The organism is Desulfosoma sp. (assembly GCF_052743555.1).
Map to the genome: position 1 here is coordinate 1 of NZ_JBRAHS010000010.1, position 57,671 is coordinate 57,671.

At 56.7% G+C, this 57,671-nt stretch carries 53 protein-coding genes and 2 tRNA genes (1 of these 55 running past the window's edge); 26 read left to right on the forward strand and 29 right to left on the reverse strand.

Features of this window, described 5'->3' with window-relative positions; all coding sequences use genetic code 11:
* From ACUVSA_RS07695 to ACUVSA_RS07705, 3 genes are all read right to left on the reverse strand, one after another.
* Nucleotides 1-106 (reverse strand): RAMP superfamily CRISPR-associated protein (locus tag ACUVSA_RS07695; RefSeq protein WP_445894465.1); only part of this gene is annotated, 106 nt, incomplete at its 3' end.
* Between the two features lie 14 nt (nt 107-120).
* Nucleotides 121-684: a helix-turn-helix transcriptional regulator gene (locus ACUVSA_RS07700; RefSeq protein WP_445894466.1), complete on the reverse strand. Its 564-nt coding sequence runs from the start codon at nt 682-684 to the stop codon at nt 121-123.
* A gap of 3 nt (nt 685-687) precedes the next feature.
* Complete coding sequence (locus tag ACUVSA_RS07705) at nt 688-1,152, reverse strand: hypothetical protein (RefSeq protein WP_445894373.1); 465 nt, start codon at nt 1,150-1,152, stop codon at nt 688-690.
* A 651-nt stretch (nt 1,153-1,803) separates the two neighbouring features.
* On the opposite strand from ACUVSA_RS07705, the gene ACUVSA_RS07710 reads away from it, so the two are divergent.
* Nucleotides 1,804-3,435: an alkaline phosphatase gene (locus ACUVSA_RS07710; protein WP_445894374.1), complete on the forward strand. Its 1,632-nt coding sequence runs from the start codon at nt 1,804-1,806 to the stop codon at nt 3,433-3,435.
* Between the two features lie 376 nt (nt 3,436-3,811).
* On the opposite strand, the gene ACUVSA_RS07715 is transcribed toward ACUVSA_RS07710, so the two are convergent.
* The 17 genes from ACUVSA_RS07715 to lptC form a co-directional block, all read right to left on the reverse strand.
* Nucleotides 3,812-4,090, reverse strand: a complete 279-nt coding sequence (locus tag ACUVSA_RS07715) for a hypothetical protein (protein WP_445894375.1) — start codon at nt 4,088-4,090, stop codon at nt 3,812-3,814.
* Nucleotides 4,091-4,409: 319 nt separating this feature from the next.
* Nucleotides 4,410-4,492: transfer RNA gene (locus ACUVSA_RS07720), tRNA-Leu, on the reverse strand.
* A 53-nt stretch (nt 4,493-4,545) separates the two neighbouring features.
* Entirely contained in the window at nt 4,546-4,995 is a 450-nt protein-coding gene (gene secG, locus ACUVSA_RS07725) for a preprotein translocase subunit SecG (RefSeq protein ID WP_445894376.1), read from the reverse strand.
* The gene (tpiA, locus tag ACUVSA_RS07730) at nt 4,995-5,777 is read right to left on the reverse strand and encodes a triose-phosphate isomerase (protein WP_445891175.1); all 783 of its coding nucleotides are present in this window, start codon (nt 5,775-5,777) and stop codon (nt 4,995-4,997) included. Before tpiA ends, secG begins: the two co-directional genes overlap by 1 nt.
* 2 nt (nt 5,778-5,779) lie before the next feature.
* Nucleotides 5,780-6,976 carry a phosphoglycerate kinase gene (locus ACUVSA_RS07735; protein ID WP_445891174.1) on the reverse strand — a complete coding sequence of 399 codons (1,197 nt, stop codon included), beginning with the start codon at nt 6,974-6,976 and terminating at the stop codon, nt 5,780-5,782.
* Between the two features lie 195 nt (nt 6,977-7,171).
* Nucleotides 7,172-8,179 carry a type I glyceraldehyde-3-phosphate dehydrogenase gene (gene gap, locus ACUVSA_RS07740; protein WP_445891173.1) on the reverse strand — a complete coding sequence of 336 codons (1,008 nt, stop codon included), beginning with the start codon at nt 8,177-8,179 and terminating at the stop codon, nt 7,172-7,174.
* 24 nt (nt 8,180-8,203) lie between these two features.
* Nucleotides 8,204-9,529, reverse strand: a complete 1,326-nt coding sequence (locus ACUVSA_RS07745; protein WP_445894377.1) for a type I glyceraldehyde-3-phosphate dehydrogenase — start codon at nt 9,527-9,529, stop codon at nt 8,204-8,206.
* A 36-nt stretch (nt 9,530-9,565) separates the two neighbouring features.
* Nucleotides 9,566-13,837, reverse strand: a complete 4,272-nt coding sequence (locus ACUVSA_RS07750; protein ID WP_445894378.1) for a PEP/pyruvate-binding domain-containing protein — start codon at nt 13,835-13,837, stop codon at nt 9,566-9,568.
* A complete protein-coding gene (rimI, locus tag ACUVSA_RS07755; protein ID WP_445894379.1) occupies nt 13,837-14,364 on the reverse strand; it encodes a ribosomal protein S18-alanine N-acetyltransferase in 528 nt (175 codons plus the stop codon). Before rimI ends, ACUVSA_RS07750 begins: the two co-directional genes overlap by 1 nt.
* A complete protein-coding gene (locus tag ACUVSA_RS07760) occupies nt 14,336-14,794 on the reverse strand; it encodes a PTS sugar transporter subunit IIA (protein WP_445894380.1) in 459 nt (152 codons plus the stop codon). Before ACUVSA_RS07760 ends, rimI begins: the two co-directional genes overlap by 29 nt.
* A gap of 49 nt (nt 14,795-14,843) precedes the next feature.
* Nucleotides 14,844-15,722: an RNase adapter RapZ gene (rapZ, locus tag ACUVSA_RS07765; RefSeq protein ID WP_445894381.1), complete on the reverse strand. Its 879-nt coding sequence runs from the start codon at nt 15,720-15,722 to the stop codon at nt 14,844-14,846.
* Nucleotides 15,723-15,950: 228 nt separating this feature from the next.
* A complete protein-coding gene (locus ACUVSA_RS07770; RefSeq protein WP_445891167.1) occupies nt 15,951-16,412 on the reverse strand; it encodes a PTS sugar transporter subunit IIA in 462 nt (153 codons plus the stop codon).
* Between the two features lie 76 nt (nt 16,413-16,488).
* The gene (gene hpf / locus ACUVSA_RS07775; protein ID WP_445891166.1) at nt 16,489-17,028 is read right to left on the reverse strand and encodes a ribosome hibernation-promoting factor, HPF/YfiA family; all 540 of its coding nucleotides are present in this window, start codon (nt 17,026-17,028) and stop codon (nt 16,489-16,491) included.
* Between the two features lie 56 nt (nt 17,029-17,084).
* Nucleotides 17,085-18,536, reverse strand: a complete 1,452-nt coding sequence (gene rpoN, locus ACUVSA_RS07780; protein ID WP_445894382.1) for an RNA polymerase factor sigma-54 — start codon at nt 18,534-18,536, stop codon at nt 17,085-17,087.
* Between the two features lie 15 nt (nt 18,537-18,551).
* The gene (gene lptB, locus ACUVSA_RS07785) at nt 18,552-19,286 is read right to left on the reverse strand and encodes an LPS export ABC transporter ATP-binding protein (protein ID WP_445891164.1); all 735 of its coding nucleotides are present in this window, start codon (nt 19,284-19,286) and stop codon (nt 18,552-18,554) included.
* Entirely contained in the window at nt 19,283-19,834 is a 552-nt protein-coding gene (lptA, locus tag ACUVSA_RS07790) for a lipopolysaccharide transport periplasmic protein LptA (protein ID WP_445891163.1), read from the reverse strand. The genes lptB and lptA overlap by 4 nt, the downstream gene beginning before the upstream one ends.
* A 56-nt stretch (nt 19,835-19,890) precedes the next feature.
* Complete coding sequence (gene lptC / locus ACUVSA_RS07795) at nt 19,891-20,478, reverse strand: LPS export ABC transporter periplasmic protein LptC (protein WP_445894383.1); 588 nt, start codon at nt 20,476-20,478, stop codon at nt 19,891-19,893.
* Nucleotides 20,479-20,675: 197 nt separating this feature from the next.
* Here lptC and ACUVSA_RS07800 point away from each other — a divergent pair, with 197 nt between their 5' ends.
* Nucleotides 20,676-21,818, forward strand: coding sequence for a geranylgeranyl reductase family protein (locus tag ACUVSA_RS07800; protein ID WP_445894384.1), 1,143 nt, complete (start codon nt 20,676-20,678; stop codon nt 21,816-21,818).
* Here ACUVSA_RS07800 and ACUVSA_RS07805 read toward each other — a convergent pair.
* The 3 genes from ACUVSA_RS07805 to ACUVSA_RS07815 all read right to left on the reverse strand — a co-directional run bounded on the left by ACUVSA_RS07805 (nt 21,784) and on the right by ACUVSA_RS07815 (nt 25,132).
* Nucleotides 21,784-22,335: a KdsC family phosphatase gene (locus ACUVSA_RS07805; RefSeq protein ID WP_445891160.1), complete on the reverse strand. Its 552-nt coding sequence runs from the start codon at nt 22,333-22,335 to the stop codon at nt 21,784-21,786. The genes ACUVSA_RS07800 and ACUVSA_RS07805 overlap by 35 nt on opposite strands.
* 220 nt (nt 22,336-22,555) lie before the next feature.
* Nucleotides 22,556-23,431, reverse strand: coding sequence for a 3-deoxy-8-phosphooctulonate synthase (kdsA, locus tag ACUVSA_RS07810; protein ID WP_445894385.1), 876 nt, complete (start codon nt 23,429-23,431; stop codon nt 22,556-22,558).
* Between the two features lie 3 nt (nt 23,432-23,434).
* Nucleotides 23,435-25,132 (reverse strand): CTP synthase, encoded by a 1,698-nt coding sequence (locus ACUVSA_RS07815; protein WP_445894386.1) that lies wholly within the window; start codon nt 25,130-25,132, stop codon nt 23,435-23,437.
* A 268-nt stretch (nt 25,133-25,400) separates the two neighbouring features.
* On the opposite strand from ACUVSA_RS07815, the gene ACUVSA_RS07820 reads away from it, so the two are divergent.
* The 8 genes from ACUVSA_RS07820 (at nt 25,401) to ACUVSA_RS07855 (ending at nt 33,909) form a co-directional block, all read left to right on the forward strand.
* A complete protein-coding gene (locus ACUVSA_RS07820; protein ID WP_445894387.1) occupies nt 25,401-26,009 on the forward strand; it encodes a CBS domain-containing protein in 609 nt (202 codons plus the stop codon).
* Between the two features lie 359 nt (nt 26,010-26,368).
* Nucleotides 26,369-28,009, forward strand: coding sequence for an acyl-CoA synthetase (locus tag ACUVSA_RS07825; RefSeq protein ID WP_445894388.1), 1,641 nt, complete (start codon nt 26,369-26,371; stop codon nt 28,007-28,009).
* 395 nt (nt 28,010-28,404) lie between these two features.
* A complete protein-coding gene (locus ACUVSA_RS07830) occupies nt 28,405-29,250 on the forward strand; it encodes an MBL fold metallo-hydrolase (protein WP_445891155.1) in 846 nt (281 codons plus the stop codon).
* Between the two features lie 118 nt (nt 29,251-29,368).
* Nucleotides 29,369-30,574, forward strand: a complete 1,206-nt coding sequence (locus ACUVSA_RS07835; RefSeq protein WP_445894389.1) for an ABC transporter substrate-binding protein — start codon at nt 29,369-29,371, stop codon at nt 30,572-30,574.
* Nucleotides 30,575-30,591: 17 nt separating this feature from the next.
* A complete protein-coding gene (locus ACUVSA_RS07840; RefSeq protein ID WP_445891153.1) occupies nt 30,592-31,461 on the forward strand; it encodes a branched-chain amino acid ABC transporter permease in 870 nt (289 codons plus the stop codon).
* Nucleotides 31,458-32,408, forward strand: a complete 951-nt coding sequence (locus ACUVSA_RS07845; RefSeq protein ID WP_445894390.1) for a branched-chain amino acid ABC transporter permease — start codon at nt 31,458-31,460, stop codon at nt 32,406-32,408. Before ACUVSA_RS07840 ends, ACUVSA_RS07845 begins: the two co-directional genes overlap by 4 nt.
* Nucleotides 32,405-33,154, forward strand: coding sequence for an ABC transporter ATP-binding protein (locus ACUVSA_RS07850; RefSeq protein ID WP_445891179.1), 750 nt, complete (start codon nt 32,405-32,407; stop codon nt 33,152-33,154). The genes ACUVSA_RS07845 and ACUVSA_RS07850 overlap by 4 nt, the downstream gene beginning before the upstream one ends.
* Complete coding sequence (locus ACUVSA_RS07855; protein WP_445891151.1) at nt 33,151-33,909, forward strand: ABC transporter ATP-binding protein; 759 nt, start codon at nt 33,151-33,153, stop codon at nt 33,907-33,909. Before ACUVSA_RS07850 ends, ACUVSA_RS07855 begins: the two co-directional genes overlap by 4 nt.
* On the opposite strand, the gene pstB is transcribed toward ACUVSA_RS07855, so the two are convergent.
* The 4 genes from pstB to pstC all read right to left on the reverse strand — a co-directional run bounded on the left by pstB (nt 33,890) and on the right by pstC (nt 38,800).
* Nucleotides 33,890-34,795, reverse strand: a complete 906-nt coding sequence (gene pstB, locus ACUVSA_RS07860) for a phosphate ABC transporter ATP-binding protein PstB (RefSeq protein WP_445891150.1) — start codon at nt 34,793-34,795, stop codon at nt 33,890-33,892. The two genes, ACUVSA_RS07855 and pstB, sit on opposite strands and share 20 nt — an antisense overlap.
* 96 nt (nt 34,796-34,891) lie before the next feature.
* Nucleotides 34,892-35,941 carry a PstS family phosphate ABC transporter substrate-binding protein gene (locus ACUVSA_RS07865; RefSeq protein WP_445894391.1) on the reverse strand — a complete coding sequence of 350 codons (1,050 nt, stop codon included), beginning with the start codon at nt 35,939-35,941 and terminating at the stop codon, nt 34,892-34,894.
* 176 nt (nt 35,942-36,117) lie between these two features.
* Entirely contained in the window at nt 36,118-37,422 is a 1,305-nt protein-coding gene (pstA, locus tag ACUVSA_RS07870) for a phosphate ABC transporter permease PstA (RefSeq protein ID WP_445894392.1), read from the reverse strand.
* Nucleotides 37,415-38,800 (reverse strand): phosphate ABC transporter permease subunit PstC, encoded by a 1,386-nt coding sequence (gene pstC / locus ACUVSA_RS07875; RefSeq protein WP_445894393.1) that lies wholly within the window; start codon nt 38,798-38,800, stop codon nt 37,415-37,417. The genes pstA and pstC overlap by 8 nt, the downstream gene beginning before the upstream one ends.
* Nucleotides 38,801-39,254: 454 nt before the next feature.
* Here pstC and ACUVSA_RS07880 point away from each other — a divergent pair, with 454 nt between their 5' ends.
* The 15 genes from ACUVSA_RS07880 to hflX all read left to right on the forward strand — a co-directional run bounded on the left by ACUVSA_RS07880 (nt 39,255) and on the right by hflX (nt 55,199).
* Entirely contained in the window at nt 39,255-39,950 is a 696-nt protein-coding gene (locus ACUVSA_RS07880) for a response regulator (RefSeq protein ID WP_445891146.1), read from the forward strand.
* A complete protein-coding gene (locus ACUVSA_RS07885; protein ID WP_445894394.1) occupies nt 39,947-41,755 on the forward strand; it encodes a sensor histidine kinase in 1,809 nt (602 codons plus the stop codon). The genes ACUVSA_RS07880 and ACUVSA_RS07885 overlap by 4 nt, the downstream gene beginning before the upstream one ends.
* A gap of 27 nt (nt 41,756-41,782) precedes the next feature.
* Nucleotides 41,783-42,442, forward strand: a complete 660-nt coding sequence (gene phoU, locus ACUVSA_RS07890) for a phosphate signaling complex protein PhoU (protein ID WP_445894395.1) — start codon at nt 41,783-41,785, stop codon at nt 42,440-42,442.
* A gap of 412 nt (nt 42,443-42,854) precedes the next feature.
* Entirely contained in the window at nt 42,855-43,100 is a 246-nt protein-coding gene (locus ACUVSA_RS07895; protein WP_123290957.1) for a KH domain-containing protein, read from the forward strand.
* 723 nt (nt 43,101-43,823) lie between these two features.
* Nucleotides 43,824-44,834: a DUF72 domain-containing protein gene (locus tag ACUVSA_RS07900; RefSeq protein ID WP_445894396.1), complete on the forward strand. Its 1,011-nt coding sequence runs from the start codon at nt 43,824-43,826 to the stop codon at nt 44,832-44,834.
* A 20-nt stretch (nt 44,835-44,854) separates the two neighbouring features.
* Nucleotides 44,855-45,643: a hypothetical protein gene (locus ACUVSA_RS07905; RefSeq protein WP_445894397.1), complete on the forward strand. Its 789-nt coding sequence runs from the start codon at nt 44,855-44,857 to the stop codon at nt 45,641-45,643.
* A 306-nt stretch (nt 45,644-45,949) separates the two neighbouring features.
* Nucleotides 45,950-47,548, forward strand: a complete 1,599-nt coding sequence (locus ACUVSA_RS07910; protein ID WP_445894398.1) for an ASKHA domain-containing protein — start codon at nt 45,950-45,952, stop codon at nt 47,546-47,548.
* Nucleotides 47,549-47,551: 3 nt separating this feature from the next.
* Nucleotides 47,552-47,902 carry a septum formation initiator family protein gene (locus tag ACUVSA_RS07915; RefSeq protein WP_445894399.1) on the forward strand — a complete coding sequence of 117 codons (351 nt, stop codon included), beginning with the start codon at nt 47,552-47,554 and terminating at the stop codon, nt 47,900-47,902.
* Nucleotides 47,903-48,124: 222 nt separating this feature from the next.
* Nucleotides 48,125-48,559, forward strand: coding sequence for a 30S ribosomal protein S6 (rpsF, locus tag ACUVSA_RS07920; protein ID WP_445894400.1), 435 nt, complete (start codon nt 48,125-48,127; stop codon nt 48,557-48,559).
* A 60-nt stretch (nt 48,560-48,619) separates the two neighbouring features.
* Nucleotides 48,620-48,871: a 30S ribosomal protein S18 gene (gene rpsR, locus ACUVSA_RS07925; protein WP_445894401.1), complete on the forward strand. Its 252-nt coding sequence runs from the start codon at nt 48,620-48,622 to the stop codon at nt 48,869-48,871.
* 42 nt (nt 48,872-48,913) lie between these two features.
* Nucleotides 48,914-49,906 carry a DUF2232 domain-containing protein gene (locus ACUVSA_RS07930; RefSeq protein WP_445894402.1) on the forward strand — a complete coding sequence of 331 codons (993 nt, stop codon included), beginning with the start codon at nt 48,914-48,916 and terminating at the stop codon, nt 49,904-49,906.
* Nucleotides 49,907-49,966: 60 nt separating this feature from the next.
* Nucleotides 49,967-50,413: a 50S ribosomal protein L9 gene (gene rplI / locus ACUVSA_RS07935; RefSeq protein ID WP_445894403.1), complete on the forward strand. Its 447-nt coding sequence runs from the start codon at nt 49,967-49,969 to the stop codon at nt 50,411-50,413.
* Nucleotides 50,414-50,416: 3 nt separating this feature from the next.
* The gene (dnaB, locus tag ACUVSA_RS07940) at nt 50,417-51,766 is read left to right on the forward strand and encodes a replicative DNA helicase (protein WP_445894404.1); all 1,350 of its coding nucleotides are present in this window, start codon (nt 50,417-50,419) and stop codon (nt 51,764-51,766) included.
* 59 nt (nt 51,767-51,825) lie between these two features.
* Nucleotides 51,826-53,151, forward strand: coding sequence for a phenylacetate--CoA ligase family protein (locus ACUVSA_RS07945; protein WP_445894405.1), 1,326 nt, complete (start codon nt 51,826-51,828; stop codon nt 53,149-53,151).
* Nucleotides 53,152-53,453: 302 nt separating this feature from the next.
* Nucleotides 53,454-55,199, forward strand: a complete 1,746-nt coding sequence (gene hflX, locus ACUVSA_RS07950) for a GTPase HflX (RefSeq protein ID WP_445891178.1) — start codon at nt 53,454-53,456, stop codon at nt 55,197-55,199.
* A 14-nt stretch (nt 55,200-55,213) separates the two neighbouring features.
* Here the strand turns inward: hflX and ACUVSA_RS07955 are convergent, their stop codons facing one another.
* Nucleotides 55,214-56,167, reverse strand: coding sequence for a bifunctional riboflavin kinase/FAD synthetase (locus tag ACUVSA_RS07955; RefSeq protein WP_445894406.1), 954 nt, complete (start codon nt 56,165-56,167; stop codon nt 55,214-55,216).
* 107 nt (nt 56,168-56,274) lie between these two features.
* Here ACUVSA_RS07955 and ACUVSA_RS07960 point away from each other — a divergent pair.
* A tRNA-Leu gene (locus ACUVSA_RS07960) sits at nt 56,275-56,362 on the forward strand.
* A 350-nt stretch (nt 56,363-56,712) separates the two neighbouring features.
* Here the strand turns inward: ACUVSA_RS07960 and ACUVSA_RS07965 are convergent.
* Nucleotides 56,713-57,671: the 3' portion of an aldehyde ferredoxin oxidoreductase family protein gene (locus ACUVSA_RS07965; RefSeq protein WP_445894407.1), read on the reverse strand. Its footprint extends 808 nt past the window's final position; only the last 959 of its 1,767 coding nucleotides appear in the window; the start codon falls outside the window, past its right edge; it ends in the stop codon at nt 56,713-56,715.

Consider the following 57,671-nt stretch of genomic DNA (forward strand, 5'->3'; position numbering starts at 1 on the left):
ACCACCAGCGCAGCGAGCCGATCAGGCCGGTCTCGTGCAGGCGGTCGGTGGTCCCGTCCACGCCGCCGGTCCATAGCGGCGTCAAGGTTTGCAAACGAATTTCCATTGTTCACCTCCTCCTTATGAGGGACAGTCAAGATCATTGATTCGCTCACTCGCTGACTCGCAGAGTCCCGCTGCCTTCCGGTGCTCCTCTGCCACCCGCTCCCGCAGCCAGGGAGGCGCCATTACCTGCACCCGGCTGCCATAATACAGCAGCCAGCTCACCATCTCCGGCGTGATGCCCACCCAGAACGTCACACGCACCCGGCCGTCGGGCAGTGTCTCGGATTGCTGGCTGTGATGCCACGTCTCCTCTGTGACCCAGCGGCCGGCCTCCGGCTCAAAGAACAGCTCCACCAGCTCTGGCTCCCCGGCCGCTCCCCGCATGATCCCCCAGGCATCGCCCATATAGGCGTCGAGATCAAAATCTCGCGGCACGGTGTAGGTCGTGTCCAGGATCTCGGCTTCCTGCACCCGGTCCACCTTGAATTGAAGCACCTCCTGTCTTCGCTGATCGTAGGCGATGAGATGCCAGGAGCGACCGTAGGCCATGATGTGGTATGGCTCCACCACCCTTTCGGTCACCTGGCCGCCGCGGGAACCGGTTGCATAGATCATCCGCACCTGCCGCCTCTCGGCCAGAGCTCAGTGCAGCAGAGTAAGCATCGTCTGTCGATGGCCCTTCACCGCCCGACGCGGTAGCTCGTCGATGGCCTCTTGGACCAGATGCCCAAGGGAGGGCGGAAAAATGGATTCCAGCCTGGCGATGGCCGCGGCCAGCTCGGCCGAGTTGACGCCAGGAATGGCCTGGGCAGCCCTGGCAGCCATCAGCAAGGCCAAGGCCTCAGAGAGGGGATAAACGGTGGTCGGCACGCGAGGTAGCCGCTGAAAGAAGTACGTCCCATTCTCATGCCGCAGCTCCAACCCCAGGCGATGGCGGATGAGTTCCAGGTCCTTCTGAATCATCCGTTCGCTGACCTCGTGATACTCGGCCAATTTCTGACGGCTCCACCGCCCCGGTGCTCCGGCGATCTGCTGAATGATTTCCAATATACGCGCTGTGCGGCGGATCATATTATCACGGCCTTGGCCGAAGACGCGCTCCCTCATGAGACACCCCTCACATCCTATCTGGGCTTAAATTTCTCATAGCCGTGGGAACACGGTGGCTCCTACCGCTTGACTGGCGGTTCTTTTCCGACGGCTTTAGACTGCGACACCGCCTCCCATGCTCCGACGAAAGAAGGCCGCAAAAAAGCAATGCCTACACTAATCTCAAAGGAGTGCTTAAAGGCCGTAAAAGAACTGGTTTTCGCCGGTTCACCGTTTGGTCGTCTTTCACGATGGTCAGGGCCACATTCAGTTGCAATCAGCGTTCTGGGATGCTCCCGAGCCAGGATTTAAAATTCATTGTTTACGACATGTTCACATTTTTTATTCGAGAGCCGAAAAGAAACGCAATCAGAAAAAAAGCCTCGGACACCTTGGCGGTAGCATCGAAGAGGTCCAAAGAACTCAGGAAATCCCTCTGAGTCCAGCTCCACAAGGAATTGTTCCACACAAATGTCATGGAACTGTCGCTGAAATGCCACCCCAAAGACACTCTCATGGGGAATAATGGCGTCCGGCAGTTGGGGTGAAATGGAAAACGGATCACGGAAAAGGAGGACAAGAAGAGGGAGAACGGCTCGAACTATTTGACGTCAATTAAGAGATTCGTTGTTATGCTCATTTTAAAAGACAAGGAAAGGAGAGTGCCTCATGTTTGGCCGATTGTACAAGGCAACCTTGTGGGCTCGCATCTCAAGCATGCTGGCGCTTTGGGTGATTCTGACTGTAACACCCGGGGCAGCCGACGCCGCCAAGAACCTTATCGTCATGGTCCCGGACGGTACGGGAGCGACGCACACCACCCTTGCCCGATGGGTCTCGGAATCCCAAAGGCTGGCCATCGATTCCATGCACGTGGGGGCCGTTCGCACCTACGGAGCTGATTCCATGGTTACCGACTCCGCCCCGGCAGCCACGGCTTTCGCCACTGGCCACAAGAGCAGTGATAAGTTCATCGGTGTGCTGCCCGGACCTGTGACCATTCCCGGCGTCCCCCCTGTTCCCGAAGAACTGCAATACAAGCCTGTCGCCACCGTCCTGGAAGGCGCCAAGCTTTTGGGAAAAGCCACCGGACTTGTGGCCACTTCCAACATTCAGCATGCCACCCCGGCTGGTTTTTCCGCCCACTGGCCGGATCGCAACAATTACAACGAAATTGCAGAACAACAGGTTTATCAGGACATCGACGTGGTTCTGGGTGGCGGCAAACTTTACCTTATGCCGGCATCTCAGGGAGGAAAGCGCACCGATGGCGAGAATCTTTTGAACGTCTTAATGAAACGCGGCTACACCATTGTGGAAACCAGAGACGATCTGCTCAACACAACGGCCGACCGCGTGTGGGGTCTTTTTGCCCCGGATGCCATGCAGCGCGATCTGGATCGAGCCGAATTTGCTCCTCAGGAACCCTCCCTGGCAGAAATGACAAAAAAAGCCATCGAGATACTCTCCAAAAATCCTCAGGGTTTCTTTCTTTTCGTGGAAGGCAGCGAAATCGACTGGTCCTCCCATGCCAATGACCCCGTGGGCGTGGTTACAGATTACCTGGCCTTTGACGCCGCTGTGCAGGTGGCCCTCGATTTTGCTAAACAGCACGGGGACACTGTTGTTGCCGTTTTTTCCGACCACGGTAACGGCGGCATGAGCATCGGGAATGCCAGAACCAACAAGACCTATTCCAAAATGTCTTTCGACTCGGTGGTGCAGGCTCTGAGAAAAGCCAAGCTTACCGCAGAAGGTGTGGCCAAAAAGATCGGCAATGATCGCAGTGAAGCCCATATTCGAACCGTTGTCAGCACCTACTGGGGCATTGACGATCTAACTCCGGAAGAAATTGCCGCAATCCAAAACTACGATGGAAAGCACCTGAGCTACGCTCTTGGTCCCATCATGAGCGTGCGAAGCAACATCGGTTGGAGCACAAACGGTCATACGGGCGAAGATCTTTTCTTCTATCACTTTGGGCTGAATGTTCCCACGGGCACCGTGGAAAACACAGATTTGGCCCATGCCATGGCCTCCCTCATGGGCTTTTCCCTCGCCGATATAGACGCTCGGCTTTATCGCTCGGCCGAGGCCGTCGCCGCTCAGTATGGCGCACGTCTTTCCATTGATCGGTCGGACCCTGAAAATCCGGTGTTGGTGCTTCGAAACGGCTGGACGGCACGGTTTCCCTTTTCCAAGGACATCCTCATTCTGGATGGGCATACGTTTCGGTTGAAAGCGCCGACGGTCTTCGCCCCGAACACAGGCAAGGTGTATATCAACCTTGAACTGGAATAAGCGCGAGGCCTTTTCAGGCCACTCATTCAAAAAGACCTTTTTTGGCAGCAACTTCAAATACAAACCCTAAACAAGGGACGGCTTCCTATTGGTCCGAAGCCTTGGCGGGTGATCAAGGGGCCGTCCTTTCACAAAGGCGCATGCATACGGTTTTGCAACGTTATCCTCCAATCCCCTTCACGGTAGCCCACCTTAGCCAAAGTTTGTCAGCCTTAGCGGCTCAAATGGGGGGTCTTCTTTGATCATGCTCATCTAACCAATTGAGATCCTTATGGCGGGTTTCAGGAAAGGCGGTGAAGTGGTAGATGATGATTTTGTCCTATTGAGTCACCGTTCCCACTGGGTTACCTTCTTCATACCATGTTCATTCGACGTGTCAGAAAAACAGCCCCCCCTCATCCAAGTAGAAGCGTCCTTTCGAAGCCTGAAACACGAGCCGTCCTTGCGGCCGGTTGATCACCCCATCTCCGAGCGGATTCAAGGGCATGTTTTTGTGACCGTCCTTTTTGACCATCTCTCGTGCGTTATCCAAAGGGCGCTCCGTGCCGCCGGAATCCATCATCACTGGAGAACTGTACAAACACATCTCAGCGGCCAAGTCCGTGTCACCACCAGCATGGTCAACGACAAGGGGCAGGTCATCCATCTTCGGCACACGTCAGAGCCCGAACCGGTTCACTTGAAAATTGACAGGGCTCTCGCCGTCCGCCCCGGCCCCTCAAAAGGCGGATGCCATCAAGTAAAAAATTTGTAGTGAAGAAGCGAAAATGCACTTCAAACAATATCAATACGTTACGCAGAAAAGTGACAAACTTGGGCTAAGAGAACACGATGGGCTTGGCGCAGACTCAAGCGGCATAAGGGGAACGCTCGTGATGACTCCAGCGAACCCCCTAACAAACCCATACATGACCTCATTTCATGTAATTATGAGGCTTGAAAGCACAAAGAGAAGTTGATTGGAGAAAATAGGGTGCCGAAGGCCGGACTCGAACCGGCACGGGTCTCCCCACCACCCCCTCAAGATGGCGTGTCTACCAAGTTCCACCACTTCGGCACTTTGGAGTGGCAACCTTGAAGTATAGCAGCATTTTTGGGCGTTGCAAGGGTTTATTGATTGGGGTTGCCCTGCGCGCCCGATAAGGGTGGCGGCTGTGGCCCTTTCTCCTGCCTTTGCGTTGCGGGCGGTGCCGCTTCCTGGCCTTGGGTCGTCGGTGGCGCCACAGGTTGGCTTTCCACCGTAACGGGGACCGGAACAGGCGGCACGGGCTTGGCTTCCGGCAAGAGGGGCTGTTCCTTGACCGGGGCCTTGTCCATGACCGATTTGGTGTGCACCTGCCCTGAGAGGTACGTGAGGCCCAAACATGTGAGCATGAACACCACAGCCGCCAGGGTGGTCAACTTCCCCAGAAAGGTGGTACCTCCGGTACTGCCGAACAGGGTCTGAGAGCTACCGCCAAAGACAGCGCCAATTTCCGCGCCTCGGCCCGTCTGCAAAAGCACGATGAAAATCAAGGTCAGACAGGCCAGAACATGAAAGGTGATCAGGATCGCTTGCATCAGCCGTTTTTCACACTCCTTGTGAATTGCACGATCCGGGCAAAGGAAGTCACTTGCAGGCTCGCTCCCCCTACCAAGGCTCCGTCGATGTCGGGCTGAGCCATGAGATCATCCACATTGTCCGGTTTGACGGAGCCTCCATACAATATTCGCACGCCGTTGGCAACCGCTTTGTCAAAGCGCTTTGCCAGCCATTGGCGCACAAAAGCGTGGGCTTCCTGGGCTTGCTGCGGTGTGGCCGTTTTGCCTGTGCCGATGGCCCAAACCGGTTCATAGGCAATGACCAGTCGGTTCGGGTCCTGCAAACTCACGCCTTCCACACCCGCTGTCAACTGGCGCCGCAGCACCTCTTCCGTCAAACCCGCTTCCCGTTCCTCAATTTTTTCACCGATGCACACGATGGGCACCACACCGTGCACCAAAGCCGCCGCGGTCTTCAAGCCGATCCAGGCATCGGATTCTCCAAAAATGTGCCGCCTTTCCGAATGGCCCACAATGACGTAGCGGCATCCCGTTTCCTGAATCATGGTCAGGGACACTTCACCGGTAAAGGCCCCTTGACGTTCCCAATGGCAGTTTTGCGCACTCAGAGAAAAGCCCGCCGCGGTCATGGCTTCCCGCAGCGGCCACAAATGGGTAAAGGGCGGCGCGATGAGCACCTCACGATCCTGAGGAGTTCCCACGATTTCATGAAGCTTGGCGATAAAGGATACGGCCTCCGCGACACTCAAGTGCATCTTCCAGTTGGCCGCCATGAGCGGTGTGCGCACATTGGTTGACATGGCTACTCCTTACCCATACAGGCTTTCAGCGCTTCGATACCCGGCAGCATTTTCCCTTCCATCATTTCTAAAAAGGCACCGCCTCCGGTGGACACATAGCTGACCTTTTGGGCTGCTCCGGCTTTCTTGACCGCACTGGCGGAATCGCCTCCTCCGATGACCGTCAGGGCTTTGGAATCGCCCAAAAATGCCGCCAAGGCAAAGGTGCCTTTTTCAAAGGGCGGCGTTTCAAAGGCGCCCAAAGGTCCGTTCCACACAATGGTGGCGCAGCCCTGCAGGGCTTCCTTTACGGCGTGGAGTGTCCGATCGCCCACATCAAAGATTCCCGCATCTTCGGGCACCGCGTCCACCCCCACGGTTTTGGCCTGGGATCCTGATTCCAAAGCGGGCGCGACCACCACGTCTATGGGCAAGAGCACGCGAACTCCGCGGTCTTTCGCCAACTGAAGCAGTTCGTTGGCTGTGGCCAAAAGATCGTCTTCCACCAAGGATTTTCCCACGCGGAATCCCTGGGCTTTGAGAAAGGTGTTGGCCATGGCGCCCCCGATCACCAAAAGATCCACTCGAGGAATCAGATTTTGCAGCACGCCGATCTTCGTGGACACTTTGGCGCCACCGATCACCACGGCCAGAGGGCGCTCGGGCGCCTCCACAGATTTTTTAAAATATGCCACCTCCTTGGCCAACTGGTAACCCGCCGCGCACACCGCCACGTGCTGCGTGATGCCGTGCACCGAGGCGTGGGCTCGATGGGAAACGGCAAAGGCGTCATTGACGTAAACATCAGCCAGAGAGGCCAGTTCTTTAGAAAAGCCTGGATCGTTCTTTTCTTCTTCCGGATGAAACCGCAGGTTTTCTAAAAGAAGCACGCCACCCGCAGGCAACGCCTGCACCATGGCGTGCACCTGCGGCCCGATACAATCAGGGGCCAGAGGCACATCCCGGCCCAGCATGTCGGAGAGGTGCCGGGCCACGGGCGCCAGGCTCATTTCCGGCACCACTTTGCCTTTGGGCCTGCCCAAGTGGGATGCCAGAACAGCCTTGCCGCCCTGGTCCATGATTTTACGAAGGGTCGGCAGTACGGCTTTCATGCGAGCGTCATCGGCCACTCGGCCATCCTTTTTGTCCAAAGGCACATTAAAGTCCACACGGACAAACACGCGTTTTCCAGTAACATCCACATGATCCAAGGTCTTCATGATTCGCCCCTTTCACGTTTTTCGAGTCGCTCGAAAAACTCGTGAGCCGAAGCCTCTCTGAACATCCTCGAGAGGCTTTTCGGACCATTTGGGCTGACATGCCTTGTCCCTTCAAAGGCCCTGCACAGGCTCGTCTCCCGAACCGCTTTCACCAGGTGCATAGTCGACCACGTTTCCGCGGAAGACACCTTTGGGCTAGAGATCCTTGCCCATGTGCACGGCCAGGTCCACCAAGCGGTTGGCATAGCCGTATTCGTTGTCATACCAGCTGAGCACCTTGACCATGCGCTTTTCAATCACCTTGGTAAGCGGCGCATCCACGCATGAGGAATAGGTGGTGTGGTTGAAATCCACCGAGACCAGGTCTTCGTCCACATAGCGCAAAATGCCGCGCATATAGCCATCGGCCGCTTGCTTGAGCACGCCGTTGACCTCCTCCACCGTTGTCTCCGTCTCCACGCGGCACACCAAATCCACGATGGACACATTGGGTGTGGGCACGCGAATGGCCATGCCGTCCAACTTTCCCTTGAGTTCCGGGATGACTTCAGCCACCGCCGTGGCCGCTCCCGTAGTGGTGGGCACCATGGAAAGGGCGGCGGCTCGAGCCCGTCGAAAGTCTTTGTGAAGCGCATCCAAAAGTCGTTGATCCATGGTGTAGGAATGGATGGTGGTCATGAGGCCGTGTTCGATGCCGAACCGGTCGTGCAGCACGCGAACAATGGGCGCCAGGCAGTTGGTGGTGCAGGAAGCGTTGGAGACAATGTGATGCTTCTGGGGGTCATATTGGTGGTCATTGACGCCCATGACAAAAGTCGCGTCCATGCCTTTGCCCGGCGCCCCCACGATGACCTTTCGAGCCCCGGAGTCCATGTGCTTGAGGCAGCTGGCCTTGTCTCGAAACCGTCCGCTGGTCTCCAACACAATGTCCACCCCCAGTTCCCTCCATGGCGCCTGACTGGGGTCTCCCACCTTGAGGCACTTATAGGCCTTGCCGTCCACGTAGATCTTTTCATCATCCGCGGCGATGTTTCGATGCCAGGTCCCGTGCACGGAATCGTAGCGCAACAGATAGGCCAGCTCCACAGGACTTCCCAAATCGTTGACGGCCAGCACGTCCAAAGGGTTGCCCCGATCCACGTTGGCACGGAACACCATTCGACCGATCCGTCCAAATCCATTGATAGCCACCCTGATCGCCATCTCCTTCTCCTTTTTCCCCAGGAATTAACGCAGCATTTTGGCGATACTCACGGTTCGATCGCCCAGCATGTTGGTGTAACTTCCCAGCTCATTGTCGTACCATCCGTAGATGACAGCCTGCGTCACCGGTATTTGAATGATTCGGGCTTGCTGCTCGGCATCCATGGCTTTGCCCGCCTGCTTGAGCGCCTGTTCCACATCAAAGGCCAGCCCTTGCTCGGAGCTGAGAGCCGCGCACACGTTGAGCACATGGTTGAGGTCGAACCGGACGGCGGCGGTGCGCGTATGCGTCTCATGCCCCTCGATCACCGCGGCCGCCCTGGGCAGTCCGATGATGTCCGAGGAGACGTTTTGCTCATCAGTATACACAAGATACCCGTCGGCAAAATGGCTTTGCGCCTTTCGATAGATGTCGTTGATGAGGTTTCGATTGATAGGGTTCTTTAGACTCTCGTCCTGAATGAGCACCACCAGGATGATGAGGGATCCCGTGGTCACGGGCACGCGCACCGATTCGGCGATAAACCCGATTTCCTTCATCTCAGGAATCACCAACCCCAAAGCCTTGGCCGCTCCGGTGGTGGTGAGGATAATGTTGTTAAAGACGGACCGGGTTTTTCGCAAATCGTCGGCCTTGGCCTTGGGCGCTCGATCCAGCACTTGCTGGGACGGCGTGGCGGCATGAACGGTGGCCATGGAGGCGGACAGAATGCGCATGGGACCAAAGTAGTCCAAAAGGGGTTTGACCATGTAGGCCAGGCAGGTGGTGGTGCACGATGCGTGCGACACAATGACATGACGTTTGGGATCGAAGTCCGCATCATTGATCCCCATGACTGTGGTGACCGCATCGGGCGGCATCTCTTTGGACTTGTCCTTGATCTTAAAAGGCGCCGAAACGATCACCTTGCGCGCTCCCGCCACCAGATGGCCTCGCACCGACCCCTTGGGATCCTCCGCGGGCACCGTGGGGTCCAAAAAGGCCCCCGTGGCGTCCACCACAAGCTCCACGCCGTGGTCCTTCCAGCTGATATCGGCCGGATTGCGGTGCTTTCGCAGGAAGGTCGTCTTGACGCCGTTGATGCGCATGGAACCTTCCTGATCGTTGATTTCTTCAATGACGCGCGATGCGCGACAGCCGTGCAGAAAGTGGTGCAACCGTCCGTAGGTGGAATCCTTTTCGATGAACAGCGCTATATCTTCAAGGCTTCGCCCCACTTCCCGCCCGATGTTGACCACCAGCTCGGAAAAGTACTGCCGTTCCACATGGTGCCAGATGCTCAGTTTGGCAATCCGGCCCAATCCGTTAATGCCCAATTTTTGAGGGACCATCTTTTCTTGCTCGCCCATTGGCTCCTCCCTGTCGATACGCATGCCATCAAATTCTCATGCGGCGCAGGCGCTACCCTCTTCGTCAGGCTTTTCCGTTTCGTGAAACCCCGCGTAAATGGCACCGCTGCGCCCGTCGATACCGATCACATCCCCCGTCCTTAGAAAACGGCCGCCGATGAGGCAGCGGCCATCCCGTTCCCAGACCCTCATCTTGGAACAGCCCACCACGCAGGTCTTGCCCAATCGATGAGCCACAATGGCCGCATGGGACGTGGCGCCCCCCTTTCCCGTCAGAAGGCCGTCGGCAATGGATATTTCATGAATATCATCGGGAACAGTGTCCGAACGGATCAAGATGATGGCCTCACCCGGATAGTCTTTTTTCAGTCGCACAATTTCGTTGAGTTCAAAAGCCACGCGGCCGCACAAGGCCCCTCCACTCACCCCGATGCCATGCCCAAGGTAACTTTTTTCCAACTCATTTGTCATCCTGAAACGCGGATAACGCCGGCGGGCACGCGGCGCCATGTTGCGGGACTGCAAAATGTAGAGCCCATCGCCGTCGGCGCCCTGAAAGGTGAATTCGATCTCTTGAGGACCCCATTTCTGTCGATAGATCAATTCCTTGGCAATTTCCGTAAGACGCTGGAACACGCGAGGAAACAAGGATTCCAGGCTATGTTCCTTGCGTTCCCCCGCAGCCAGACGCTGCTTTTCGGACAGGGGCAAGGTTTCCACCAGCCCGCCCACCACGTCTTCACCTTGGTTGCCCAGGGTGAAATCTCCCCGCGGGTCGATCTCCTCTTCCGAGGTCCAGGGGTCATGGGTGAACATCACGCCGGAACCCGACTGCAGGTCCAGATTGCCGAAGATCATGGTCTGAATGGTCACCGCCGTACCCCAGTTTTCCGAAAGTCCCATAATCTGTCGATAGGTGATGGCCTTGGGGAAAAACCAGGATTCCATAACTTGTCGAATCGCGGTAAAGAGCTGCTCCACCGGGTCGTCCGTGATCTCGATCTTGGACTGCTGCGTATACTCCCGGTACGCCAAAGCCACCTCCCGCATTTCCTGCGGGCTGAATTCCCTCTTGAACAACCTTCCGTACTTCTTCTTGTAAAACTTCATGATGGCATCGTAGTGGTCGCGATCCAGCCCGAAAGACATGCCCCAGGACTGAAGGAACCGCCGATAGTTGTCCCAAGCAAACCATGGCTGCCCACTTTGACGAATCAGGCCTTCCACAATGTGCTCGTTAATGCCCACATTGAGAAAGGTGTTCATCATGCCCGGCATGGAAACCGCTGAACCGCTGCGCACCGAAAGCAAAAGGGGATTTTGAGGGTCACCGAAACGTCGTCCAGATCGGTTTTCCAGGTCCGCGATGTGCGTCAGGACTCGAGCCTTGAAGTCTTCAGTGGACTGCTGCAGACTCTCAATGACATCTTGACAGCGAAAGTACTCGGTGGTGATGATGAATCCAGGCGGCACTCGAATCCCCAGGGAATGCAGCTGCGTGAGATTGTAGCCTTTGTGTCCCAAATGAATCAAGTCGTAAGTGGCTTGGTCCGGCGCATAAATGCGGGAGATCGTCTTTTCCGGGTCGTAGCTGAGCAAAAGATCCAGCTTGTCCGTGGTGAGCTCTTCCTTTTGAGTCGCCAAGGTGGTGAGGATACTGCTGATGAAGTGGTCGAAATACTGCAGACCAAAGGTGCGCGCCACAAGATCTCGAAGGAAAGTCTCCGAAATGCGGTGCACGCGCTCTTCAGGCTTTTCCCCCATGTCCTGGCGCCGGTATCGAGGCAACAGGTCCCCTGACTGACTGAGCTGCCGAATCACCACACTCAGATTGTCCTCATGAACTGCATGGTAAAAACTCTGAATGATCTGCTTGATGGCTTCGGAAAACCCACGGAAAATGTCCATGTACTGAGAATGGGAAAACCTTCGAATCTGCAAAGCCCTCTGAAACAGTTCCTCCTGATGGTCCAACCGCCGGGACGTGATGCCGTCAATGGACAAGGCTCGAATAAAAAGACGCAGCACGCGATTGATGCGAAAGAACGTAGCCCGCGTGATGAAACTCAGATTGAATGACGAAATGACTTCCTCAAACAAAACGTTCGCCAGGTTTTCCAACCGAAAACTCAATCCCAGGGCATCGAACTTCCGCTCACTGTACGAGCCGTACATGGAAGGAATATCCACAGCGATATGCCTTTTGAGGTAAATATTTTCCACGAAGATCATTTTCTGTTCGGTGAGCAGAATTTCCTTGAGGCGTTCCAGGTAGTCCAGAATGGCTTCCAGCTTGGCAAGGGTATCCTGCCCCTCAAGGGTCTCTTCCAAGGGCCTGGAGTCTGGGAGGCCCAACTGGACGGCGCGTCGCAGATGCACTTGAATGTCCTTGAAGCTCAAAGCGTACTTTTCGTGCAGCAGTTGATAAAAGCGGATCATGAGGAAAGCGCGCTGCTTTTCGCGAACGGAAACATCGGGAATCTGTTCAATCTTCGAGCGAACCGCCTCCTCGGAAAGATCCAGCAGATCCTTGATGTGGTGCACGCCGTCCTTGCCCGACAAAATATTTCTGAAAATCCGGTGCATCTCCTCCACATAGGGCCCGGATGCCTGCACGTCCCGAAAGACTTCGGGCGGCACAAATTTTATGAGCGGCTCTTTGTCCAGCGTGTGCCAGAAATGAAAAATGGCTTCAATGAAAAGCACGATCAGGTTATTGCTTTCCACATGGCTTTGTTTGCGCAGGAAATGAATGAGCGGGTCTCCTCGCTGCGTGATCTCGTCCACATCCGTGGACACGGCCCGCAAGAGCCCCTCGGCGCCCACCTCATTGAAATAGACGGGAAAGAGTTTGGTGAGCTGTTTGACCAGGTTGAACAAGGGTGCAATGGGCGCATGCAGGAGCAGGCTCACATCCTTTTGAAACAGATCCGTATCCCGCACATAGATACCCGCAAGGAATAAGTTGACAATGAGGGCGGAAAGCAGACTGCGGGTACGACGAGGGTTTTTTCGAATGAGATCCAGCCACACGCGAATGTTGGTTAAATGGGCCGGATTGACCTGCACCTGCCAATGCTGGGAGACCCCCTTGAGTTTGGGCGTCTGAAAACCCAACCAAATGACGTGGCGAAGAAAGAATTCGGTGAGGTCGCGGTCATCCGTGGAGAGGATTTCGAGACCTACAGTGCGCACGCAGTGCAGGGCCGCCTCTGGATAGTTGCTCAAGCACCCTCGAAGCACCTGCAGAAACCGAGTGAGCCGAGGTCTCAAGAATTCCTGGGATTCTTGGCGAATCCAGCGGCCCACGTCCGTGTTCATGGCCCGCAGCGTCTCTTCGTGAATGGGCTCCAGCCCCTTGGTTTCCATGATGCGCAGCCGCAGCAGCATACTCACGTGACCGGCCTGTTCCTGCGGAACGCGTCGGCCCACGTTGTCCGCCAATTGTTGATACGCGCGCACAATGTCACGAAAGTCCGCCAGCTCGCACATGGCTTCCACGGCACGCCGGGAATCCTTTTCGGCTCGAATGTTTTGAATCTGTTGCAGCGCCCGTTCGTGATCGGCCTTGAGCAGGGGAGAGAAAAGGGGGCGCCATGCCGTCACGTCTTCCTCGCCTTGCAGTTGCCGGGAAAGCCATGCTAAGGGATCTTCCCTTTGGGCCCAATAGTTGTGCGTTTCTACAAGCAGCCGCTCCAGAAGGCGCCGGCCCTCCACAAAGGATGCGGGGGAAGACCAGAGCTTCAGGCACCGACGAAGCAGTTTTTTGGGCTGGTGAAAGCTGCGCACCACCCATTGAAAACCGGACCCTTCCAGAGCGTGCAGCCGGGCAAAACACCATCGCAGCAGACCTCCATGAGCCCGCCCCGGCAGCAGGCCATGCGGTTCATCATCCAACGGCGGTACTTGGGACACTTCACGGCACAGTTCGGGAGCTTCTTCGAGTATCTTCAGCCACAGCGCCAGAAGATAATCGGTGGCGGTGGATTGGGTTTTGGGGTTTACGGTATCGGAGAGGGCATGTAGAAAAATGCGACACAAAAGGCTCACCACCGCGCCGCTTTTGGGGTGATCCCGGTAGAGGCGAAGGTTGCTGATGGCGTAACGCCAGGTTTCCTGCAGCACATAGGCCCAGTTGCGGTAGCGATGATGATATTCCAGAAGAAGATCCCGAGCTTGTCGCTCCTTACCGGCGTACCCTTGAACCGCCTCCACCAACACTTCATGGCCGGGATCCACCATCACCGGCACATTGGTCACCATGAGATTCTTGAGAAGCGCTTCGGATTGCACACTCGCCCTTTGCATCAACAGGACCTCTTTTCACTCCGGATCAAACTTTTCGCGTTCAACCAACGGGTCCTCCACCCTCGGTCCATTTCCAATTCCATGAGCACCGCGGGTTCTCGCAGTCCTTCATAATAATTGGGCCGCACGCCGCAGGACCGAAATCCCAGGCTGTGGTAAAGCCGCTGGGCCGCGTGATTGCTTCGCCGCACCTCTAAAAGGGCCACACGGGCATTGCGCTGGCAGGCGTGCTGGAGTGCCGCCAACAGCAATTGCCGACCAATGCCGCGCCGTCTCAGGGCCGGATCCACTGCCAGGTTAAAAATCTGCACCTCATCGGCCACCAACCACACACAGATATAACCCACGATGCGGCGCACATCCGTCCCCTGGCGCGCCACCAGCATGAGGGCTTGGGGTCGTTCCAACTCCTCCACAAAGAAAGACTCCCGCCATGGGTCCACGTGACTCGCTCTTTCGATCTCCAAAACGGCAGGCACGTCTTCCGGCCGTGCGGGTTCAATCACTATGGGCAGGGAAGCGCTCATGGTCCGCGCCTCGTACCTTGGGTTCGGGCCTAGAGGACAAAATCTCACTGGCCAGAGCGATATGGCGTCGGCCGTAATCTCGAAGGGTTTCCGCCGCTTCTTTGAGCGATCGCGTGCTGCGCACCTCCGCGAACTTGATCAGCATGGGCAGATTGAAACCGCTCAGCACCTCCACCCGCGGCCCCACAAGAGCCAGAGCCACATTGGACGGCGTGCCGCCGAAAAGGTCCGTGAGCACAATGACGCCCTGGCCCACATCCACCTCCTTGACGGCCTCTGTCACTTCCCGCACCATCGCCGCCACGGGCATGTCCGGATTCATGGACACCGCTCGAACCCCCTCCAGGTGTCCCAGGATCAGTTCCGCAGCTTTGATCATTTCTTGAGCCACACGGCAATGAGCCGCCACAACCAGTCCGATTCTCGCCATCTTCGGCGTCGTCTCCCCGCCCTGGTCCCAGCACCGCCCTCAAGGGCGTTTAGTTTTCCAGATGCACGTCGCGATGAAATAATACGGTATAATAACCCGCCGCGCGGACCCTGTCAGCAAGTTGCTCGGCAATCACCACCGATCGGTGTTTGCCACCGGTACACCCCACGGCCACGGTCAGATAGCGCTTGCCTTCCTGAACGTACTGAGGCAGCAATTTGAGCAAAAGCGCTGCGTATTCGTCCAGAAATTCCACCGCCTTGGCATGCCCCAAGACCCAGTCCCGCACAGACGCCTCACACCCACTCACGGGCCGCAAACGGTCCACAAAATACGGGTTCGGAAGAAACCGCACATCCATGACCAGCTCCGCTTCCATGGGCAAGCCGTACTTAAAACCAAAGGACAAGACCTGAACGCTCAACCGCTCTTGATCACTGACCAAGGAAAACGTTCGCGTGATCAGGGCCTTTAACTGATGGACCGAAAAATCACTGGTGTCGATGATGCGCGTGGCGCGCGCCCGTAGAGACGCCAGTTCTTCGCGTTCCCTTTGAATAGCGGCCACCAGCCGGGATTCTTGAGCGCTGATGGGATGCAACCGCCGCGTCTGGCTGAAACGGCGTTGCAACACCTCCGTGGTCGCCTCAAAAAAGAGAATTTCCAGGGCATACCCCGACGATTCCACCTCTTCGAAAAGTCGCTCACCGTCCCTGAGAAAGCTTCGCCCGCGAATATCGATGCCCAAGGCCACCTTTTTCATGTCTGGCCTATCCTTTTCGCAGAGTTCCAAAAAGTGGGGCAGAAGCGGAACGGGAAGATTGTCGATGCAAAAATAGCCGATATCTTCAAAAGCCTTGATGGCGGTGCTCTTCCCCGAGCCCGAAAGCCCGGTGACAATAACCAGGTGGGTGTCCCTTTTCGGCATCTTGTCCTTTCCTTGCCCGCTGCTTTCACCAGGTGTGTCAGGCTGCGAGTGGGCTTTATCGATGGGTCGGCGCGCCATGCCACGGGGCTTGGAGATAGCCGAACGGGTTCGTTTCAGCTGATGCGCCGCGGTCTCGTGTCGCAAGAATGGCGCGCACGTCCTATGCGAGAAAGAAAAGGGGGAGTCGAGCGTCGGCCAACTCCCCGATGATCCAATAAGGCACGACGTCTAAAAGTCGTCGTCTTCCTGCTGAATGATGCTGAAAATCTCCTCCTGCGTGGCCGCCAGTCCCAGACGGCGCCGCACCGTGGCGCTTTTCAAGAACCGAGCGATTCTCGCCAAGGCCCTCAGGTGCGTCCCTGCGCAATTTTCCGGAGCCACCAGCAAAAAGAAGAGATGCGCCGGCTTTCCATCCATGGATTCGAAATCGATGCCTCGCGTGGATCTTCCGAACGAGACCACCAGCTGGTCCAGGTTGTCGATTTTTCCGTGAGGAATAGCGATTCCTTCGCCGATGCCCGTGCTTCCCAGCTTTTCCCGTTCAAGAAGGACTTCGACCAGGCGATGCCGATCCAATTGCGGCTTGTGCCGCAACAGCGCCTCAGTGAGCTCCTCCAAGACCTCTCTTTTGGTCTTCGCTTCCAGTTCGGCAATAATGGCCTCTTTAGGCAAAATATCCGCGATTTTCATCAACCCTTTGGGATCCTCCCTCGGTGCCGCGTCCCTACCCCGGGACTCCTTACATCAGCCCTTTTTCCCGTATCTGTCACTGGACGGGCTCAATCAGCCCATAGTTGCCGTCCTTGCGCCGATACAGCACATTGACATGCATGGTGGCTCGGTTGGTGAACACGAGAAAATCCCCGTTGGATAAATTCAGCTGCATCACCGCTTCATCCACATCCATGGGCTTGGCATATATCTGCTGCGTCGTCACCACACGCGGCTCCGATCTCTCTTCGGAGGGCCATTCCAAAATGTTCATCATGAGCCGCTGCGACCTTTCCGACGCCGTGGGCTTTCGGTTTCGAAGCTTTTCCTTATATTTCTTGATTTGCCCTTCCAGTTTATCCACCACCATATCAATGGCGGAGTACATATCTTCCGTCTCTTCTCGAGCATTGATACGAAGGCCGTTGGATTCCACGGTCACATCGGCGATATGTCGGAATTTTTCCACCTGCAGCACCACATTGGCTTCAATGGGCTCTTCCAAATATTTCTTGATTCGAGATACCTTATCCTCAGCATACATCCTCAAAGCATCCGAAGTTTCAGTGTGTCGAAACGCCACGTTGATCTGCATGGCCTCACTCCTTATCGCCGTTCATGGGTACATTGCGACCCTTTCGAGGGTCTTGGTCACGTTCCCCAGAGCACGCGCTTTCTCTTGTGGGACGGAAGAATGCCGAGCATTTCTCGGTATTTGGCCACTGTTCGGCGCGCGATCTGAATATTTTCCCTCTTTAAAAGATTCACCAGATCCTTATCGCTGTAAGGCTTCGCGGGGTCTTCGTCACGAATCAGCCGGCGAATGCGTTCCTTGACACTTTCTGAAGCCACCGCTTCACCCACCACGCTGTTTATGGAACTGTTGAAGAAATATTTCAACTCAAAAATCCCCTGAGGCGTGTGCATGTACTTATTAGTGGTAACTCTACTGATGGTCGATTCATGCATGCCCACATCCTCGGCCACATCCCTTAAGACCATGGGCTTTAGGTAAGCGATGCCCTTTTCAAAGAATTCCCTTTGAAAGTTGACGATACTTTGAGCCACTTTGTAAAGGGTGCGCTGGCGTTGATGAATACTTTTGATCAACCAGGCCGCGGAACGGAGTTTACCTTGAATGTATTCCTTCGCATCTTCCGGCACGGCGGAATCCCGCCGCAAGGCTTCCTTGTAGTAGGGATTCACCCGCAACTTGGGCAAGCCGTCTTCATTGAGCACCACCACGAAGTCATCATCCACCTTGATGACAAAAATATCCGGGCTCACATAATGCACGTCCTCCTCATTGTAGGCTCGGCCCGGTTTGGGATCCAAGCTGAGGATGACTTCCACCGCCGCCTGCACTTCCTCCTTGCTTCGCCGCAGCACCTTGACCAGCCCCTGATAATTCTTGTTTTCCAGGTAGGGCAGATAGTCTTTGATAATCGTTTCCGCCAGGGTGTTGGGCACATCCAGGCTGCGCGCTTGAATGAGCAGGCATTCCTTTAGTGTTCGGGCGGCCACACCGGGAGGGTCAAAGGATTGCACCTTCTTGAGCACGGCTTCCACGCAATCCTCGGAGGCGCCCGTGAGCTGCGCGATTTCATCCAGACCGGCCACCAGGTAACCGTCGGCACTGAGATTGCCGATGATCTGCGCGGCGATTGCACGCTCTTCTTCCGTGAAATCGGACAGGCACAACTGCCACATGAGGTGGTCTTCCAGGGAAGGCTTGGACGTCAAACGCTGTTCAAAGGAGGGTTGTTCCTGATTTGGATCCCTTTCATTGGTCACCGGTGCGTAGGTGCTGTAGTCTTCCAAAAAGCTTTCCCAGTCGAAATCGTCGCGAACCTTTTCCGTAATTTCCACCTCATCATAACGCTCTTCAACCCTCGCCGCCTCCGGCTCCACCTCATCTTTCACGCCCTCGTCTTCAACGCCCTCCGCCACCTCCTCCAACACCGGATTGACCTCCAGCTCCTGCTGAATCGTTTCCAACAATTCCAGTCGAGACAGTTGCAAGAGTTTGATGGCTTGCTGCAACTGCGGTGTGATGATCAGTTGCTGCGTTAGTTTCATGTGTTGCTTGAGTTCCAAGGCCATGCCGTCTTCCCGTCTTCAAAGGCTGAATTCGTGCCCGAGGTAGGTTCTGCGAGCCAGTTCGCTTTGCGCGATCACCTGGGGAGGCCCCTGTTCGAGAATGCGCCCTTCATGCATGATGTAGGCTCGATCACAGACTCGAAGCGTTTCTCGGACATTATGATCGGAAATCAAAACGCCGATCCCGCGCTCTCTCAACGAACGGATCAAGCCTTGTATCTCCACGACGGCTATGGGATCGATGCCCGCAAAGGGTTCGTCCAACAAGATGAAGCTGGGCTGCGTCACCAGAGCTCGGCTGATCTCCAACCGACGCCTCTCCCCGCCCGAGAGTCTGTCCGCCCGACTTCGCCCCAGGTGCTCGATGCGAAGGTCCCGCAGTAACTCATGAAGCCTCTGTTTTCTTTCCTCTCGGCCGATTTTCAGGGTTTCCATCACAGCCAGAAGGTTTTCTTCCACCGTCAGTTTGCGGAATACGGAGGGCTCTTGAGGCAGATAGGTGATGCCCTTGCGGGCCCTCAAGTACATGGGATCCCGAACGATGTTGTCCCCGTCTAAGTACACCGCGCCGTGGTCCGGTCGAATGATGCCGATGACGCTGTAAAAGGTCGTGGATTTCCCGGCACCGTTGGGGCCCAACAACCCCACCACCTCACCTTGATGCACCTCCAAGCTCACGTGATCCACCACGACCCGCCCGCCGTATTGCTTCACCAGATTGTGCGTGCGAAGAACACGTCCCGCCTTTGTCATGGCTTCTGGAGCGACTCCTTGGGATGAAAGACCGCCTGCACGGGCCGCCCCGCTCGGCCTTCCACAATGCTTGTGCGGTCTTGAAGGTGGAGCGTGATGACCTCACCCTGGACCTTGTCCTGGCCCTGCACCAGCACGGGGTCACCCATGAGAACGATTTTTTGCTGTCTGTTGTCCAAGACAGCCTTTTGAGCCGTGGCCACGCGATCCCCTTCCGAAATGACCACATGGCCTTCCGCCTCTATACGCTCGATCTGTTCTCCTGTCACGTGCCCCGAGGCCGCTCCGGCACCCTTGGCCTTCTCGGCACCGTAGACGGTGAGCTTTGCGGCGGTGATGGTCATGGTTCCCTGTTGGGCCGTCACATGGCCTTCAAAAACTACTGTGCGATTCTTCTGGTCGGCCACCATGCGATCGCTGGCGATCTGAATGGGCGCCGCAGCCTCCCGCCCAGAAGGCTCCGGCGAAGAGGTCCGGCTTTGCGCCGAAAGTCCAGGGGCAAGCGCCAACATCCAGGCCGCCAAGCCTACCACCAGGATGCATCGCACCCCGCACCTTTTGCGCACCCTTTTGCACGTCCGGCGTGCCGCTTTTCCATGCCCGCTCATGATCCTCCAGTCCGCGCTCCAAAGAATCCTCTCACCACCGCCCGCACGTTCCCTTCCACAAGGACCGTTGACGACACCACATCGTAGTGCCACTGAAGCCCCTGCAGATCCACTTGAGGCCCCACCAACCGCACGGGGGAATGGGATCCGATTCTTTGCGCCGCATGGTCGTAGTAAACCTTGTCGCTGTGCATCTCATAGCCCTGGGGCACGCGGGCGGTCACGTTGCCCCACAGTTCAATGTCTTTTCGGCCTGTATGCAGCAGCCCGTGATCACTGACCAGATGCATTTCCTGATGGTCGTCCATGAAAAGCGTCAGGGCCACCTGCGTCAGCAGCGTCTTTTGCTCCCCTTCGTAGTACTTGGCCTCTTGGGCCGTGAGGCGCCACATGGGCCGGCCTTCCTGCATCTCCGTGTAATCCATGTTGGTCAGCCGAATATCGGAATCCAGCGAAGACACGGCGAGCGCTTTTTCCACCTTCTTGTCTTCATGGGTCTGCAGCCGGGCCTGAAAAAAAACCCCGGCCGCCACGACGGCCGCCGCCCCCACAAGCCAAGGAATCACCTTGGCGCTTCTTTTCATGATGCGCGCCACTCCTTCGCCTCTTCTACTAGATTTCTCAAGTTATTTAACACGCGCTTCCTCGCACTGTAAAGAATGATGCCCTACATCGAGGGATTGACAGTCCCGCTTTTTGCCTTTAGGTGTCGCCCGTAAGCCCCCGAGACAAATCAGGGGCGAACAAGTGATGGTGTGTTTGTGGATATACGGGAAAAAGAATGATCGCGGACTGCGTTGTCATTGGGGCAGGTCCCGCAGGATCTTCGGCTGCGCGAAGAGCCGCGCAGCATGGTCTTCAAGTCCTGTGTCTGGAAAAGGCAAGCTTTCCTCGAGCCAAGCCGTGCGGAGGCGCCCTGTCCATGAACGGCGTCAAAACCCTGGATTTTGCACTGCCCGCCTTCGTTCAAGAGGGTTTCGCGTACGGCATTCGAGCCCACTATGCCTCTCGAGTTCTGGAAGCGCGGCGCCCTCAACCCATCGCCGTGCTGGTTCGCCGGGAAGTCTTTGATGCCTTCCTTGTGGAGAAGGCTCGAGAAGCCGGCGCCGTCGTGCATACGCAAGAAAAGGTGCTGGGTTTGGAAGAAACACCACATGATGTGAAGGTGCGCACCACGCGGGGAGTGTACCGCAGTGCCTATGCCATTGTGGCGCACGGAGCCGAAGGGGTTTTGAACCGGCGCCTTTCAGGTCCGGCACGCTTGGGAATGCGCTGGAAAGCGGTGACTCGCCGCGACGCCGCTTCGGTTCTTCGGTCTTCCAGACGTTGCGAAAAACCCGTTTTGGAATTTTACTTTGATGCCTATCCTCATGGATACGGCTGGGTTTTCCCCCTTCGTAATGCTTTTTCCATCGGCGTGGGAGGGCTTCACAGCGGGCCCTTGTCCACCAAGAAAGCCTTTCACGACTTTGTGCGCAGGCTTGGCGTTCCGCACAGCACCGGCTATCGAGGCAGCACCATACCCTGTTGCGGCATTGCTTCGGTGCTCGGCACTCCGCGAACGCTTTACGCCGGGGATGCGGGCGGCTTTGGTGAAGCTTTTTCCGGAGAAGGAATTTTCTACGCCATGCGATCCGGGCAATTGGCCGCGGACACCGTCGCCGAAGCCGTGAAAGGATCCTTGCGACACCCGCTACCTCAGGTCTACCGTTCCCGGTGTCTCAAGGTCCTGGGTGACAATCTTCGGTACGCCGCCTTTTTCGCTCGATGGGTTTATTGGTTTCCAGGGTTTTTTCTGAGCCTCTTTGCCCGAAGACCCCTGTGGGCGCAAGAATTTCTGGGCATTCCTTTGGGAGAAACCACTTACAAGCACTTTCTGCTGAAACGGTTCAGCTTGGGTCGTCTTGGAAATACCGGTCCGTGACCCCATGCCATAGGCCCTGCACCTTCAAAATCAGTTCACAGATTTCCCGGGCCGCCCCTTTGCCGCCGTCTCGTTGTGTCACGTAATGGGCAAAGGATTTGACATGTTCCACGGCATCCCGTACACACACGGCAAAGCCCACACGGCGCATGACCGGAATGTCGATCAGATCGTCGCCCACATAAGCCATCTGATCGTCTTCTAAACCGGTGGACGCCTTGATGGCCTCATATGCGTCCAACTTGCGATGAAAGCCCTGGTAGACATGCTCGATGCCCAACCCCTTGGCCCGGTGTTCCACGCACGCACAGGAGCGCCCGGAAAGGATGGCGATCTCCAGACCTGCACGCTGCAAGAGTTTCATGCCGTGGCCGTCTTTGACGTCAAAGGTCTTGGATTCGGATCCGTCGTCATGGATCGTGATGCCGCCGTCGGTGAGCACGCCGTCCACATCAAAGATCACCATCCGTACGGCAAGAATTCTTTTCCGGATCGCTTCATGCACTGTCATGGTCATCGTTCGCTGCTCCTAGGAAAAACCTCGGCACCATTCCCCCTTGATCGCCTGAGGAGTTTGTCTGAGAATATTTTTTTGCGGGAGCAGCGCAAGCCGCGATGCCTGAGCGCGCCTTGCGGCAATCCAATGGAATGAAAAGAAAACGGCCCCCAAAAGCCATTGTCGGACACGCCCCTGTGCGCCATGCAGGAGGGTGCGTTCCGCTGCCTTGGCCCACCGTTCAGGCCTTGCCCGATAAAGGGGGGGTGTCGTGCAGTCGCCAGGGATGCTTTCGAGTGATCTCATAAAGGTCCTTTAAGGCTCTGAGAATGGCCAAGACCTCTTCCAGAGGCACGGAATTGGGGCCATCACAGAGCGCCCGATCCGGATCCTCGTGAACTTCCATAAACACCCCGTCGGCTCCCGCCGCCACGGCCGCTCGAGCCAGGCTTTCCACATAGCGACGTTCCCCTCCGGAAGCCGTGCCCTGGCCTCCGGGAATCTGCACACTGTGGGTGGCGTCAAACACCAGGGGATACGCAGACCGGCTGAGCAGGTTCACCGAACGCATATCCACCACCAAGGTGTTGTAGCCAAAGCACGTGCCTCGTTCGGTGATGAAAATTTGTCGATTCCCCGCGCTTTCCGCCTTTCGAACCACGTGAAACATATCCCAAGGCGCCAGGAATTGAGCCTTTTTGAGATTGATGGGCATTCCCGTTTTGGCAGCGGCCACCACTAGGTCCGTTTGTCGCGCCAAAAAAGCGGGGATTTGTAAAACATCCACGACTCGAGCCGCCGCCGCGACCTCTGCCACGGCATGGACATCGGTGATCACGGGCACGCCCACCTGGGATCGCACGCGTTCCAAAATCTTGAGGCCTTTTTCCAACCCGGGGCCACGATACGATGTAACGGAGGTGCGGTTGGCCTTGTCGTAGGAGCTCTTAAAGATATAGGGAATATCCAGTTCCCGACACATGCGGGCCATGGACGACGCCACGCGCACAGCCAGACCTTCGCTCTCCAGAACACAAGGTCCTGCGATGACAAAAAACCGATCCTTGCCAAAGGGCTGCCCCTGAATCCAAATAGAAGGCACCGTGTCGCTTCCCATGGATTACTCCCTTTCTTGCCGCTCACTCACCGAGGCCGAATCCTTCCCGCTGGCCTCATGGCCTCTTCCTTCACTATATTCCAGTGCCTTTTCCACAAAGGCTGTGAAGAGCGGATGAGGGTGCATGGGCCTGGACTTGAATTCCGGGTGGAATTGACAGCCCAAAAACCACGGATGATCGGCCAGCTCGATGATCTCCACCAGGTTGCGGTCCGGGGACAACCCCGTAAAGCGCAATCCGGCCCGGCCCAAAATGTCCCGGTACTCGTTGTTGAACTCGTACCGGTGCCGATGTCTTTCCGATATTTCCACCTTTTTGTAGGCCGCATGGGCAAAGCTGCCCGGCTCCAGCAGGCATGGATAGGCCCCAAGGCGCATGGTGCCTCCCAAATCGGCGTCCTCATCCCGATGCACTCGCCGGTTGTTTTTGTAATCTAACCATTCCCGCATGAGAAAGATCACGGGGTGGGGCGTGTGCTTGTCAATTTCCATGCTGTGCGCCCCTTCCAGACCCGCCACGTGCCGGGCAAATTCCACCACCGCCATTTGCATGCCAAGGCATATGCCGAAAAAAGGAACCCCACGTTCTCGAGCATAGCGGATGGCCTTGATCTTGCCCTCGATCCCTCGAGACCCGAAACCTCCAGGCACGAGAATGCCGTCCGCCTGCTCCAGCAACGCCTCCCCCCCGGTGCGTTCCACGTCTTCCGAATCGATGTATTGGAGGTGGACTCGAGCGTCGTTGGCGGCTCCGCCGTGAGCCAGCGCCTCGTTGAGGCTCTTGTAGGATTCTCGCAGATCAATGTACTTGCCCACCACAGCGATGGTCACATGGCGAGACGGATTTTTCATGCGCCCAATGAGTTCCCGCCAGTCATCCAGGTGAGGTGCACGGGTCCAGATGTTGAGCTTTTTCAGAATCTTTTCATCCAGCCCTTCTTCGTGAAAACACAAGGGCACCTCGTAGATGCACTCCACATCCTTGGCCGTGATGACAGCGTCCGGTTCCACATTACAAAAATGGCCGATCTTGGCCTTGATGTCCTTGGACAAAGGAAACTCCGTTCGGCACAGCAAAATATCCGGCTGAATACCGATACCTCGCAGTTCCTTGACGCTGTGCTGCGTGGGCTTGGTTTTCACCTCCCCCGCGGCCTTCACATACGGCACCAGAGTCACATGAATGTAGAGGGCGTTTTCCCGGCCCACATCAATGCGAAACTGGCGGATGGCCTCTAAGAAGGGCAAGCTCTCTATGTCCCCGACGGTTCCGCCGATCTCCACAATGACCAGATCCACCCCTTCGGCCACCTGACGAATGCAGGCCTTGATCTCGTCGGTCACATGGGGAATGACCTGCACCGTGCCTCCTAGATAGTCCCCTCGCCGCTCCTTGGTGATCACGCTGTAATAGATGCTGCCCGACGTATAGTTGTTGCGCTTGCTCATGCGCGCATGGGTAAAGCGCTCGTAATGGCCGAGATCCAGGTCCGTTTCCGCCCCATCATCCGTGACGTACACTTCGCCATGCTGAAAGGGATTCATGGTGCCCGGATCCACATTGATGTAAGGATCCAGTTTTTGCAGCGTCACTCGAAGGCCGCGGCTTTCCATGAGCGCTCCGATGGAAGCGGCCGCCAGACCCTTGCCCAAGGAGGAAAGAACCCCTCCGGTAATGAAGATATACTTGGGTTCTCTCAAAACGTTGATCCTTTCTCGCCCCAGGTGGCCGAAACCGTCACACCCCAACAAGGCTTGCGCACACGCGCCCAGTATAGCGCAGGGCCCACTCAAGTCAACGCACGGACTGTCCGGCCTTGCGGCCACCATGTACGATTTTTCTCTTGCAATCCGGAGCCACTTTTCTTAGGCTTCGGTACGAAGGGGCCCTGGATTGGGGCAGGCCCGCCACCGCAGCGCACAAAACATCGATCAGCACGTCTTACCGTCTCGATCGGCAGGTTCCGCAATGATCGTACGTCATTGGATGACCACGGATGTGGTAACCACCGCCAAAGAGGCATCCATTCAGGATGCCTTGAAACTGATGAAGCGTCATTCCATACGCCATTTGCCCGTGGTGCAATCGGACGGCACCTTGGTCGGCTGGGTGACGGACGCGGACCTGCGCAGCGTGCTCATCGCCTCCATGTTGGAAGATCTTTCTGTGGAAGACGTCATGGTGCGACGGCCCATCACGGTCAGCCCCGACGATTCTCTGGAAACAGCCGCGCAGCTGGCCCTGGAAAACCGCATCGGGGGCCTGCCCGTGGTGGACGGGTCCAAACTTGTGGGCGTCATCACGGTGGTGGATATGCTCTCGGCTTTCATTTCCATGCTGGGTTTGATGCAAAGTTCCAGTCGACTCGATGTGAAGTTGGTCGGCCCCAAACAGTCCCTGGACAGTGTCACGCGGCTGCTGCAGGATCAAGGGGCCGAAATCATCAGTGTGTGTCATGTACGGCCCACTAAGGCCGATGAGGCCGTGTACTCCTTTCGCCTCAAGAAGTGTTCCATGGAACCGATCCTCGGATCCTTGAAGGAGGAAGGCATCGAAGTTGTTTCGGCGGAGGTGTGAACATTCCACCGATTTAAAAAAGGCAAGACCGGTAAAACCCGCATTGTGATGCATCCTTCATGAGCCCTGAGCCCAAAGCGGGCACGGCCATCTCACGCGGACATTCCTCTAACGCCTCATTCCTTCCTCACGCGCCATTTTCACCAGGGTTTTACTGTCGTTTTCGCATGGCGTTTTCAAAGAAGGTTACTGCCTGCGCGGCAGGTGGGTGCAGGGGTTTCCAGACCTGAGAAATCATCGGTTCGGCAAAGGAGGTGGTGTGGAGCACGCGTAGTAAAGTGCGGGAACCGTGACTTGATGCCGGGCGATGAGGCGCTGCAGGCATCCATGTCCAACGAGCAGGTCAAGGAGGATTAAGCATGGCGAAGATACCGGAAAACTATCTCCCCCCAAAAGACATGTGGCCCGAATACATTGTGCCGGAAGAATTTGCCGACACCCCGATGGAACTCAATCTGGCCGACTATCTTCTGGACAGGCATGTTCGAGAAGGGCGGGGAGACAACATTGCCATCAAGTTCATGGACAAGCAGTTCACTTACGCCCAGCTTCAACAGATGGTCAACAAGTTCGGCAACGCTCTGAAAGCCGCCGGCGTTGAACCTCAAGACCGCATCGGCATTCGTCTGGTCAACTCCCCTCAGGCCCTTGTCACCATTTTTGCCATTGAAAAGATCGGGGCCATTCCCATTCCCACCTCGCCTTTATGGTCCAAGGAAGAGGTGGCCTTTGTGGTCAACAATGCGGAAATGAAATACTTCGTGGTCAATGCGCCGCTCATGGGCCCCGTGGAAGAAGCAAAGCCGGATTTTGAATACGGCACCAAGGTCATCGTCATCGGCGGCAACCCTGATGAGGTCAAGGCGCAGGGCAACCTAGTCTATGAAGAAATGCTGCAGCAGGGATCCCCCGACCTGCAAGCGACCATGCTCAAGGCCAACGACATCGGGGTCATTCTGTACACTTCAGGCACCACGGGCATGCCCAAGGGTTGCGTGCATTTCGTTCGCCCCGTGATCATTGAATCCCGCTTGGTGAACAAGTACGTGTACAACTTGAAGCCGGGTGACGTTTTGGGCGGCGCGGCTCCGGTTTCCTTTGCGGCCGGCTTCGGCACCTTCACGCTCATTCCCTTTGAAGGCGGTGCGGCCATCTCGCTGCTGCCCAAATTCGCCCCCGCCGACATGATGGAACTCATTCAAAAACACAAAATCACCGTGCTCACAGGGCTGCCGACGGCCTATCGAGCCCTAATGAAATTCCCCGACTTCAAGAAATACGACTTCAGCAGTGTGCGTCTGTGCACCTCCGGCGGTGACGCGTTGGGGGCAGAAACCCTGGAAGGTTGGAAGAACCTGACAGGTCAACCTATTTGGGAAGGTTTGGGTGGCACCGAGATGCTGCACCTGCTCACCTCAAACACCTTGAATCCTGAGCCTGTGCCTAATTCCATCGGCAAGGCCTTGCCCGGCGTGTTGGTGCGCGTGGTGGATGGAGAATGGAAGGATTGCAAGCCCAACGACGTGGGCAGCATGATCATCAAGGGTCCGTCGGGCACCTTGTACTGGAAGCCTTACGTGGATGGAGAGCGCTTGCTCAAGTCCCAGCAAAAGGGTGTCAAGAACGGCTGGAACCAAATGGGCGACGCCGTTTACATGCGCGAAGACGGCAACATCTTCTTCGTGTCCCGCGAAGACGACATGATCAAGAGTTCCGGCTACCGCATCGGCCCTGCGGAAGTGGAAGAAGCCATTCTGAAACATCCGGCCGTGGCGGATTGCGGTGTCATCGGTGTGCCGGATCCGGAAAAAGGCCAGGTCACCAAGGCCTTCATCGTCCTCAAACCCGGCTATGAAGGCGGAGACGCGTTCTTTGAGGAACTGAAAGAATTCCTCAAGCAGCACATCGCCGTCTACAAGCTGCCGCGCCTTGTGGAATACGTGGACAGCTTGCCGAGAACACCGACCGGAAAGCTGCTCCGGCGTATGCTGAGGAAATAAAGGCTTAAGGCGCATTCACATAACGACGAGGCGGCATGGGCTCTATGCCGCCTCTTCCATTTGGGTTATAGTTCCTTGTCACGGCAAGAAGCAGGGAAAATGCGAGTGCGCCATCTTTCCAGCACAGCGGATGGCGTGAGGCTGTATGGCGCCTTGCAGCCTTCCTGGAAAAGTAAGCCGTGACAGCGACACTCAAACACACTCCCCGGAGCTTGCGCTAGAGGGGAAAAAAGCGGTTCTGGCGCGCCCGCGGGAGTCCTTAAGCGTGGGTTTCTTTGAGATTCCCGCTGCATGCCCACCTGCGGACGCCCCATGGGGGTGCTGGGAGCCGCCCATGCGGCCGTGGCGAAATTGGGGCGAGGCGGGCGCTGACCACAGAAAGGGAGGAAAGGGCCATGGCATTTCGAGTCACCGTGCTCTGTGAAAACACCGTTCCCGTGCCTGGGCTCATCGGGGAACACGGCTTTGCCGCCTACGTGGAAACGCCGAAAGCCACCCTGCTCTTTGATACGGGCCAAGGATTCGGTTTAATTCAAAACTCCCTCCGCCTCAAAAAGGATCTTTCCAAGGTGGACAAGCTGGTGCTCAGTCACGGCCACTTTGACCACACGGGGGGCATGTTGGCTTTTCTTGGAGTGCGTGGCCCGTGCCCGGTGGTGGCCCATTCGGACGTGCTTTTGGAACGGTTTCGCTACATGCCTGTGGGCCCTGTGGAAAAACCCGTTTCCATCGGCTTGCCATGGAAAGAGGCCTATCTGACAACTCGGGGCGCTCAATTTCAGTGGGTGGAAACCTTCGAGGAAATTGCCCCAGATGTGTTCGTGACGGGGGAAGTGCCTCGGCGCACCGATTTTGAAACGGGAGACCCCAAGTTTGTGCTTCGGTCCAACGGCGACTGGACACCCGACCCCTTTCGCGACGACTACTCCATGGCCCTGAAAACATCCAGAGGCCTTGTGGTCATTTTGGGTTGCGCCCATGCCGGGTTGATCAACATTTTGGACCATCTGACCCGCCATACGGGGGAAACCCGCGTCTACGCCGTCCTTGGGGGAACGCACCTGGGCTTTTCGCCCCTGGACCAGCTCAACAGGACCATGGAAGCCCTCAAGCGCTTTGATATCCAGATTCTCGCGGTCAGCCACTGCACCGGCCAAGGGCCCATTGCCAGGCTCTCAGCGGCATTCGGAACCCATTTCGCTTTTGCCCCCGTCGGCTACGTGTTGGAGGTGGCGGATTGAGGCAGCCGACACAGACCATCTTGCCCCTTTCGGCCCCATAGCCTATGGTGGGTGCGTGGATACGCGCAAAAGACATTTCATAAAGGCTGCATGAGGCAGCTAGGAAGGAATGGGGACGATGCGGCGGCCATGGGTGTTGTGGCTGTGCGTTTTTCTGTGGGTCGCGGAGGTCGCGGCCGTCCATGCTCAAGGGCCGCCGGGTGATGTGGTGCGCCTTGGAGCCGTGAATCCGCTTACAGGAAAACTGGCCAATCACGGTCAGGAAATCCTCAGCGGCATTGAAACGGCGGTGGAAGAGGTCAATGCGGGGGGTGGAATCGGCGGTCGCCGAGTGCAGCTGGTGTCGAGAGATGATCAGAGTCATCCGGAAACGGCGATCAATCAGGTGCAAGACTTGATCTATCGCGAAAAGGTGACGGCATTGACGGGCGGCTACGTGGATTCGTTGGTCGGCCCCATCAGCCAGCTGGCCTCCAAAGCCCAAGTGCCCTATGTGGCCTCGGCGAGCCTGCAAAAAGACCTCACTTTGCGGGGCAAGAATCCCTTCTTTTTCCGCATCACGCATCTTAACGGGGTCACAGAACCCCTGTGCCAATTTCTTCCTCAGATCTTACCCGGCAAGAAAGTGGCTATTTTGCATGCCGCCACGCCTGGCGCTACGGAATTTTCTCAAACCCTATTTCAGTGTCTTCGCGATGCGGGCATGGATTTGGTTTTGGTGGAAAAGTTTCGCTCCGGCACCCCTGACTTTTCACCGATTCTTCTCAAAATGCGCTCTCTTCAGGTGGACGTGCTCATTAGTGCCGCCTTTTTTTCGGATCACCTGATCCTGGTACGGCAGATTCGTGAACAAAAGGTTCCTCTGACAGCCTACGTCGGACCGTGGGGCGTGGCCTACCCGGAATTCATTCAACAAATGGGCAGTGCTGCCGAAAACCTTGTGGGCCTGAGTGCCTGGCATTCGGATTTTCCATATCCGGGAACGGAAGAAGAATCGCAGCGGTTTACGGAAAAATTTCGAGCCACCTACGGGCGTGAGCCCACGTCCACGGTCATGCACGGGTATACTTCCGCTCGAGTGCTGCTTGAAGCCATGCGCGCCGTGACGGAGCGCGCCGCTCCGTTGGACGGCCCCCACATCGCGGAAGCCCTCAGAAACATGGACCTCACGGGGCCCATGGGACGTGTGCAATTCGATGCCCATGGTGATCCCCTGCATTATCGGCAGCTGGTGGTTCAGATTCAAAATGGTCGGCTTGTGCCGATTTTTCCGGCGCAGCGCGCCCAAGGTTCCTGGATTCCCATGACGGTGCCAGCGCATTAGCACGGCGGGCAAAGATCATGTGGACTCAATTCGTGATCGGTGTTTTTTCCCTCGGCTTTTTCTACACTCTGACCGCCTTGGGATTTTCCCTCATCTTTGGCGTCACCCACGCCTTTAACCTGGCTCATGGAGAACTGATCGTTCTGAGCGGTTATCTGGCCTATGCCTTGATGAAGGGTTACGGCTGGGCCTTTTGGATGACACTTCCCGTCTGCATGCTGTGCCTCAGCCTGCTTCTCGTGGGCATCCATCAGTTGCTCAACCGAGTGGGCGAGCCCTTTGAGCTGAATTCTCTGGTCATGACTTTCGGCCTGGCCCTTATCGCGCAAAATCTCATGCTTTTCCTGTTCAGTGCCGACTACCGCCTGATCCCTTCCTTTGAAGAGCCGGTCTGGGCCTCTTTGCGAGGCGCGCAGGTGACCTCCACGCACCTCTGGAGCCTTCTTCTGTCTTCCACGGCTACAGCCGCCGTCTATCTGATGCTGCACCACACCTTTGTGGGTAAAGCGCTGCGGGCCACGATTCAGGAACGTGAGGCGGCCAGACTCGCGGGCATTCATGTGCAGCGTATGAAAACGCTGGCTTTCGCCATCGGCGGCCTACTGATCGGCCTTGCGGGGCCGCTCTTTGGTCGCCTGGCCTATCTGCATCCGGCCGGGGGGATGGAGGCGACGCTCATTGCCATTGTGATCACCATTTTTGCCGGCGTAGGGCACGTGCGAAGCCTTTGGGTGGGCGCGTGTGTTCTGGCGGCTTTGGAATCCGGTGCCGCGCTGGTGCTGGGGACGAACTGGCGGGAACTGGTCAGTGCGCTGATTCTCATCTTCTTGTTGCTGTGGAAACCTCACGGACTGCTGGTGGGGAAAAGGTCGGCCCCGGAACTGTGAAAAAAAAGCTCTTTTGTTCCTCGCTCATCTTTTGGACTGTCATCCTAGCATTGGCGGCATGGCCGGCAGCGACACCTCACGCGGATTTGCTCTGCCGGGTTCTATCCATGGCTTTTCTTTACGCCGTCATGGCCATGGCCTGGAACTTGACGGCCTTGAGCGGTCTGATTTCATTGGGGCACGCCGCCTATTTCGGACTTGGCGCCTACGGCGCCGCTCTCATGGACCAATACGGCTTCGCCCACATCGCCTGGACTCTCACAGCGGCGGCCCTCAGCGCCGGGGTCTACGGAGCGCTCTGCGCCGCCGTGTTTCGAAGCCTTCGCGGGGCCACCTTCGCTCTCGTTTCCTTGGCTGCCGTAGAAATTCCCAAAGTCATCGCGGACAATTGGGAATCGGTCACTTTTGGGTCTTTGGGCCTGGTCGGCGTCGCCCCATTGCCCGTCCTTCGCGTGGCCGGGCTGACCCTTGATTTTGCCTCCAACCTCTTTGCTCAGTACTACGCTTTGTTGGGCGTACTCCTTGCCGGCATCTGGGTGCATCGCAAGGCCATTCATTCCCGCTGGGGCTGGGCCCTGCGCGCCATTCGAGAAGATGAGCAAGCGGCAGGGGTTCTCGGCGTTCCCGTGCATGCGCTGCGCTGGAGCGCCATGACGCTGAGCGCGGTGATCACGGGCTTGTGCGGCGGGCTGTACGCGCATGTGCACGGTTTTGTGGAACCCCCTCTCGTCTTCAGTGCCCATCTTTCGGCCATGCCTTTGGTGCTTTCCATCCTCGGAGGGCGTTTTCGCTGGTACGGTCCGGCCCTCGGGGCCCTGTTTCTGTATCCCTTGGACCAACTGGTCTTGCACCCGGTCATGCCCGCGGGACATGCGGCGATCTACGGCCTGGTGATCGTCGCCGCCGTGCTCTTTTTTCCAAGGGGCCTGGGATCTTGGAAGAAATGAAACGGGTCTTGGAAATTCATCATCTGGAGGTTCGCTTCGGCACACGCACCGTCTTAAAGGATGTGAGCTTTGCCGTGCACGAAGGCGAAATCGTCAGCCTCATTGGCCCCAACGGCGCAGGCAAGACAACGCTTTTTAACGTCATCTCTGGCCTGGTGCGAGCCTCCTCGGGTGACGTGATCTTCATGGGACGCCCCATCACCGGCTGGGCGCCCCATCGCGTGTGCCGAGCGGGCATCGCTCGGACTTTTCAAATTGCGCGCCCTTTTCCTGAGATGACCGCGGAAGAAAACGTGCTCATCGCCATGTGGTTCGGCAAACCACCTTCTCAGGAACCGCACGCTATGGCAAACAAGGAGAAAGCGGCCGCATGGCTTCACCTGGTCGGGCTCGAAGAGAAGCGCCACACCCTTGGAAAAGAACTCACCCTTTCCGAACAACGACGCCTGGAGGTGGCTCGGGCCCTGGCGACTCGCCCCTCGTTGCTGCTTTTGGACGAAATCGCCGCGGGACTGAGCCCTTATGCTGTCAATCAGGCCGCCCAATTGGTGCAGTCGTTGCGTGAGCGTGGCATGACCATTTTGCTGGTGGACCATTTCTTGAACCTCACGGCCCGCGTCTCCGATCGCCTGGTGGCGTTGGACCAAGGAGAAAAAATCGTGGAAGGTTCACCCCAGGAAGTGTTGCACCATCCGGAAGTGCTGTCGGCGTATTTGGGAGAACGTGAAAGGGCGGACGAAGCATGACCCGGACTCCTCAAAACGACGGTGCTCCCCTGCTTCAGGTCCACAACCTTTGCGCCTCCATCGGTGCCACGCCCGTACTTCAGGACGTGTCCTTCAGCGTCTGGCCGAAGCAGATTGTCGCCATGATTGGACCCAACGGCGCCGGAAAAACCACCATTTTGAAAGCCGTCGCGGGCATCATACGGCCGGTTTCGGCGCAGATTCTCTACAACGGGGTGCGCATCGACGGGCTGGACGTAGCCGACATCGTTCCTTTGGGGTTGGTGTATGTTCCGGAGGGAATGAGTGTGTTTCCGGAGATGTCCGTGTTGGAAAACCTGGAGGTGGGCGGCTATCTGCACCGCCACCGCATTGGCGAAAGGCTGCGGCTCGTGTTTTGCCTGTTTCCGGAGCTGAAAGCTAAGAAGCGGCAAAGGGCCGGAGCATTAAGCGGGGGAGAAAAGCGCATGGTCGTCCTGGGCCGCGGCCTGATGGCCGGAGCTCGCCTCCTGTTGCTGGACGATCCCTTTCTCGGGCTCAGCCCCAAAGTGGTGCGCCGGTTTTGCAGCGCCTTTCAACAACTGCGAAAAAGCGGGCTGACACTTCTCATCGCCGGTCAGCATGTGCGCCGCATCTTGCGGGTCGCCGACGTGGCTTTTCTTATCGAAGACGGTGCCATCACCTTGACGGGTCCCGGCCCCGAAATTCTGCACCACCACCATGTCATTCAAATACTTTTCGGCGACACCAAGGACTCTAGCCAAAACGTCCCGTGATGTAGTCTTCGGTCAGTTTGTGGCGCGGTCGCGTAAAAATCCGGTCCGTCGGCCCCACTTCAATGAGATCGCCCATGTGAAAAAAGGCTGTTCGTTGGGACACGCGAGCGGCCTGCTGCATGGAATGGGTGACAATGACGATGCTGTACTGGGTTCGCAATTCGTGGATCAGATCTTCAATGCGTCCCGTGGCGATGGGATCTAAGGCCGAACACGGCTCATCCATGAGAATCACTTCGGGATTCACCGCGATGGTTCGAGCAATGCACAGCCTCTGTTGCTGGCCTCCGGACAGCCCGGTTCCCGACTGATGCAGTCGATCCTTGACTTCTTCCCACAGGCCGGCTTTGCGCAACGACGTTTCCACAATCTCGTCCAGTTCCTCACGGCTTTGCGCCAGCCCGTGAATTTTGGGACCATAGGCCACATTGTCGTAAATGGACTTCGGAAAAGGATTGGGTTTTTGAAAGACCATGCCCACCTGGGCGCGCAGCAACACCACGTCCAGATCGGGATCGTAGATGTCCTGCCCGTCCAAGGTGATGGTGCCCGTAACTCGACATCCTTCAATGGTGTCGTTCATGCGATTGAGGCATCGAAGAAAGGTGGACTTGCCGCATCCCGACGGGCCGATCATAGCCAGCACTTCATTGCGGCCGATGTCAATGGACACGTTCCGAATGGCTTCCTTGCCCCCGTAAAAGACGCTCACATGGCGGCACATCATGCGAGGATCCGCCACATGGACATCCCCGACCGTCTTTGTAGAAGGCTTTCCAGGCTGCCCCTTGTCTTTGACGTCGTCGTGCGCCACCGTGGCATCCCCCAGTGTCGAATCTTTGCAGATCTTTAAATTCGTGGCACCCACTAGAGTATTGAACCCCATCACCATAATCCATCTCACTCCAGTGCGCCAGGGCGTGCAAGGACCGAAAAACTCCGGCCCTTGCACGTGCCGGACGGCTTTAAGCTTTACAAGCCGTTATTGCACAGCCATGGTTTTCATGGCACGCGCCGCTTCGCGGATGGAGGCCCGCTCCGCTTCGGGGAGCGGAATCAAGCCTTTGTCGGCTAGATAGCCTTGGGGTCCCCAGGCCTTTTCTTCGGTAAATTCCTGGACGAATTCTTGAATTCCAGGAATGCTCCCCACATGAGCCTTTTTCACGTAAAAGAAAAGGGGCCTGGACAAGGGATACTCCTGCGCCGAGATGGTTTCAAAAACCGGTGCCACACCATTGACTAGAGCTCCCTGAATCTTGTCCGTGTTTTGATCCAGAAAACTGAATCCGAAAACGCCCACCGCCTTAGGGTTGGCCAGAAGTTTTTGAACGATGAGATTGTCGTTTTCCCCGGCATCGATCCAGGCGCCGTCTTCGCGAAGGCTATGGGCCACCTTTTTGAAGGCTTTTTCATCGGTCTTTTTTAGCGCCTTGAGAGCATCAATTTCCAAGGCCCCTTCTTCCATGGCCAATTCCAGAAAGGCGTCCCGAGTTCCTGAAGTCGGCGGAGGCCCAAGCACTTCGATCTTTTGGTCCGGCAAGGCCGAGTTAACCTCTTTCCAGGTCTTGTGCGGGTTTTTTACCAGAGTATTTCCTCCCTTGGGATCGGGAATTTCAGCCGCCAGGGCCAAAAAGATGTCCTTTCGCGTCAGTTGCATCACGGGAGCCTTTTTGCTGTTGGCCAAGACAATGCCGTCATAGCCGATCTTGACCTCCACCAGCTCACGTACACCGTTTTGTGCGCAGGTTTCCAATTCAGATTTCTTGATGGCCCGCGACGCGTTGCTGATGTCGGGATGTTCTACGCCCACACCGGCACAGAAAAGCTTGAATCCGCCACCGGTTCCCGTGGATTCCACTTTAGGGGTCTTGAAACCGTAGGCCTTGCCGAACTGTTCGGCCACGGCCGTAGAGAAAGGATATACAGTGGAAGATCCCACGATATAGATATAGTCTCGCGCTTGAACCTCCGGGGGTACTTGAAACACCCCGACCATAGACAAACACAGTACTACCAAACCTAGACGCTTCATGGCCTGCTCCTTTTTCGTCACTGAAGGGGTTGTTTTCATGCAAACTCTGCAATTGCCACAACGTCCTCGCTCTTTTGAAGCCTCGAATCGCCTTCAGTCCTCAAAAAAGCTTTCAGATACGCGCTCTCTTGACACCATGGCCGCAAACAAAATTCTCTTTTTTGCACCTCCTTTCTTTACCACCGTCGTTCAAAACGGTTTCTTAGGTAGACCGCCGTGGCATTCATGGTGATAAGGAAAGCCAGCAACACCATGATGGCCGCCGATGTCTTTTCCACAAAGGCGCGTTCGGCACTGTCCGCCCACAAGTAGACCTGGACGGGCAGGACGGTGGCCGGATCGGTGAATCCTCGAGGAATGTCCACAATAAAAGCGACCATGCCCACCATGAGCAGCGGAGCGGTTTCCCCCAGTGCCCTGGCCATGCCGATGATGGTCCCTGTGAGCATGCCCGGCAGAGCCAAAGGCAGCACGTGATGAAACACCGCCTGCATCGGCGATGCTCCCACACTCAACGCTGCATCGCGAATGGATGGCGGCACGGCCTGTAGGGAAGAACGGCCGGCGATGATGATGGTGGGCAAGGTCATGAGGGTCAGAACCAGACCGCCCACCAGAGGGGAAGAGCGAGGCAGGCCGAAAAAGGAAAGAAAGACAGCCAAGCCCAAAAGACCAAAGACGATGGAAGGCACGGCCGCCAGATTGTTGATGTTGACTTCGATGACGTCGGTCCAGCGGTTCTTGGGAGCGAATTCTTCCAGGTAGACGGCCGCGGCCACACCCATGGGAAAGGAAAGGGCCAGCGTGACCAACAGGGTGTAAAAGGATCCGGCCACAGCGCCAAAAATTCCGGCCAATTCCGGCTCTCGAGAATCCCCCGAGGTGAAAAAGGCGGTGTTCCAATGTTTCGCCAGTCGCCCCTGAGATGTGAGCGTATCAAGCCACCGAAGGCTTCGCTCACTCAAGCGCCCTTCAGATGCCGCAGAACGGCGATCCACATGACCCTTTGTCACCATATCCACATCATCGTCGGCCGGAACCCACACGGGGATCGTTCTGCCGATCACCGCAGTGTCCTCCAAGACCTTGGCTCGAACCACCGCACCAGCGCCCCCACTGACCAGACGGAAAAGTTCCCTTTTTTCCTGCCTTGCCCGCACATCCGGAAAAAGCCTTTCCAGGCTCCTTTTCACCAGGCTTTGGTAATCCGCCTGGTCCAAGTTGCCCACATGAACCACATCGGGATCCACATAAACGTCTAGAAGCAGCTCCGTGCGCTGAAAAGCCATGTAGCCCTTGGAAACGATGTCCCCAAACATGAAGGCCAGAAAGGCCAGGGCACAGGCCACCGCCGTCATCCCCAGCCTCTGAAACCTCTTTTCAGCTCGGTAACGCTTGCGCAATCCCGCCTGCACCACGTGCACCGTTCGGGAATGCTGCGATGCCAAGACAGAAGAAGAAGTAGCGGTTTGATTATTCATACTGCTCCCGATATTTTCGTACGACGTAAAGGGCAATGATGTTGAGGATCAAGGTCGCCACAAACAACACCAGTCCCAAGGCAAAGGCCGCCAGTGTCTTGGGACTGTCGAATTCCTGATCGCCCACAAGCAGGGTGACGATCTGCACCGTGACAGTGGTGACGGCCGAAAGGGGATTGACCGTCAAGTTGGCGGCCAAACCTGCTGCCATGACGACAATCATGGTCTCGCCAATGGCTCGAGACACCCCCAACAGCACTCCGCCCACAATGCCGGGCAAGGCCGCCGGCAAGACCACCTTCTTGATAGTTTCCGAACGGGTGGCCCCCAAGGCCAGCGAGCCGTCTCTGAGGTCGTTGGGCACGGCATGGATCACGTCGTCCGACAAGGAGGAGACAAAGGGCACGATCATGAGGCCCATGACCAAACCAGCGGCTAAAGCGCTCTCCGAGGCCACGGAAAAGCCCAAGCTTTCTCCCAGGCGGCGGATGAGGGGGCCGACGGTCAAGGCGGCAAAAAAACCGTAAACCACCGTGGGAATTCCTGCCAAAATTTCCAAAATGGGTTTGACCATGGCGCGCATCTTTCGTGGAGCGTACTCGCTGAGGTAAATCGCCGAAAAGAGCCCCAAAGGCAAGGCGACACTCATGGCGATAGCAGCGATGAGAAGCGTCCCTGTAAAGACGGGAATCATGCCAAAAGCGCCAGAGGCCCCCACCTGATCCGCCCGAATCGCCATCTGCGGGCTCCACTTCAGACCCAAGAAAAATTCCCACCAGGGAACCAGCTGAAAAAACCTTAGAGCCTCAAAAAGCACGGAAAAGACAATGCCGACGGTTGTAAAGACGGCGAGCGTGGAGGCCATGAGCAAAAAGAAACGAAAAAGCTTTTCCACCTGAGTGCGCGCTCGAAAAGAAACCCTGATCTTCCAATAGCCGATCTGCATCCCTAGGGCCGCCAGGCCTAACACAGCGACCCACAGGGCCTTTCCGGTCATGGCGTGCAGCCTTCTGTAGTGCTCGGCCGCAGCCTGTATGGCAGGGTCCGCTTGATCTGAGACGATGGCGCCTTTGGCCAAGTTCTTCACATCATTAAGCACCAGACCCAAACGATCCGAGGGAAGGTTTTGAAGGGATTCCGGCAAATAGCGGATCACCCATCGCTCCAAAACCACCGGTTGCAAAAAAAACCATAGGAGAAAAACGAGCAGGGCCGGAAGCGCACACCATAAGGCCACGTACGCTCCGTAATAACGGGGTCTGGAAGCAAGGTGCCTGGCGTGGGCTTTGCCGCCGATCAAGCAAAGGGCGCGGCGTTGTCCCAAGACATAAGCGCTTGCACTGAGGACAAGGACGGTGCAAAAGACGAGGCCGTTCATTTACATTCTCTCTCAATATCATGAGACGTGGCGCGCTTCATTGCAGCGCTTTAGGATCCAGGACATCCTAAGCCACGCGTGTGAACGGGACGTTACCGAAATGTGACAATCGTGTTACAGTGATATTGAAGGATTAAACCCCGAAGATTCGTGGCGATTTTCAAGCGGAACTGAGCATGTCACCGTAATGACACACAATCATCACAGCTTCGTGACACAATGCGCATTACATACCCATGCCCATCATGGAGTAGCAAGGTCGCGCCTTTGAGAGGATAAGTGGGGGCATTTCCACCCCTTGCGCCAAGAAGATCGTTGGAAGGGTCGATGAGTTTTCGGGGCATGGAAAGCCCCCTTTTATGAATTCACGAAACGACCCTTTTGAAAGATTTTTTGAACATAGAACTTGGCCTTGAGGTTAGATTTAGGTTAGATTTTGGCTATGGAGGTGTCTGTGGCTCGAGGAAAAATCCTGGTGGTTGAAGACGACAAGGACATTTTGAATCTGGTGGCCTGGCACCTCAAAGCAGCCGACTACGAGGTCCTCAAAGCCGAAGACGGTGTCTCGGCTCTAGAGAAGTCCTTGCGCGAAAAGCCGGACCTGATCGTTTTGGACCTCATGCTGCCCGGCATGGACGGACTGGACGTGTGTAAGGCTATAAAACGCCAACAAGAGACGGCCTCCATTCCCATCATCATGCTGACGGCTCGAGGCGAGGAAGCGGACCGCATTTTGGGTCTGGAACTGGGAGGGGACGACTACGTGGTTAAGCCGTTCAGTCCCAAAGAACTGGTCCTTCGCGTGCAAGCGGTGCTTCGTCGCAGCGCCCCCCCTACGCCGACACAGGATGCCCTGACGGTGGAAGGGCTTCGAGTGGATCCGCACGCCCATCGCGTATGGATCGACAAAAGAGAGGTCACTCTGACGGCCACCGAATTTAAGCTTCTTCTGGAATTGATGACCCATAAAGGCCGCGTTTTGTCTCGAGACCGACTCTTGGATCGCGTATGGGGATATCAGTTTGACGGCTATGCCCGGACGGTGGACACCCATATTCGCCGACTTCGTCAAAAGCTGGAAGATTATGCTGGTTTCGTGGAAACCATCCGGGGCGTCGGCTATCGTTTTCGAGACCGGAGTGGTTCATGAAGTCTTTGAGCGTGCGCACTCGGCTGCTTGTGGCCTTTTGGATCCTGCTGCTGGTGTGTGTTCTGGCACCGAGCACGTACTTTCACCACCAGCTGCATCGGGTGCTCTTGGAGGAGTCCGAAAAGAGACTGCACCAGGAATTGACTTTCCTCATTTGGTCTTTGAAAAATCACGTGCCGTTTCCCTGGCTCAGTGATCTGGATGACTGGTGCACGCAGGCCGGCTCCCTTCTGGGTCTGCGCATCACTTACATCGCGCAAGGCGGTCGCGTGGTGGCTGACAGCCATGTACCCTATGACAAACTGGGATTCATGGAAGATCACTGGAACCGCCCCGAAGTGGTGGGCGCCCGACAGAACGGCTTTGGGTTCAGCCTGCACAGCAGCGACACGATCCGCAAAAACCTGCTCTACGGCGCCATGCCCGTCTCACAGATCCCCAATCTTCCTTCAGGCATTCTGCGCATCGCTATGCCCGTGTCTCAAATCAAAGCCACTTTGGATCAACAGCGCAGGCATCTGTGGTGGATTTTGGGATTGTCCTTCATGGGCACAGGTCTCCTCGCTTTTGCCTTTTCACGCCTCATGGAAAAACCTCTTACGCCGCTGCTGGACATAGTGCGCTCTCTGGGACGTCGCGAATTTCATCGACCACGGCCTTCGGGTTATCCGGTGCTGGACGCCTTGGGCGAGGCGTTGCAGAAAACGTCGGCACGCGTCGAAGGGCAAATCAAGGCCTTGGAGGATCAGCGCGCGCAACTGCAGGCCATTCTGGAAGGGATGAAAGAGGGTGTTTTTCTTCTGGATGCCGAGGGGCGCATTCAGAGTGCCAATCGTGCCGCTTTACAGATCCAGCGTGCCCCAAGGTCTCCTGTGGGTTTGAAACCCTTGGAAGTTTTCTTGAACCCCGACTTGCAAAAGGCCTGTGACCAGGTCCTGGCTGGACGCGATACCGCGCATGTGGAAATCATTCTGGACCCGGAACGCCACTTCGACGTGCATGTGGTCTCCTTGCGCACGCCCATGGTGCCGCAAGGCGCCGTTGTGGTCCTGCACGATATCACGGAACTGAAACGCCTGGCCAGGATTCGCCGTGATTTTGTGGCCAATGTGTCCCACGAACTGCGCACCCCCCTGACCGCGGTCAAAGGGTATGCCGAAACCCTCTTGGAAAGCCCATGTGTGCAGGATTCGGAAGCCAAAATGTTTGTGGAAACGATTTTGCGCAAAGCCAACCACATGACCCGAATGGTCAATGACTTGCTCACGCTCACTCGGTTGGAGAGCCAACCGTCACAGGTTCCTCAAGAGGCCGTGGACGCCGCCGGCGCCGTCGCTGCCGCCGTGGAAACCTGTTATCCGGAAGCGCGAAAGCGCCATATGGACATTCACATCCTTTTTCCTCAGCAACCCCTGTGGGTGCGGGCCCACCGCGATGCTCTGGTGCAGGTTTTTCAAAACCTTTTGGATAACGCCATACGATACAGTCATCCATCGACCCCCATTCGCATTCGGGCTCAACTGCAGGCAGACACCGTTCTTTTCACCGTCGAAGATGAAGGGCCGGGTATTCCCTTGGAACATCAAGCTCGAGTCTTTGAACGCTTTTACCGCGTGGATCGACAAAAAGAGAGTCCTTCGGGAAGCACGGGTCTAGGGCTTGCCATCTGCCGCCACATTGTGCAGAACATGGGAGGACGGGTTTGGGTGGAAAGCCCGGTGCGGGGCACAGAGCGGGGCACGGCTTTCTGCTTCACGGTGCACCGTGCCGATGAGTCGGAGAGGAAAGAGGCATTGAAGGGTTAAGGAGCGCCCATCTTTGGAGAGGAACTCATGAAATCACACTTTATTCACCAGATGGAAGAACTGCGCATGACCATTCTTGAAATGGCGACCTTGACGGAAACCGCCATGCAAAAAGCCCTTCATGCCTTTAAGACTCGAGATGAGAAGCTGGCCTCTCAGGTGATCCAGGGAGACCAGACCGTGAATCAGCTGGAAATGAAAGTCGATCATCTGGGCCTGTCCTTACTGGCCTTGGAACAGCCGGTCGCCAAGGATCTTCGGTTTATTATCGGAGCCTTGCGCATGAGCATCGATCTGGAACGCATTGCCGACCAGGCGGTCAATATTGCGCAGCGTGCCCTGTTCTTGGCACAGAGACCGCCCATGGACTTCATTCCTGAACTGGACGCCTTAGCGAACACGGCCATGGATATGCTGCGGGTGGCCATCAGTGCCTTCGCGCAGCAAAGCGTTACCCAAGCCTACGATGTATGCCAAATGGACGACGAAGCCGACGAACTGAACGATAAGGTCCTGCGCCGCATGATAGACCTCATGGTCACCGAAAGCCGAGCCATCGAAAGGGGCGTGCAAACCATTATCACCGCGCGGTGCCTGGAGCGGGTCGCAGACCAGACCACCAATATCGCCGAAAGCGTGATTTTCATTGTGGAAGGTGTCAATATCAAACACCGTTACGAACCTTAGGAGGCCCTTCGAAAAGGCCGCCTGAGGGAGCGGCGCAGGCCGCAAACCCGCAGCGAGCCTGGGGCCGCTTTTGCAAAACCCATCTAAAAAGGCCTTTGTGGAGTGCCATTGTTTGGGCACGGACGACCCGCCATGCATGAAGCACATGCGTGCACCAATATGGGTGAGCGCGCTGGAGGTTTCCCATGATCTTCCCTTGACAGGCTGCCATCGATTTTCTAGAGTGCGTTCGGCGTTGAAACTCTATGGTGCCGTCATTACTGGCCTCTGCAAAAACTTCTAAAGCAGCAACAATTGGATCGGTGGTGTGTGCGCCGCCAAATGACAATCTTTTCCACATACGTTGTGAGTCTTATCCTGAAGTGTGCTGCGCATTCCACATTCCATGACCACGGAAGCGGGGGAAATATTCATGGGCGACAGTGAAATCAAGAACCTAGTGGAATACATCGCTCGCGCTCTGGCGGAGTATCCCGACAAAGTCCAAGTGCGGGAAATCAACGGCCACCAGCTCTCGGTCATCGAACTGAGGGCGGCCAAAGAGGATCTGGGAAAGATCATCGGCAAGGAAGGCCGAAACGCCCACGCCATTCGCACCATCATGAATGCCGCGGCAACCAAGTTGCGCAAAAGGGCCGTGTTGGAAATTCTGGAATAGTCCCTCACGGAGTCCATGTCGGTGGAGCGGAACCTTGAGAAGCCGCCCTGTTTCGGGAATGCGGCCCGTGTCTGCCCACGCAATGAAGACGGCTTCATTGAACCTCAAAGAGATTGTCTTGCGTGCCCCTACGTGCGCTCGTGTCTTCAGGCAGCGCTGCAAGCCGAGGGAACCTTGAGGGCGGATGCGAAAAGCGCTCCATTAGCGGAGAGTTCGCTGGGTCGATTTCTCAAACGATGGTCGGAAAGAAAGCGTTTGGCCGCAGGCGCTGACAAGAGTTCTAAGCCGGCTTAAAGGAGCCTGTTCGAGAACATCCTCAGGAGGAGCGCCGCAAGCCGCGACTTTGTCTCGCGCCTTTTGGCGCTTTTACAGGATGAAACGAAAACGGCCCCGAAAAGCCATTCTCGGACAGGCGCCTTGGAGGCCTGTTTGACACGGCGGGGCAGGGGAGCGGCGTGACCTGAGGGGCTGGCATTAGGTCGTGCACTGTTCCGCCACGCTCCAGCCAAAGCGATGATTTTTGAACAAGCGCCATGGAGCGATTCGAATATTGTCATTTATGTCCACAGCGCCTCTACGAGAGCCGCAGGTGTCTCGCCCGCTTTGCTGTGAGCCACAACCCGCCCTTCCCGGCAATCCGTCGCACAGACCGCCTTCGGGACCTGCGGCGGTCGTGGTTTTTTGAGCTTTGACGCTTTCACTTCGGCCCCAGGACACACTTCCATGCATGCCGAGGCAACAAAGGCGGCTTGCGATTTTGTCTTTCGAGATCTTCATCCTCGAGTGCTTGTGGGCACGGCCAGCGATCGTTACAGCGGCTGGATCGGCCAAATCTATACAGCATCCCGCTATGAAAACCGCATGGGGCAAAGGGTTCAAAAGGTGGGCTCAAGAAGCTTCACGTCCCTGGTGCTTCCCGTAGATAGTGTCCAAGAATATTTTGAACATTTTCCCGCTTTGGAATTGGATTTTACCTTTTACAGCCTGCTTCTGAGCCCTGACGGGGAACCCACGGACAGCTATCGAACCCTGGAACGATACGCCGAACACCTGCCCCCTGACGCTCGAGTACTTCTCAAAGTGCCTCAAAAAGTGTGCGCATGGCGGCTGTGGACCGGCGCTCAGGCCTTGAGCAATCCGAGCTTTCTGGATCCCGACCTGTTTCGCGAGGCCTTTTACCAACCGGCTGTTCATCTTCTTGGCGATCGACTCGCCGCCTTGATCTTTGAACAGGAATATCATCGAAAAGGCGATCGGCTGCATCCCGACGATTTGGCCGCGCGACTGGCCACGTTTTTTGACGCCGCGCCCAAAGATGCCCGTTACCATGTGGAAATGAGAACCCCAAGCTACCTTAGCCCACCGGTCTTTCGCGTTCTTGCCCAATACGGCGTCGGCCAGGTGCTGTCTCATTGGACCTGGTTGCCTTCTCTGCGCCAGCAATGGCAACGCAGCGGACAACGTTTTTTCAATGCCTCCCGTTGGGTGGTGCTGCGCTGGCTCACGCCGAGAGGTATGCGCTACGAGGAAGCGTATGCTCGAGCCCATCCTTTCGATCGTCTGGTGGAAGACATGATCCAGCCGAGCCTGTTTCAGGAAACGGCTGAAGTGGTGGCGCGTGGCCTGAAGGCCGATCAGACCGTGTGCATCATCATCAACAACCGTGCGGGAGGCAACGCGCCGTTGCTGGCACGGCAATTGGTGATGACCCTTGTGGAACGATCGGTGCTGTGAGCTTTCAAGGACCAAGGACAGTGAAACCTCAAGGCACGGAAATTCCTTCGGAACTCTGCCGCCTATCAGCATCGGGGCAGGAAACTTTGAGGCATTACGATGATCGCGTGGCCATGCTTCTGCGTCATGCGGGGAATGCCGTCGTGCCAGCCATGTGGGAAAAGCAGCGAAGCCTTCCTGCCGCTTTTCTCACCCACCTCAGTAAAGCTTTTTTGGTCTATGATCAATCCCTTCGATTCGTCCAGAGCCAGCTGCATCAAGCGGGTTGGTTCGTGACCTGCGCTCCCGGATGCAGCCACTGTTGCACGCAACTGCCTTCGGGACTCACCGGCGTGGAAATACTCTACCTTTACCACGGCGCTTATCGCGCCGGCATTGTGGATCGCATGTTTCGCCGCTGCATGGAACGATTGGAGTTGTGGGAAGAAATTTGTCGATGGGACCCTCGAGACCTTGTCCAAGCGTCCTTAGAGCACAATCTGGTGCAGCGTCTGCAGCGATACCACGCTCTTAAGGTGCCGTGCCCCTTTCTTGAAGCCGGCTTGTGCTCCCTTTATAGGTATCGCCCTCTGGCGTGTCGCATCCATTTCAGCCTATCGCCACCCCACTGGTGCCGACCGGACCATTTTCAAAACGCCCACGCCGTTCGGTTCAACCTGGAACCGAGCCCTCACGTCATCAAGGCCTTGGAACGTCTCGATCAGGTCCTGCACCTCGATCTTTCGGACCTGCTGGTCTGCGGTTTTGTGGAATACGTCGTCAACGTCATGGCCTTTCGGCCCATTGGCTGGATGGAAAATCTTCGTTGAACACGGCATGGGACTTTGTTAGGAGCGTGTTGATGGAACAGCGTTTTCGGACAGGCTTCCACGGGCTCGTATGCTTCAACAAAGGGTCCGCGGTCTACGCAGTTCCGGAAGCGCTCCAAAGGCATTTGTCCGAGAATGCCCATTTGAGTCGAAGGGGACCTCGGACCTCACTGAGACGGCCAGACGGTGCCGCGGCAAAAACAAGTCCTCGCGCGGCCTTTTCAGTGCCTCCATGAAAGAAGCGTCGGTTTGGCAAGGGTATCTTGAAGATTTGGCCCGGTGGTCAAGGAAAGCGGGAAAGAGCTCGTGAGCGCATCAAAACCACACGAGGACATCTTTGCGGACTGGCTTCATTTTGATCCCCTGGTGGTGCGCCGTGCAGTGAAGGCCACGGCGCCTTCTTTGGCGGACAACACGGCGGATCTGGACCGCCTGCGGCGGGCTCTGCGCCAACAAGGCTACGATCCCCTTCGCGTGCCGCCCGGGGAATTGGGCGCCTACGCCGCCCGGTTTCGGCACGAAAACTTTGAAGCCACCGCCGTATTGAGCTATACGGGCGACGGATGGGAACTGACGGAGCTTTTTTTGGGAACCGACGTTAGCCCCATCCTTGGGGTGGCTGTGGATTTGGGCACCACCCAGATCGCTTTTTATCTGGTGGACCTCATCACAGGACACCTTCTGGACCGCCTTTCCGTTCCCAACCCCCAAATTCCCTATGGTGAAGACATCCTCACCCGCATCATCTATGCTTCCACGCCCAAGCATCTCCGTGTGCTGCAAGACCTGCTGCGATCCACAATCAACGAAACCCTTTCCTTTTTGGCCGATAAACACGGATTTCGAGTCTCCCAGATCTATGCGCTCACCGTGGCCGGCAACACCACCATGACCCATTTCTTTTTGGGACTGGACCCGTCACGGCTGTGCAAGGAACCCTATGTTCCCGTGGCCAACACCTTTCCCATGCTGCACGGAAAGGACCTGCAACTGGCCATGCATCCTCGAGGGCTGGTGGTGGTGTTTCCCAACGTGGGATCCTACTTCGGCGGCGATGTCATCGCCGGCATTTTAGCCACGGGCATGCACCGAACCGAAGAAATCTGTCTGCTTGTGGATGTGGGCACCAATGCCGAGGTGGTTCTGGGCAACAAGGATTGGCTTGTGGCGTGCGCCGGGGCTGCCGGACCCGCCCTGGAAGGCGGCGTAGTGGAACGCGGCATGATGGCGCAGCCGGGAGCCATTGACCGGGTACGTATCGACCCCGAAAGCATGGAACTTACCTACCATGTTCTGGGTGAGGAAAAACCAAAAGGCCTCTGCGGCTCCGGCCTGATCGATCTAGTGGCCGAAATGTTCATGGCGGGCCTCTTGACCATTCAAGGAAAAATCAACACCAAGGTCACCCATCCGCGCATCGTGGCCGTGGACAGCGGGCCCGCCTACGTGGTGGCATGGGCAGACGAAACGGCCGACGGCCGAGATCTGCTGGTCTCCGAAATCGATATCGGCATTCTTCTCAAGTCCAAGGCGGCCATGTACACGATTTTGAATATCATCACGCGCAAGGTGGGCCTCAGTGTGCAGGATATTCGCCGGTTTTTCGTGGCCGGCACCTTCGGCAGCCACATCGATCCGGTCATGGCCATTCGCATCGGCATGCTGCCGGACCTTCCTTTGGAAACGTACCAAGGCCTGGGAAACACTGCAGGACGGGGAGCCGCCATGACCCTTTTGGATCGTCGACTGCTCGGCGAGATGGACGAAGTGCGCCAGCGCATCACCTACGTGGAACTCAACGTGAATCTGGAACTCATGAACGAATTTCGTGGAGCAACCTTTTTGCCGCACACGGACCCAAAGCTTTTTCCTTCTGTGACCATTCATCCTCGAGCCATGGGGTAGGCAATGGGGCAATGGGATTGGCATGAGGTGGTGGGACGATGGGGAATGATCGTTTTGGTCGTGTTTCTGGCGGCCATCGATCTGCTGTTGTTTCGAGCCGTTTTCCTTTCTCCAAAAGGTGTTCAGGGCTACCATAACAAGCGCCGCCAGGTGGTCGCCATGCAAGAACAGCTCACGGCACTGCGCAAGGAAACGCAACAACTCTTTCTGAAAACTCAGCGTTTCAAAGAAGATCCCGTCTACGCCGAACGCTTCCTGCGACAGAACCTGGACCTCATTCGGGATGACGAGATCCTGATTCAATTCCTTCCCAAGGCCAAGGAAGCTTCCGTACCGGCCAAATCCACCAAGTGAATCCCAGGTCAAGGACCGTTTGTCCTTGGAGCCACAACCTTTCTCCAGACACGCTCAAAGGACCGGCGCGTCGGCCGGGTGCGGCATGGGACGGTGCGGCATGGGACGTAAAGGGCTTGACGCCTTTTCCTGCCCTGTGGTAGTCGAAGCAGTTCCAAAGCACCCTACTCCTTGCTCCGCCCCGAGAGGCGGGGCTGAAAACCCGAAAGGAGGATTTGACCCGTGCGGTTACGCAAGTACGAATCGTTTTTCATTGTGGACCCCGATCTTCCGGAAGACGCTTACCAAGGCGTGGCCCAGAAATTCCGAGGCGTCGTGGAATCGGGCGGGGGCACCGTGCTCACCTACGCGCCCTGGGGAAAAAAGAAACTGGCCTATTCGGTAAAGAAAAAATCCTACGGCTATTACATCCTCATGGAATTTGCCTCGGGGCCGGACCTTATCGCTGAACTGGAACGCACCATGCGCATTGATGAACGGGTGCTCAAGTTCATCACCGTCAAGTTGGACGATGAGTTCGACCCGGAAAAGGACAAAGATCGAGAACGCCCAGCCCCGATGCCTCCGGATGACGATGAGGGCGAATCCCCGCCTCGGTTTGTCGCCGCACATGAGGATGAAGAGGAAGAAGAGGACGAAGGGGAGGAGGAAGATTAGGAACCTCCTTTGGAACGGTCTTTGATCATAAAGAAATTTTTTTGAGACAAGGAGTGCAACGTGGCTGTGAAGAGAAAACGCAAAAGAAGGGTTTTTCGGCGCCGTCGCGTGTGCCGGTTCTGTGCGGACAGCAGTCTTCGCATCGATTACAAAGACGCCAAGATGCTTCGTTATTTTCTCACCGAGCGGGGCAAGATCATTCCACGGCGCATTTCGGATAACTGCGCCAATCACCAGCGGGAATTGACCCGGGCCATCAAGCGCGCTCGCCAGATGGCTCTTTTGCCGTACACGGTGGACCATTCCATCTAAGAGGCGGCGAAGCCATTCATGGGACGGCAGGGAGCAGCGCAGATGAGCCCATCCATGCCTCGTGGCCACGGCACAGAACCCATTGCAACCCGAACGCTGATGCGGGATTTCGCCGCCGGCATAGGGCTCAGTGTGGTGGTGTTTCTGCTCCTCGTCCTGTTTCCCGTGAGCGGCATCATGGCCATGGTGATTGTGCCCGTGCCGTCTCTGATCAGCACTTACCGATGGGGCGGTCCGTTGGGGTATCTAATGCCTGGAGGATCCGCTGTGGTGGGTGGAACCTTGGCTCTGCTCTTAAAAGCACCGCAGAGCCTGGTCTATTTCCTGGAACTGCTGCTTCTTGGCACCTTGCTGGGATCCGGCATGCGCAAGGGCTTGTCCCTGACCAGAACTGTGGCGAATGCCGTCGTCAAGGTTTGTGCCGTTGGGGCTCTGGTGTTTTGGTGGATGCATGGCCGTGCCGAAGGCGGTCTGTGGTCCCATCTGGAAGAGCAACTGCGCTCCCTCATGGCCTCTGTCTGGTCGCAGACCGCTCCCGAAGGCGCGCAGACCACAGACCTTACCGTGCCATGGCAGGCCTGGATCGCCGTGCTCGCCCGCTTGTTTCCAGGTGTGGCTGTGGCCACAACCGTCATCGGGGCCTGGCTGACCTTGTCCGTGGCTCGGCGCATGCTCCTGCTTCGAGGCATCCCGATGCCGCCATGGCCGGCATGGTTTCTGTGGAGCGCCCCCGAAGGGCTGGTGTGGGCGGTCATCGCCGCAGGGTTTCTCCTGCTGGTTTCTTCCTTCAGCCTCAAGGTGCTGGGGGCCAACGTGGTCATTGCCCTAGGGGCTGTGTACCTTTTGCAAGGCGTGGCCATCGCCGCCTATTATTTTCGGCGATGGCGCGTCCCTCGTTTGGTGCAGGCCCTGAGTTATACCTTGATTTTTTTTCAGCAATTCGTGGGCTTGGCCGTGGCGCTCATGGGTTTTTTTGACACGTGGATTGATTTTCGGCGATTGAAAAAGAAAGCCGATTTTTTGCCCTCGCCCTGAAGCGGGTTTTCATGGGTGTGCAACCTGAATGACGGCGAGGCCGGCATCGAGGAGTAAACGATGAAGGTGATTCTTACGGAAAACATACCGAATTTGGGACAAATTGGAGACATTGTCAAGGTGGCTCCGGGCTACGGCCGCAATTACCTGCTGCCCAAGGGCCTGGCCGTTGAAGCTTCCAGCGCGAAAACTCGCGAACTGGAACATCACAAACGTGTTTTGGCCCAAAAGAAGGAAAAGGTTCGACGCCAGATGCTTTCCCTGGCGGAAAAACTCAATGAGACGACCGTGACCTTTGCGCGCAAGGTCATCGAAGAAGACAAGCTTTACGGATCCGTGAACGTGAACGACATTCATAAGGCGCTGCAGCAACAAGGGTTTGACCTGGACAAGCGCTTTATCTTGCTGGATCGCCCCATCAAGCAGTTGGGGGAATGCACCGTGCCCGTCAAGGTAAATGCGGACATCACCGCCAACATCACGGTTGTGATCACCAAGGAAGAATGATGCATGGAAGGGCTCACCGACGAGCTCCAAAGAATCCCTCCGCACCACATCGAAGCCGAACAGTCTTTAATCGGAGGGCTTCTGGTGGACAACAGCGGCCTGCCAGCGGCTTTGGAGATCCTTCGAGGAGACGAGTTTTACCGGGACGCACACCGCGTCATCTTTCGTGCCATTCAGGACCTGTTTGAGCGCAACGAACCCGTTGACTTGGTCACGGTTGCCGACTACCTGGAGCAAAAGGAAGCTCTGGATGCCGTCGGTGGGGCTGCCTACCTGGCCTCACTGACGGAACTGGTACCGTCCGCGGCCAATGTAGCCACTTATGCCAAGATTATCAGTGAAAAGGCCATTCTGCGGCGCCTGATTCAGGTCTCCGGGGAGATTATGTCCTGGTGTTACGGCCCTGGGAAAAATGCCGAAGAAGTCTTGGACCACGCCGAAGCCGCCATCTTTGCCATCACGGAACGGCGCATCCGCAATTCTTACGCCATCATCAAGGATGTGGTCAAACAGAGCATCGCCACCATCGAAGCTCTGCAGGAACGCCGGGACATGGTGACGGGCGTGCCCACGCACTTTCATGACCTGGACAAGATCACTTCAGGGCTTCAACCCTCGGATCTTATCATCATCGCGGCGCGCCCCAGCATGGGAAAAACCGCCTTCGCCTTGAACATTATGCGCAACGCCGCCATGAAAAGCGGCGTGCCATGCGCCTTTTTTTCCTTGGAGATGAGCAAGGAACAGCTGGCCATGCGGTTGCTGTGCGCAGAAGCGCGCGTGGATTCCCAAAAGGTACGCACGGGCTTTCTCAGCCGAAACGACATCGTCAAGCTTCTTTCCGCGGCCAGCACCTTCATGGACGCTCCCATCTTCGTGGACGATACGCCAGCCATTTCCACTCTAGAACTTCGCGCCAAAGCCCGACGCCTCAAGACGGAACACAATATCGGCCTCGTGGTGGTGGACTATTTGCAGCTCATGCGCAGCCGCGAGCACACGGAAAGGCGCGAATTGGAAATTTCCGATATCTCTCGGTCCCTCAAGGCCTTAGCCAAAGAACTGAACGTGCCCGTAGTGGCCCTGTCGCAGCTGAACCGCAAGGTGGAAGAGCGCCACGACAAGAGGCCGCAGTTGGCGGATCTCAGGGAATCCGGGGCCATCGAGCAAGATGCGGACGTCATCATCTTTATCTACCGTGATGAAGTCTACAATCCGGACAGCAAGGACAAAGGCACCGCGGAAATCCACGTGGGCAAACAGCGCAACGGCCCCACAGGCCGCGTCAAACTGGCTTTTATCAACAGTTACACCCGCTTTGAAGACCTGGCCGCGCAAGATGTGCCCGTTTAGGCGCGCTTTTCCCCATGCGCCGAGGTTCTTCAAGCGCTGGAATTCGGAAGATGACAGCGATGCAGACACATTCTGTGCCCAGTGATTACTGGAACCCGAAAGTCGAAACCCTGTCCCGGAAAGATCTGGAGAATCTTCAGTTGAAACGCCTTCGGGACACATTGCGTCGAGCGGTTCGAGCCCCTTTTTATCGTGAGGTGCTGGGCACCGAGCCATGGCGGCGCGTGCGCTCATTGGCCGATGTGCGCCATTTGCCGGTCACCACCAAGGAGGATCTTCGCCGAGCCTATCCTTATGGGTTTTTGTGTGTCCCCAAGGACCAGCTGGTGCGCTTGCATGTTTCTTCCGGCACAACGGGACAAGCTACGGCCGTCTTTTACACGCACAAAGACGTGACCAATTGGGCCGAACTCATGGCGCGATGCCTTTACATGACCGGCGCACGACCGGGAGACGTCTTTCAGAATCTGTCCGGTTACGGCCTTTTTACCGGCGGTCTGGGTTTTCATTACGGGGCCGAGCGCCTGGGGCTGCTCACTATTCCCTCCGGGGCGGGCAACAGCAAACGCCAGATTCAACTCATGCGCGACTTTTCCACCACGGTCCTGCACATCATTCCCAGCTACGCCCTGCGCCTCATGGATGTCATGGCGGAGATGGGCGTCGAGCCCAAAAGAGATTTGCAGCTTCGCATTGCGTATCTAGGGGCGGAACCCTACTCCCAGGAAGTGCGTCGACGTGTGGAAGATTTTTATGGCGTCAAGGTCTATAACAGCTACGGGCTTTCGGAAATGAACGGACCCGGTGTGGCCTTTGAGTGTGTCCACCAAAACGGGCTTCACATCTGGGAAGACGCGTACCTTGTGGAAGTGTTGGATCCTCACACCTTGGAACCCGTTCCGGAAGGGGACCTGGGCGAATTGGTGCTCACCACCCTCTTCCGGGAAGGCATGCCCCTGATCCGCTATCGAACCAAAGACCTAACCCGCATTCTTCCCCAAGATTGCCCCTGCGGCCGTGTTCATAGACGACTGGACCGCATTCAAGGGCGTTCCGACGACATGTTCATCCTCAAGGGCGTCAACATCTTTCCCATTCAGGTGGAACAGGTCCTCATGGGCATTGCCGAAGTGGGTAGCAACTATCGCATTCTTTTGGACCGTCAGAACAACGTGGACGTCATGACCGTGGAAGTGGAAGTGACCGATAAAATCTTCGTGGAAGACATGCGCCATCTGCAAAGAATTCAAAAGAAAATCACCAAAGAACTTAAGAGCGAACTGCTGGTCACGCCCGAAGTGCGCCTGGTGGAACCCCACGGACTGCCGCAAAACGACGGCAAAGCCGTGCGGTTGCTGGATCGACGCAACCCTTACGGTGCATGAAATCGATAGAGGGCGCCAAAGGAACGTTCCTGGAAAGTTTTTTCTTTTGACGCAACGGTTTATACTATGATGGATCGTGGATTCCTTGGACCCCAGAGGGTGCTTTTCACAGCTCATTCAAGGTGATCCATGGAAAGGGGTTGTGCCTTGTCCTTTCAGCTCGGTGCTGCGGGAGGGCCGCAAGCTGCGACGCCTGATCGCGCCTTGCGGCGCTCCTACAGCATGAAAAGAAAACGGACCCCAAAAGCCAATGTCAAACAGGTTCCTGGGGCCGAAGTGACGCCGCACGCGGAGGGTGGACCATTTCGAAAGTTTACGGAGACCTCACAGGCCTGAAGAAACAGGTGCGCAAGCGCCTGGAAAACTTCACCCGCCGCAGAACCCTGCCCCGCGACGTCGTTTCTCCCGATCTAGCTCGAGATCTGGCCCGTCTGTCTTTTGAAAGCGGTCGTCAGATCGGGGTGATGATGGGCCGAGACGGCGCCGTGGAGATGGTGCTGGTGGGAGATTCCCGATCCCTTTACATTCCGGATCTCCCCAAGTCCCGCGCCGGTCGATGGCGCCTTCGAGGCCTTCGATTTGTACACACGCACCTTCGGGAAGAACCCCTGACCCAAGATGACCTCATGGACTTGGTCTTTTTGCGCCTGGACTGCATCGCCGTTATTCGCGTCGATCAGCACGGAGGCGCCAAAGAGCTGGAAGTGGCCCATATTCTGCCGACCTCGGGTCGGACTCAAGGGGCCTGGCGGATTCTGCCGCCGACACCGTGCGCCGAACCGACATGGCATTTTCTGGAATTCGTTCAGTCCTTGGAAGAGGAACTGGAACGGCAACGGCGCTCCGTGGCCGCAGAAGAGGCCAAGGATCGAGCCATTCTGGTGAGCGTCACCACCGAGGAAAGGGAGGCGGCGGAAGCGTCCTTGGCGGAACTGAAGGAACTGGCTCGCAGCGCCGGTATCAGCGTGGCCGACACCATCGTTCAGCGACAGCGGCAAGCCAACCCCAAGTACCTCATCGGCAAAGGCAAACTCAGCGAAATCATCGTTCGGGCTCTGCAGTGCGGTGTGGATCTGTTGATCTTCGATCAGGATCTCAATCCGTCCCAGATTCGCTCCATTACGGATACCACGGAACTGCGCGTCATTGATCGTACGCAATTAATCCTGGACATCTTTGCCCAGCGCGCCCACAGTCGAGAAGGCAAGCTGCAGGTGGAAATCGCTCAGCTCAAGTACCTTTTGCCTCGGCTTGGCGTCAAAGACGACGCCTTGTCCCGCCTGCGGGGTGGCATCGGCGTGCGAGGGCCCGGGGAAACGAAGCTGGAAATCAACCGCCGACGCATCAAAGACCGCATCGCTCATCTGGAAAGGCAGTTGCAGCAGGTCCGCAAAGATCGGTCCCAACGAAGGGCTAAGCGCCTGCGCCGACCCCTTCCCATTCTGTCCATCGTGGGCTACACGAACGTCGGAAAATCCACCCTGCTCAACACCCTCACCCACAGTCGTGTCTGGGCGGAAGATCAGTTGTTTGCCACCCTGGATCCCACAACGCGGCGGTTGCGTTTTCCTCGAGACATGGAAGTCATCGTGACGGATACCGTGGGATTTATTCGCAACCTGCCGCAAAATCTTCTGGATGCCTTTGCGGCCACACTGGAAGAACTCCACGACGCTGATCTGCTGCTGCACGTGGTGGACGTCAGCAACCCACACTACGAAGACCAGATGGCGTCAGTGGCCGAGATTTTGGAAAAGCTGGACTTGAACCGCAAGCCCACAGTGTTGGTGTTCAACAAGATGGACAAGGTGGATTCGGAGACTCTGGCCCGGGCGCTCCAGCGCTATGAGGCCGTGGCGGTGTCCGCCATCGACCGCACCACCCTTTTGCCTTTACTGGAAGTCCTTCAGAACAAAGTGGAAAACTTCTTTCTGCCTGAAGATGCCGAAGCTTTTGAGGAAACCTCGGTTTTCGAAACGCCCCTGGAAACTGTGGCCTTTATGGATCTCGAAGAGGACCGCCTCAGCACCCGGCTTCGCGTGTCCTGAGGCGGCACAGGTGTTCAGCAGGAGACGGCAAGGGCCATGGGCTTCTTGGCGGCAAGAAGGCTTCGCACGGTTTCCACGTCCCTTTGAATCTGGGCCACAAGGGCTTCCGGCCCCGGAAAACGCCGCTCGTCCCGAATCCTTTCACCAAACCGCACGGTGATGTCTTTGCCGTAAAGATCCCCGTCAAAATCCAGCACATGGACTTCCAGAGACGGTGTGGGATCGCCGAAGGTGGGATTCCAACCAAAATTGGCGGCGCCGGCGTACCATTCGCCCTCGATTTCCACTTCCACGGCATACACACCGGGTTTGGGAGGCACGTGATTGTGCATGTTCACGTTGGCGGTGGGAAAACCCAAAAGGCGCCCGCGCTCCCGACCCTTCACGACGCGCCCCACGATCTCGTAAGGCCGCCCCAAAAGTTTCTCCGCCTCGTGCATGTGCCCATTACGAATGAGTTGGCGGATGGCGGTGCTGCTCACCAGCGATCCATCCAATTCAATGCCGGAGACCATTTCCACCTGAAAACCGTATCGATTTCCCAGTTCCCGCAGCAGCCGAATGTCCCCTTCACGGTTTTTACCAAAACGGTAATCGTAGCCCACCACCAGGCCTCGAAGGCCGATGCGGTCCACCAACAGGTCCTTGACAAAATCGTGGGCGGAAATCTGAGCGAACTCCTTGCTGAACGGGATCACCAGCGTGACATCGATCCCTTCGGCTTCAATGAGCTGCAGTTTCTTTTCGGGTGTTGTGATGAAATCCGGCCCTCCAGTCGGCGCCAACACTTGCAGCGGATGGGGGTCAAAGGTCATGACCACCGATTGGCCGCCCAGTTTTTTAGCCCAATTCACCACCCGGTAAAAGAGGACCTTGTGACCGCGATGCACGCCATCAAAGTTGCCGATGGTCATCACGGGATTCCGAAGAGGCTTTTGGATGTCTTCCAATTGGCGAATCACCTTCATCGCGACTCTGAGAACCTCCGGTTTCCCCACAAATTGCGCTTGACAGCTCACGGCTTTTACCATAGTTTATCACTGCTTCTAAGGCAATGTCTTTTTTATAAAATAAAGCCGAAGTGGCGGAATTGGTAGACGCGCTAGATTCAGGATCTAGTGGGCAATAGGCCTGTCGGGGTTCGAGTCCCCGCTTCGGCACCAGGGAAAAAGAAACGGCCGGGATCCTCAAAGATCCAGGCCTTTTTGCTTTCGGGCCATACCACATCTTGCGCGCCTTCCCACGCGACGCTTCGGGTTGTGATCACTTGACACTCACCGCAGGGCAGGGTGCATTCAAGATCACGTCACGCGCCATCCGCGTGCCGTCATATTTGACCACGATGCTGAAACTTTCACGGCCCTGTACGCTCATGATGGATTCCTCACATTTGTCAGCCCGCGAATCTCAGTTCCTCATGCCGCCATGCCTTGGCGGCGTGCCCATGGGGCCGTCAAAAAAACCCGTCGCCCCTTCTTGGACGAGGGGCATGATGGCCGCGGTTGCCGCGACTTCAGTCCGTCGATCCGTGTCCGGAAGGCACGCCCTCAGAATTCCAACCCCGCAATCGGTAATAGTCCTGCAGCATACGGGTCAGCTCTTCCTCCGTCAGTCGGCGTCCGTCCTCCAAAGGTTCTTGGAGAAGTCTTTTCGGCAGGCGGTCGTCTGCCGCCGTGAGGCCTTCTCGAAGGTTGAAAAGCCTTGTGCTGTCCACAACCCGTGAAGCGAGGCCTTGCAAGTCTGCTTTTTCCCATTCTTCTCCAGTGGTCAGGGCGATGATTTTGGAAAGTTCCTCCCACGGGTAGAAGTCTCGGTAAAACCGGCACAGAATGAGGCAATCAAAAAGAGTGCAGCGATCCTCAAAATCCAGGAATAACTGCGCCTTGCCTTCAATCTGTTGAGGATCGATCAGCCCGGTCAATTCGGCCTTATAAAAGGTGGCCCGCAAATGGCACGCTCCCCGGTCGCTCACCGCGTAGGCCAGCCCCATGCCCTTGAGCGCTCGCGGGTCGTAGCCGGCAGGTTCCATGCCTTTGACATGCACGGCCAGGTCTTCCAGGCCCAGAGCGGCGGCCGCTGGCCGAACCCCTTCTGCGAGAAGATCGCCCAGACCTTGGCGTTTGGCGATGTTTTCCAGAAGCCGAGCGATGGCGTCCACATCACCGTAATGGAGCCGCTCCTGAATCTTTCCACGCCGGGATGCTTCGATGGCAAACGCCGCCATGTTGCCCGCCGTGATGGTGTCCATGCCCAGGCGGTCGCACAGATCGTTGAGGTGGGCGATTTCGTCCAGGGCATCGATTTCGCACAGACCTCCAAAGGCGTAGATGGTCTCGTACTCGGGACCTTCGATCTTGAGGCCCTTGTGGCGGCCTTCTTGAATCTCCACATACTTTCCGCACCCTATGAAGCAGGTGCGGCACGCTTTGGGCCGCGCGCCCCATCGGTCCACAAGAATTTCGGCGCTGATCT

Excerpts from the sequence above, each read along its gene's own strand:
- hpf (WP_445891166.1), bottom strand. The coding sequence starts at position 17,028 with ATGCAGATCAACGTGGCGTTTCGACACACTGAAACTTCGGATGCTTTG.
- ACUVSA_RS07825 (WP_445894388.1), top strand. The coding sequence starts at position 26,369 with ATGGCGAAGATACCGGAAAACTATCTCCCCCCAAAAGACATGTGGCCC.
- rimI (WP_445894379.1), bottom strand. The coding sequence starts at position 14,364 with ATGAGCGCTTCCCTGCCCATAGTGATTGAACCCGCACGGCCGGAAGAC.
- pstA (WP_445894392.1), bottom strand. The coding sequence starts at position 37,422 with ATGAATAATCAAACCGCTACTTCTTCTTCTGTCTTGGCATCGCAGCAT.
- ACUVSA_RS07710 (WP_445894374.1), top strand. The coding sequence starts at position 1,804 with ATGTTTGGCCGATTGTACAAGGCAACCTTGTGGGCTCGCATCTCAAGC.
- ACUVSA_RS07705 (WP_445894373.1), bottom strand. The coding sequence starts at position 1,152 with ATGAGGGAGCGCGTCTTCGGCCAAGGCCGTGATAATATGATCCGCCGC.
- ACUVSA_RS07955 (WP_445894406.1), bottom strand. The coding sequence starts at position 56,167 with ATGAAGGTGATTCGCCAATTGGAAGACATCCAAAAGCCTCTTCGGAAT.
- tpiA (WP_445891175.1), bottom strand. The coding sequence starts at position 5,777 with ATGTCAACCAATGTGCGCACACCGCTCATGGCGGCCAACTGGAAGATG.
- ACUVSA_RS07895 (WP_123290957.1), top strand. The coding sequence starts at position 42,855 with ATGGGCGACAGTGAAATCAAGAACCTAGTGGAATACATCGCTCGCGCT.
- rpoN (WP_445894382.1), bottom strand. The coding sequence starts at position 18,536 with ATGGCCTTGGAACTCAAGCAACACATGAAACTAACGCAGCAACTGATC.
- gap (WP_445891173.1), bottom strand. The coding sequence starts at position 8,179 with ATGGCGATCAGGGTGGCTATCAATGGATTTGGACGGATCGGTCGAATG.
- ACUVSA_RS07805 (WP_445891160.1), bottom strand. The coding sequence starts at position 22,335 with ATGACCATGACAGTGCATGAAGCGATCCGGAAAAGAATTCTTGCCGTA.
- ACUVSA_RS07900 (WP_445894396.1), top strand. The coding sequence starts at position 43,824 with ATGCATGCCGAGGCAACAAAGGCGGCTTGCGATTTTGTCTTTCGAGAT.
- pstB (WP_445891150.1), bottom strand. The coding sequence starts at position 34,795 with ATGGGGTTCAATACTCTAGTGGGTGCCACGAATTTAAAGATCTGCAAA.
- ACUVSA_RS07760 (WP_445894380.1), bottom strand. The coding sequence starts at position 14,794 with ATGGCGAGAATCGGACTGGTTGTGGCGGCTCATTGCCGTGTGGCTCAA.
- ACUVSA_RS07840 (WP_445891153.1), top strand. The coding sequence starts at position 30,592 with ATGTGGACTCAATTCGTGATCGGTGTTTTTTCCCTCGGCTTTTTCTAC.
- ACUVSA_RS07930 (WP_445894402.1), top strand. The coding sequence starts at position 48,914 with ATGAGCCCATCCATGCCTCGTGGCCACGGCACAGAACCCATTGCAACC.
- ACUVSA_RS07820 (WP_445894387.1), top strand. The coding sequence starts at position 25,401 with ATGATCGTACGTCATTGGATGACCACGGATGTGGTAACCACCGCCAAA.
- ACUVSA_RS07855 (WP_445891151.1), top strand. The coding sequence starts at position 33,151 with ATGACCCGGACTCCTCAAAACGACGGTGCTCCCCTGCTTCAGGTCCAC.
- ACUVSA_RS07745 (WP_445894377.1), bottom strand. The coding sequence starts at position 9,529 with ATGGGCGAGCAAGAAAAGATGGTCCCTCAAAAATTGGGCATTAACGGA.
- ACUVSA_RS07945 (WP_445894405.1), top strand. The coding sequence starts at position 51,826 with ATGCAGACACATTCTGTGCCCAGTGATTACTGGAACCCGAAAGTCGAA.
- ACUVSA_RS07770 (WP_445891167.1), bottom strand. The coding sequence starts at position 16,412 with ATGAAAATCGCGGATATTTTGCCTAAAGAGGCCATTATTGCCGAACTG.
- rapZ (WP_445894381.1), bottom strand. The coding sequence starts at position 15,722 with ATGCCGAAAAGGGACACCCACCTGGTTATTGTCACCGGGCTTTCGGGC.
- dnaB (WP_445894404.1), top strand. The coding sequence starts at position 50,417 with ATGGAAGGGCTCACCGACGAGCTCCAAAGAATCCCTCCGCACCACATC.
- ACUVSA_RS07915 (WP_445894399.1), top strand. The coding sequence starts at position 47,552 with ATGGGGCAATGGGATTGGCATGAGGTGGTGGGACGATGGGGAATGATC.
- kdsA (WP_445894385.1), bottom strand. The coding sequence starts at position 23,431 with ATGGGAAGCGACACGGTGCCTTCTATTTGGATTCAGGGGCAGCCCTTT.
- lptB (WP_445891164.1), bottom strand. The coding sequence starts at position 19,286 with ATGACAAAGGCGGGACGTGTTCTTCGCACGCACAATCTGGTGAAGCAA.
- ACUVSA_RS07850 (WP_445891179.1), top strand. The coding sequence starts at position 32,405 with ATGAAACGGGTCTTGGAAATTCATCATCTGGAGGTTCGCTTCGGCACA.
- phoU (WP_445894395.1), top strand. The coding sequence starts at position 41,783 with ATGAAATCACACTTTATTCACCAGATGGAAGAACTGCGCATGACCATT.
- ACUVSA_RS07830 (WP_445891155.1), top strand. The coding sequence starts at position 28,405 with ATGGCATTTCGAGTCACCGTGCTCTGTGAAAACACCGTTCCCGTGCCT.
- pstC (WP_445894393.1), bottom strand. The coding sequence starts at position 38,800 with ATGAACGGCCTCGTCTTTTGCACCGTCCTTGTCCTCAGTGCAAGCGCT.
- ACUVSA_RS07750 (WP_445894378.1), bottom strand. The coding sequence starts at position 13,837 with ATGCAAAGGGCGAGTGTGCAATCCGAAGCGCTTCTCAAGAATCTCATG.
- ACUVSA_RS07735 (WP_445891174.1), bottom strand. The coding sequence starts at position 6,976 with ATGAAGACCTTGGATCATGTGGATGTTACTGGAAAACGCGTGTTTGTC.
- rplI (WP_445894403.1), top strand. The coding sequence starts at position 49,967 with ATGAAGGTGATTCTTACGGAAAACATACCGAATTTGGGACAAATTGGA.
- secG (WP_445894376.1), bottom strand. The coding sequence starts at position 4,995 with ATGCAAGCGATCCTGATCACCTTTCATGTTCTGGCCTGTCTGACCTTG.
- lptC (WP_445894383.1), bottom strand. The coding sequence starts at position 20,478 with ATGAAAAGAAGCGCCAAGGTGATTCCTTGGCTTGTGGGGGCGGCGGCC.
- ACUVSA_RS07865 (WP_445894391.1), bottom strand. The coding sequence starts at position 35,941 with ATGAAGCGTCTAGGTTTGGTAGTACTGTGTTTGTCTATGGTCGGGGTG.
- ACUVSA_RS07885 (WP_445894394.1), top strand. The coding sequence starts at position 39,947 with ATGAAGTCTTTGAGCGTGCGCACTCGGCTGCTTGTGGCCTTTTGGATC.
- ACUVSA_RS07835 (WP_445894389.1), top strand. The coding sequence starts at position 29,369 with ATGCGGCGGCCATGGGTGTTGTGGCTGTGCGTTTTTCTGTGGGTCGCG.
- ACUVSA_RS07800 (WP_445894384.1), top strand. The coding sequence starts at position 20,676 with ATGATCGCGGACTGCGTTGTCATTGGGGCAGGTCCCGCAGGATCTTCG.